General features: G+C 75.1%; 43 protein-coding genes and 1 pseudogene (2 of these 44 only partly in view). 22 read left to right on the top strand and 22 right to left on the bottom strand.

Annotation, left to right across the window (positions count from 1 at the left end):
• From OIM89_RS00470 to OIM89_RS00450, 5 genes are all read left to right on the top strand, one after another.
• Nucleotides 1–613, top strand: partial view of a proton-conducting transporter membrane subunit gene (locus OIM89_RS00470; RefSeq protein WP_264490861.1) — the end only. The gene continues 1,220 nt to the left of window position 1, outside the view; only the last 613 of its 1,833 coding nucleotides appear in the window; its start codon lies off the left edge, out of view; the stop codon is at nucleotides 611–613.
• A 57-nt stretch (nucleotides 614–670) separates the two neighbouring features.
• Nucleotides 671–2,179 carry a complex I subunit 4 family protein gene (locus OIM89_RS00465; RefSeq protein WP_226964831.1) on the top strand — a complete coding sequence of 503 codons (1,509 nt, stop codon included), beginning with the start codon at nucleotides 671–673 and terminating at the stop codon, nucleotides 2,177–2,179.
• On the top strand, nucleotides 2,176–3,591 hold the full coding sequence (locus tag OIM89_RS00460) for an NADH-quinone oxidoreductase subunit N (protein ID WP_226964832.1): 1,416 nt from the start codon (nucleotides 2,176–2,178) through the stop codon (nucleotides 3,589–3,591). Before OIM89_RS00465 ends, OIM89_RS00460 begins: the two co-directional genes overlap by 4 nt.
• Before the next feature lie 273 nt (nucleotides 3,592–3,864).
• Nucleotides 3,865–4,203: an RNHCP domain-containing protein gene (locus OIM89_RS00455; protein WP_175456944.1), complete on the top strand. Its 339-nt coding sequence runs from the start codon at nucleotides 3,865–3,867 to the stop codon at nucleotides 4,201–4,203.
• Nucleotides 4,204–4,214: 11 nt separating this feature from the next.
• Entirely contained in the window at nucleotides 4,215–4,649 is a 435-nt protein-coding gene (locus tag OIM89_RS00450) for an RNHCP domain-containing protein (RefSeq protein ID WP_047466868.1), read from the top strand.
• Between the two features lie 26 nt (nucleotides 4,650–4,675).
• Here the strand turns inward: OIM89_RS00450 and OIM89_RS00445 are convergent, their stop codons facing one another.
• The 3 genes from OIM89_RS00445 to OIM89_RS00435 form a co-directional block, all read right to left on the bottom strand.
• Nucleotides 4,676–5,698 carry a P1 family peptidase gene (locus tag OIM89_RS00445; RefSeq protein ID WP_175456943.1) on the bottom strand — a complete coding sequence of 341 codons (1,023 nt, stop codon included), beginning with the start codon at nucleotides 5,696–5,698 and terminating at the stop codon, nucleotides 4,676–4,678.
• A gap of 74 nt (nucleotides 5,699–5,772) precedes the next feature.
• Complete coding sequence (gene pip / locus OIM89_RS00440) at nucleotides 5,773–6,732, bottom strand: prolyl aminopeptidase (RefSeq protein WP_047466873.1); 960 nt, start codon at nucleotides 6,730–6,732, stop codon at nucleotides 5,773–5,775.
• Nucleotides 6,733–6,815: 83 nt separating this feature from the next.
• Complete coding sequence (locus OIM89_RS00435; protein ID WP_257204102.1) at nucleotides 6,816–7,865, bottom strand: hypothetical protein; 1,050 nt, start codon at nucleotides 7,863–7,865, stop codon at nucleotides 6,816–6,818.
• 157 nt (nucleotides 7,866–8,022) lie between these two features.
• On the opposite strand from OIM89_RS00435, the gene OIM89_RS00430 reads away from it, so the two are divergent.
• On the top strand, nucleotides 8,023–8,949 hold the full coding sequence (locus OIM89_RS00430; RefSeq protein ID WP_226964834.1) for an ion transporter: 927 nt from the start codon (nucleotides 8,023–8,025) through the stop codon (nucleotides 8,947–8,949).
• A gap of 7 nt (nucleotides 8,950–8,956) precedes the next feature.
• On the opposite strand, the gene OIM89_RS00425 is transcribed toward OIM89_RS00430, so the two are convergent.
• The 4 genes from OIM89_RS00425 to OIM89_RS00410 form a co-directional block, all read right to left on the bottom strand.
• Nucleotides 8,957–9,754: an NAD(P)-dependent oxidoreductase gene (locus OIM89_RS00425; protein WP_047466877.1), complete on the bottom strand. Its 798-nt coding sequence runs from the start codon at nucleotides 9,752–9,754 to the stop codon at nucleotides 8,957–8,959.
• 158 nt (nucleotides 9,755–9,912) lie between these two features.
• Nucleotides 9,913–12,549, bottom strand: coding sequence for an excinuclease ABC subunit UvrA (locus OIM89_RS00420; RefSeq protein WP_264490860.1), 2,637 nt, complete (start codon nucleotides 12,547–12,549; stop codon nucleotides 9,913–9,915).
• 145 nt (nucleotides 12,550–12,694) lie between these two features.
• Nucleotides 12,695–13,273, bottom strand: coding sequence for a TetR family transcriptional regulator (locus OIM89_RS00415; protein WP_175456939.1), 579 nt, complete (start codon nucleotides 13,271–13,273; stop codon nucleotides 12,695–12,697).
• A 194-nt stretch (nucleotides 13,274–13,467) separates the two neighbouring features.
• On the bottom strand, nucleotides 13,468–14,478 hold the full coding sequence (locus OIM89_RS00410; RefSeq protein ID WP_030699777.1) for a zinc-binding dehydrogenase: 1,011 nt from the start codon (nucleotides 14,476–14,478) through the stop codon (nucleotides 13,468–13,470).
• Between the two features lie 161 nt (nucleotides 14,479–14,639).
• Between OIM89_RS00410 and OIM89_RS00405 the strand changes: the two genes are divergently transcribed.
• Together OIM89_RS00405 and OIM89_RS00400 are read left to right on the top strand one after the other, a co-directional pair.
• A complete protein-coding gene (locus OIM89_RS00405) occupies nucleotides 14,640–15,344 on the top strand; it encodes a VanZ family protein (RefSeq protein WP_217684998.1) in 705 nt (234 codons plus the stop codon).
• Nucleotides 15,345–15,441: 97 nt separating this feature from the next.
• A complete protein-coding gene (locus OIM89_RS00400) occupies nucleotides 15,442–16,398 on the top strand; it encodes a PrsW family intramembrane metalloprotease (protein WP_030699775.1) in 957 nt (318 codons plus the stop codon).
• 47 nt (nucleotides 16,399–16,445) lie between these two features.
• Here the strand turns inward: OIM89_RS00400 and OIM89_RS00395 are convergent, their stop codons facing one another.
• Nucleotides 16,446–17,273, bottom strand: coding sequence for an endonuclease I family protein (locus OIM89_RS00395; protein WP_030699774.1), 828 nt, complete (start codon nucleotides 17,271–17,273; stop codon nucleotides 16,446–16,448).
• Nucleotides 17,274–17,484: 211 nt separating this feature from the next.
• Nucleotides 17,485–18,153 carry a nitroreductase family protein gene (locus tag OIM89_RS00390; protein WP_264491762.1) on the bottom strand — a complete coding sequence of 223 codons (669 nt, stop codon included), beginning with the start codon at nucleotides 18,151–18,153 and terminating at the stop codon, nucleotides 17,485–17,487.
• A 131-nt stretch (nucleotides 18,154–18,284) separates the two neighbouring features.
• On the opposite strand from OIM89_RS00390, the gene OIM89_RS00385 reads away from it, so the two are divergent.
• On the top strand, nucleotides 18,285–19,457 hold the full coding sequence (locus OIM89_RS00385) for a methyltransferase (RefSeq protein ID WP_257381045.1): 1,173 nt from the start codon (nucleotides 18,285–18,287) through the stop codon (nucleotides 19,455–19,457).
• 27 nt (nucleotides 19,458–19,484) lie between these two features.
• On the opposite strand, the gene OIM89_RS00380 is transcribed toward OIM89_RS00385, so the two are convergent.
• Nucleotides 19,485–21,293 carry a serine hydrolase gene (locus tag OIM89_RS00380; protein ID WP_264490859.1) on the bottom strand — a complete coding sequence of 603 codons (1,809 nt, stop codon included), beginning with the start codon at nucleotides 21,291–21,293 and terminating at the stop codon, nucleotides 19,485–19,487.
• Between the two features lie 291 nt (nucleotides 21,294–21,584).
• Between OIM89_RS00380 and OIM89_RS00375 the strand changes: the two genes are divergently transcribed.
• The 4 genes from OIM89_RS00375 (at nucleotide 21,585) to OIM89_RS00360 (ending at nucleotide 25,754) form a co-directional block, all read left to right on the top strand.
• A complete protein-coding gene (locus tag OIM89_RS00375) occupies nucleotides 21,585–22,472 on the top strand; it encodes a universal stress protein (protein WP_030697505.1) in 888 nt (295 codons plus the stop codon).
• A gap of 97 nt (nucleotides 22,473–22,569) precedes the next feature.
• On the top strand, nucleotides 22,570–24,063 hold the full coding sequence (locus OIM89_RS00370; RefSeq protein WP_175456934.1) for a fatty acyl-CoA synthetase: 1,494 nt from the start codon (nucleotides 22,570–22,572) through the stop codon (nucleotides 24,061–24,063).
• Between the two features lie 122 nt (nucleotides 24,064–24,185).
• A complete protein-coding gene (locus tag OIM89_RS00365) occupies nucleotides 24,186–25,136 on the top strand; it encodes a universal stress protein (protein WP_030697503.1) in 951 nt (316 codons plus the stop codon).
• Nucleotides 25,137–25,253: 117 nt separating this feature from the next.
• Nucleotides 25,254–25,754 (top strand): hypothetical protein, encoded by a 501-nt coding sequence (locus tag OIM89_RS00360; RefSeq protein ID WP_030697502.1) that lies wholly within the window; start codon nucleotides 25,254–25,256, stop codon nucleotides 25,752–25,754.
• 72 nt (nucleotides 25,755–25,826) lie between these two features.
• Here the strand turns inward: OIM89_RS00360 and OIM89_RS00355 are convergent, their stop codons facing one another.
• Entirely contained in the window at nucleotides 25,827–27,752 is a 1,926-nt protein-coding gene (locus OIM89_RS00355) for an N-acetylmuramoyl-L-alanine amidase (RefSeq protein ID WP_175456959.1), read from the bottom strand.
• Nucleotides 27,753–28,131: 379 nt separating this feature from the next.
• A complete protein-coding gene (locus OIM89_RS00350; RefSeq protein ID WP_264490858.1) occupies nucleotides 28,132–29,289 on the bottom strand; it encodes an aminoglycoside phosphotransferase family protein in 1,158 nt (385 codons plus the stop codon).
• A 233-nt stretch (nucleotides 29,290–29,522) separates the two neighbouring features.
• On the opposite strand from OIM89_RS00350, the gene OIM89_RS00345 reads away from it, so the two are divergent.
• Nucleotides 29,523–31,019 carry a hypothetical protein gene (locus OIM89_RS00345; protein WP_030697499.1) on the top strand — a complete coding sequence of 499 codons (1,497 nt, stop codon included), beginning with the start codon at nucleotides 29,523–29,525 and terminating at the stop codon, nucleotides 31,017–31,019.
• Nucleotides 31,020–31,150: 131 nt separating this feature from the next.
• Here OIM89_RS00345 and OIM89_RS00340 read toward each other — a convergent pair whose 3' ends face one another.
• A complete protein-coding gene (locus OIM89_RS00340; protein WP_257381042.1) occupies nucleotides 31,151–32,413 on the bottom strand; it encodes a PAS domain-containing protein in 1,263 nt (420 codons plus the stop codon).
• Nucleotides 32,414–32,591: 178 nt separating this feature from the next.
• Between OIM89_RS00340 and OIM89_RS00335 the strand changes: the two are divergent.
• Together OIM89_RS00335 and OIM89_RS00330 are read left to right on the top strand one after the other, a co-directional pair.
• Nucleotides 32,592–33,542: pseudogene (locus OIM89_RS00335) on the top strand (LysR family transcriptional regulator); the annotation flags it as partial.
• Nucleotides 33,543–33,672: 130 nt separating this feature from the next.
• Nucleotides 33,673–35,610, top strand: coding sequence for a helix-turn-helix domain-containing protein (locus OIM89_RS00330; protein ID WP_264490857.1), 1,938 nt, complete (start codon nucleotides 33,673–33,675; stop codon nucleotides 35,608–35,610).
• Between the two features lie 36 nt (nucleotides 35,611–35,646).
• On the opposite strand, the gene OIM89_RS00325 is transcribed toward OIM89_RS00330, so the two are convergent.
• Together OIM89_RS00325 and OIM89_RS00320 are read right to left on the bottom strand one after the other, a co-directional pair.
• Nucleotides 35,647–37,023: an FAD-binding oxidoreductase gene (locus OIM89_RS00325; RefSeq protein WP_030697495.1), complete on the bottom strand. Its 1,377-nt coding sequence runs from the start codon at nucleotides 37,021–37,023 to the stop codon at nucleotides 35,647–35,649.
• A gap of 141 nt (nucleotides 37,024–37,164) precedes the next feature.
• Nucleotides 37,165–38,727, bottom strand: a complete 1,563-nt coding sequence (locus OIM89_RS00320) for an N-acetylmuramoyl-L-alanine amidase (RefSeq protein ID WP_030697494.1) — start codon at nucleotides 38,725–38,727, stop codon at nucleotides 37,165–37,167.
• 392 nt (nucleotides 38,728–39,119) lie between these two features.
• Between OIM89_RS00320 and OIM89_RS00315 the strand changes: the two genes are divergently transcribed.
• Nucleotides 39,120–40,292 carry a DUF1996 domain-containing protein gene (locus tag OIM89_RS00315; RefSeq protein WP_264490856.1) on the top strand — a complete coding sequence of 391 codons (1,173 nt, stop codon included), beginning with the start codon at nucleotides 39,120–39,122 and terminating at the stop codon, nucleotides 40,290–40,292.
• A gap of 164 nt (nucleotides 40,293–40,456) precedes the next feature.
• Nucleotides 40,457–42,232, top strand: coding sequence for a discoidin domain-containing protein (locus OIM89_RS00310; RefSeq protein WP_264490855.1), 1,776 nt, complete (start codon nucleotides 40,457–40,459; stop codon nucleotides 42,230–42,232).
• Between the two features lie 120 nt (nucleotides 42,233–42,352).
• On the opposite strand, the gene OIM89_RS00305 is transcribed toward OIM89_RS00310, so the two are convergent.
• Entirely contained in the window at nucleotides 42,353–43,414 is a 1,062-nt protein-coding gene (locus tag OIM89_RS00305; protein ID WP_030697491.1) for a LacI family DNA-binding transcriptional regulator, read from the bottom strand.
• Nucleotides 43,415–43,492: 78 nt separating this feature from the next.
• Nucleotides 43,493–45,913: a glycoside hydrolase family 3 C-terminal domain-containing protein gene (locus OIM89_RS00300; protein WP_264490854.1), complete on the bottom strand. Its 2,421-nt coding sequence runs from the start codon at nucleotides 45,911–45,913 to the stop codon at nucleotides 43,493–43,495.
• Nucleotides 45,914–46,230: 317 nt separating this feature from the next.
• Here OIM89_RS00300 and OIM89_RS00295 point away from each other — a divergent pair, with 317 nt between their 5' ends.
• Nucleotides 46,231–46,962 (top strand): GNAT family N-acetyltransferase, encoded by a 732-nt coding sequence (locus OIM89_RS00295; protein WP_151167284.1) that lies wholly within the window; start codon nucleotides 46,231–46,233, stop codon nucleotides 46,960–46,962.
• A gap of 84 nt (nucleotides 46,963–47,046) precedes the next feature.
• Here OIM89_RS00295 and OIM89_RS00290 read toward each other — a convergent pair whose 3' ends face one another.
• Nucleotides 47,047–48,591, bottom strand: coding sequence for an ATP-dependent DNA ligase (locus OIM89_RS00290; RefSeq protein WP_175456957.1), 1,545 nt, complete (start codon nucleotides 48,589–48,591; stop codon nucleotides 47,047–47,049).
• A 162-nt stretch (nucleotides 48,592–48,753) separates the two neighbouring features.
• Between OIM89_RS00290 and OIM89_RS00285 the strand changes: the two genes are divergently transcribed.
• From OIM89_RS00285 to OIM89_RS00275, 3 genes are all read left to right on the top strand, one after another.
• Nucleotides 48,754–49,548, top strand: a complete 795-nt coding sequence (locus OIM89_RS00285; RefSeq protein ID WP_047466897.1) for an HAD family hydrolase — start codon at nucleotides 48,754–48,756, stop codon at nucleotides 49,546–49,548.
• Nucleotides 49,545–51,932: a glycoside hydrolase family 65 protein gene (locus OIM89_RS00280; RefSeq protein ID WP_175456927.1), complete on the top strand. Its 2,388-nt coding sequence runs from the start codon at nucleotides 49,545–49,547 to the stop codon at nucleotides 51,930–51,932. Before OIM89_RS00285 ends, OIM89_RS00280 begins: the two co-directional genes overlap by 4 nt.
• A gap of 69 nt (nucleotides 51,933–52,001) precedes the next feature.
• Nucleotides 52,002–52,187, top strand: a complete 186-nt coding sequence (locus OIM89_RS00275; RefSeq protein ID WP_030697485.1) for a hypothetical protein — start codon at nucleotides 52,002–52,004, stop codon at nucleotides 52,185–52,187.
• A 21-nt stretch (nucleotides 52,188–52,208) separates the two neighbouring features.
• On the opposite strand, the gene OIM89_RS00270 is transcribed toward OIM89_RS00275, so the two are convergent.
• From OIM89_RS00270 to OIM89_RS00255, 4 genes are all read right to left on the bottom strand, one after another.
• Nucleotides 52,209–53,276, bottom strand: a complete 1,068-nt coding sequence (locus OIM89_RS00270; protein ID WP_239655718.1) for a hypothetical protein — start codon at nucleotides 53,274–53,276, stop codon at nucleotides 52,209–52,211.
• Between the two features lie 108 nt (nucleotides 53,277–53,384).
• Nucleotides 53,385–55,973, bottom strand: a complete 2,589-nt coding sequence (locus OIM89_RS00265) for a DEAD/DEAH box helicase (protein ID WP_264490853.1) — start codon at nucleotides 55,971–55,973, stop codon at nucleotides 53,385–53,387.
• Between the two features lie 153 nt (nucleotides 55,974–56,126).
• A complete protein-coding gene (locus OIM89_RS00260) occupies nucleotides 56,127–57,182 on the bottom strand; it encodes a serine hydrolase domain-containing protein (protein WP_264490852.1) in 1,056 nt (351 codons plus the stop codon).
• A protein-coding gene (locus OIM89_RS00255; RefSeq protein ID WP_264490851.1) for an IclR family transcriptional regulator crosses the window boundary here: on the bottom strand, nucleotides 57,179–57,671 show its 3' portion. Its footprint extends 344 nt past the window's final position; 493 of the gene's 837 nt are visible here — the last part of the coding sequence; the start codon falls outside the window, past its right edge — the gene reads right to left on this strand; it ends in the stop codon at nucleotides 57,179–57,181. Before OIM89_RS00255 ends, OIM89_RS00260 begins: the two co-directional genes overlap by 4 nt.

Genomic DNA, 57,671 nt, shown 5'->3' with positions numbered 1-57,671 from the left:
CAGCACCAAAGCCCTCTGGTACGTCTGGCGGCCTCCTTCCGCCCCCGCGACCGCACCCCCTGCCCGCCCCGCACTCCTCACCCCGCTCACCCTCCTCGCCCTGGCCTGCCTCGCCCTCACCCCGCTCGCCCTGCCGCCCCTGCGCACCGTCCTGGAACACACCGTCGCCACCGGAGTCCACCCCGCGCCCCACCTCTGGGAGGCGTCCCTCTCCGGCGGGCTCGCCCTCGGAGCCGCCGCATGGGCCTGGTCGGCGGGCGGCCCCCGGCTGCGCCTGCCCGCCCCCTTCCCGGACTGGCTCGGGCTGGAACGCGCCGCCCACGCCCTGGTCGTCCGGCCCGTCCTGGCCGCCGCCCGCCTCGCCGCCGCCTTCGACACCCGGGTCCTGGAACGCGCCGTGGACGCCGCCGCGTACGGCACCCTCGCCCTGGCCCGCCGTACCGACCGGGTCGCCGAACGGGGCCTCACCGGCGCGGTGGCCGCGCTGGCGGCGGCCGTCCGCACGGCCGGTTCGGGGGCGCGGCGGCCGCAGACCGGGCAGCTCCACCAGTACCTGGCGCAGGCCGTCGCCGCGTTCACCGCTCTCGCCGTCGTCTTCGTCCTTGTCCGGTGAGCCCGGTGAGCCCGGTGACCCGGCGGACCAGGCCCGCCCCGACAGAAAGGCCCCGCCGTGCTCACGGTCCTGGTCTTCGCCCCCGCCGCCGTCGCCCTGGTGCTGCTCGCCCTGCCGCGCACCGTGCCCGACGCCGTCCACCGCACCGCCTGGACCGTGACCAGCGCGCTGCTCCTCGCCTTCACGGCCGCCCTGTGGGCCGCGCACGGCACGGGCGGCGGCTACGCCTACGAGACGCGGGTGCGGTGGATGCCCTCGGCGGGCGTCGGCTACCACGTCGGCGTCGACGGGCTCTCGCTGCCGCTGACCGTGCTGACCTGCGTCCTCTTCCTCGCCTGCGCCCTCTACTCGTGGCGTGAGCGGCGCCGGGTGCGGGCCCACGCCGCGCTCTTCCTGCTCCTTCAGACCACCTGCCTCGGCGTCTTCGTCTCCCTCGACCTGATCCTCTTCTTCGTCTTCTTCGACCTGTCCATCGTCGCCATGTACTTCGTCATCGCCGGCTGGGGCCGCGACCAGGCCGCCCGCGCCGCGCTGACCTTCTTCCTCTACACCTTCCTCGGCTCCCTCGCCCTGCTCCTCGGCTTCATCGGCCTCTACCTCGCCGCCTCCCCGCACACCTTCGACATGACCGACCTGACCCGCGCCGACCCGCTCGCCGGCCGGCCCGTCGCCGCCGGCCTCGTCCTCCTCGCCCTCGGCACCGGACTGGCCGTCAAGACCCCGACCGTCCCCTTCCACACCTGGCTCCCCCTCGCCCACACCCAGGCCCCCGCCGCCGGGTCCGCGATCCTCGCCGGCGTCCTGCTGAAGATGGGCACCTACGGTTTCCTGCGCATCGCCATGCCGATGCTCCCGGGAGCCTGGCGCCGGTACGCCCTGGTGGCGGTCGTTCTCGGCGTCGTCTCGGTGCTGTACGGGGCGCTGGTCGCGCTCGCCCAGACCGACCTGAAGCGGATGATCGCCTACACCTCCGTCACCCACATGGGATACGTCGTGCTGGCCCTCGGCGCCGCCGCCTCCACGACCGCGCCCGGCGACGAGGACGCCCGTACCCTCGCGGTGAGCGGCGCCGTCACCCAGATGGTCAGTCACGGCCTGCTCACCGGCGCCCTCTTCCTCCTCGCCGGGGCCCTCCACGAACGCGGCCGCACCTACGACCTGGCCGCCTACTCCGGCGTGGCGGCCCGCGCGCCCGTCCTCGCCGCCGCCACCGCCGTCGCCTTCTTCGCCTCCCTCGGCCTGCCCGGCTTCTCCGGCTTCGTCGCCGAGTTCCAGATCTTCACCGGCAGCCTCGGCCCCCGCCCCGTCGCCACCTGTCTCTCCGTCCTCGGCATCCTCCTCACCGCCGCCCTCCTCCTCCGCGCCTACCAGCAGGTCTTCCTCGGCCCGCTCCGGCTCCCCCCGGCCCCCGGCAGCCCCCGCGCCTTCCCCGACCTGCGCCGCCGCGAGGCCGCCGCCGTCCTGCCGCTGCTCGCCCTCGCCACCCTCCTCGGCCTCGCCCCCCGCCCCCTCCTCGACACCGTCGAACCCGCCTCCGGCCTCGTCCTGGAGTGGCTGACCCGATGACCGCGACCGACGAGAACCCGCTCGACCTGCTGCCCGAACTCCTCCTCGCCGGGGCGGCCGTGGCCGGACTGCTGCTCGGCTCCTGGCTGCCGCGCCGCCGCCAGTGGGCCGTCGCCCTGCTCTCCGCCCTCGCCTGCCTGGCCGCCGCCGTGGCCGCCCTCGTCGCCGCCCCCGGCCCCGCCACCACCGCCTTCAACGGCGCCTACGCCCTCGACCCCCTCACCACCACCGCCCGCCTCGTCCTCGCCGGCGCCACCCTCCTGGTCACCGCCCTGAGCCTTCGCCCCCTCGGCGGCCATCCCCGCGAGAGCGAGTACCACGTCCTCGTCCTGCTCACCGCCGCCGGCTCCCTCGTCCTCGCCGGCGCCCAGGACATCCTGCTGCTCGCCGCCGCCTACCTGCTCGCCAGCATCCCCGCCTACGCCCTCGCCGGCTTCGCCAAGGACGGCCCCGGCACCGAAGCGGCCCTCAAGTACTACGTCCTCGGCGCCCTCAGCGGCGTCGTCCTGCTCACCGGCACCACCCTCCTGTACGCCGCCACCGGCACCACCGCCTACCCCCGGCTCGCCGCTGCCGACGCCGCCCCCGCCGCGCTGCTCACCGCCGGAACCCTCGGCGTCCTCGGCGGCCTCCTCTTCAAGTCCGGTGCCGTCCCCGCCCACTTCTGGGTGCCCGACGCCGTCCAGGGCAGCGCCCCGCCCGTCGCCGCCCTGCTCACCACCCTCCCGAAGGCCGGGGCGCTCACCGCCCTCTTCCGCCTCGGCGCCGTCCCCCTCGCCGGAAGTGCCGTCCCCTGGCCCGCTCTGCTCGCCACCCTCGCCGCCGCCTCCATGACCCTCGGCAACCTCGCCGCCCTCCTCCAGCGCGACGTCCGCCGCCTGCTCGCCTACTCGGCCGTCAGCCAGGTCGGCTACCTCCTCATGCCCGTCGCCGTCGCCGGCCGCACCGCCCTCGCCCAGCCCGCCTTCCTCTACTACGTCGCCGCGTACGCCCTCACCAACCTCGGCGCCTTCGCCGTCGTCTGCGCCCTGCCGCGCGCCACCACCACCGACAGCTGGCGCGGCCTGGTCCGCCACCGCCCGCTGCTCGCCGTCAGCCTCGCCGTCTGCCTGCTGGGACTGGTCGGCACCCCGCCCACCGCCGTCTTCCTCGGCAAACTGGCGGCGTTCACCGCCGTCTTCGACGCCGGGTACGGCTGGCTGGCCGTCCTCGCCGCCGCCAACACCGTCGTCTCGCTCTTCTACTACCTGCGCTGGCTCGCCCCCGCCTTCACCCCCGGCGCCGCCCCGCCCACCGGCGGCGAGGACCGCCTCGCCCGCGCCACCGCACACACCGCGGCCGCCGCCTCCCTCGTCCTGGGCCTCGCGGCCGGCCCCGTCCTCGCCCTGCTCGACGGCCCGCCGGCCCACTGACCTCGTCGGCCCCCCGGAAATACGGTGGCGGCCGTCCGTGCCCCGTTGCTACGTTCGCCGCTGTGCCCGACGCGTGGCCACCTTTCTTCAGCCGCGCCTCCGAACCGATACGAGCAGGTGTTGATGAACCGGCCCGCGCCGCGCGCGCCTCACCGCGATGCGGACACCCCGTCCGCCGACCGGATTACCGCCCCCTGAACCAGGCTTCCGAGGCCCGCTCGGCCTGCTCCCGCCGTTCCCGCGACCATCACCGCACCGGCCAGGAGTATCCAGGTGTCCGACCACCTCACCACCGACCGCACCGACCCCACCACCGCCTTCGACTGCCCGTCCTGCGGCACCTCGTCGACCGGCGTCCCACGCGACCACTGCCCCCAGTGCCTGCACACCCGGCACCGGGACTCCGCCGACCCCTGCGGCGCCCCCATGGCCCCGCTGGCCGTCGCCGTCCACGGGCCCGGCGACTGGCGGCTCATCCACCGCTGCACCGCCTGCGCCACCCTCACCTCGGCGCCCGTCCGCGCCGACGACCACCAGGTGGCGCTGATGGCGCTGGCGGTGCGGCCGCTCGCCCAGCCGCCGTTCCCGCTCGGCCTCCTCGGCCGGATCTGAGGGCGCGCCCGATGCCCCGCAGACACCGCGCCCGCCAGGAGCCGCGTACCGGCCGCCGAGCCCAGCGCCCCAAGGACGTCCTGCACGGCCCTCGCGGCCACCGGGGCGACGCCTTCCGCTGCCTCGGCTGCCGCCGGGACGTGCCCGTACGCGCCCCGGGCACCGCCCACCGCAACCACTGCCCGTACTGCCTGACCAGCCGTCACGTCGACGGACGCGCCCCCGGTGACCGGGGCGAGGAGTGCCGGGCCCCGATGGACGCCCTCACCCTCGCCGTCCGCGACGACGGGGAGTGGCTGCTGATCCACCGGTGCCGGGCCTGCGGCACCCTCAAGGCCAACCGCCCCGCCGGCGACGACCACCCGCTGGCCCTGATCCGCCTCGCCCTGCGGCCCCTGGCCGATCCGGGACTGGCGCACCTGGCGGGGGTGGTGCCCGGGACGTAGCCCGGCCCCGGTGGCCGCCCGCCCGCTCAGCCCAGCAGCACCGCGTGCGGCAGGGCATGGGCGGTGCGGCCGCCGGGGGTCCGGACCGTCCGCGCGGCCAGCAGGGCGTCGACCACCGCCTCCTCCACGCTGTCCAGCACCGCCGTGAAGACGAGGTTCAGATCGGCGGGGGAGAGCACCACCGGCGCCTCGGCGACCCGGGTGGAGAAGGCCAGGCCGTAGTCGCCGCTGCCGTGGCTGTACGCCGCCCCGACCCGGCCCAGCGCCAGCACCCCGCGCGCCGCGATCCGCTCCAGCTGCCGCCCGGTGCACGGCACGTCCAGCGCCACGACCACCACGCACGACCCGCGCGGCGAGGTGTACCCCGCCCGCTCAAGCCCCAGCTCCTCGGGCAGCACCGTCCGCCCGGCCACCCGGAGGTCGCCGTCCATGTTGGCCTGCACCAGCACCCCCACCGTGGCCGGACCGCCCTCCAGCGGCACCACCCGCGAGGCCGAGCCGATGCCCGCCTTGAAGCCCAGCGCGCACGCCCCCGTGCCGCCCCCGGTGTTGCCCATCGCCACCGGGCCCGCGTCGGCGCCGTCCAGCGCCGCCCGTACGTGCGCCTCCGTCACCGGGCGCCGCTCCGACGACAGCCAGGAGTCGTTGATCTCGCCGACCACCGGGTTGAGCGAGGTCACCGGCGTCGCCGACCGGTCCAGCACCCACCCCACCAGGGCGTCCGCCGCGCGGAACGCCGACAGGGTGGAGGTGAGCAGCACCGGCGTCTCCAGCTCCGCCAGCTCCATCAGCTGGGTCGCGCCGACGAACTTCCCGTACCCGTTGACCATGTGGAAGCCGGCCGGGACCGCGCGCGCCTCCTCCAGCGCCACCGGCACCAGCGCCGTCACCCCCGAGTACACGCCCCGCTCCTCGTCGTCCAGCGTGGTCTGCCCCACCAGCAGCCCCGGCACGTCGGTGACCGCGTTGAGCGGCCCCGGCGCCATCCGCCCCACCGCCCGCCCGGTCTCCCGCAGCCGCAGCACCCGTCCCCGCCCGTCGCCCGCCATCCGTCCGCCTCCCGCCCGTCCCCGCGGACCGTCCGCGCGGCGGCCCGCACTCTACGTCCCGGGCTCAGCCGGCGTCAGGCCGCGAAGCGGTCCGTGGCGGCCCGCACCAGCCGCAGGGTCTCGGTGCCGCCCAGGTGCCCAGCCGACTCCACCACGGACAGCCGCGCCCCCGGCCAGTTCCGGGCCAGCTGCCACGCGGTGTGCACCGGTCCGCCCAGATCCAGCCGCCCGTGCACCAGTTCACCGGGGAGCGAGCCGAGCCGGTGCGCGTCCCGGATCAGCGCGCCCTCCTCCAGCCAGGCGCCGTGGGAGAAGTACCAGGCGCAGATGCGCACCAGCGCCGTCTGCCCGGCGGACGGCCGCGCCGCGTACGGCGTCCCCATCCCCTCCGCCGAGACCACGGCGTCCTCCCAGGCCAGCCAGTCCGCCACCGCCCGCGCCCGCACCGCCGGATCGGCGTCCTCCACCAGCCGCGCGTACGCCCCCACCAGATCCCCGTCGGGCCCGGTGCCGGAGCCGGTCACGAACCGGTCCCACGCCTCCGGGAAGAACCGCCCCACGCCCCGGTAGAGCCAGTCGATCTCACTGCGACGGGTCGTCGTCACCGACGGGACGACGATCTCGCTCACCCGCTCCGGATGCCGCTCGGCGTAGGCGAGGAGCAGCGTGGAGCCCCAGGAGCCGCCGTACAGCAGCCACCGGCCGATGCCCAGGTGGTGCCGGAGCCGCTCCATGTCGGCGACCAGGTGGTCGGTGGTGTTGTGCCGCAGCGAGACCGAGGGGTCGGCGGCGTGCGGGGTGCTGCGCCCGCAGTTGCGCTGGTCGAAGAGGACGACGCGGTACCGGTCGAGGTCGAAGGCGCGCGGCGCCCGGGGCGCACACCCCGTACCGGGCCCGCCGTGCACCACCACCGCCGGCTTGCCGCGCGGATTGCCGCGCACCTCCCAGTAGATCCGGTGCCCGTCGCCCACGTCGAGCATCCCGGAGTCGTACGGTTCCGCCTCGGCGGGCGGGGACGGCGGGGAAACGGACACGGCGGCACTCCCGGAGGTCGACGGCGGCACAAACCCCCGAGCCTACAAGCGGCGGCCCGCCCGCGCGGGACGATCCGCCCGGCTCACTGCAAGGCGCCCAGTATCCACGGCAGATCCTCCTTGGCGGCCACCACGAGCACCTCCCGGTCCCCGTCCCGGCACTCCACCACCCAGTCACCCGCCTCTCCCGCCCTCGGCCGCACCCGCACCACCGCCACCGAGCGGGGAACGGGCAGGCGGGCCGCCCCCGCCTCCGCGCCCGCCGCCACCGCCAGCCCCTCCGGCCCCGCCACCAGCGTCCCGAAACCCGCCGTCCCGTACGGCACCGCGCCCACCACCACCCCGGGAAACGACCGCTCCCGCCCGGGCAGCCTCGGCAGGATCCCGGGCGGTGCCGACGGCCGGGCCTGCCGCCACCGCAGCAGCCACACCCCGGCCGCGAGCACCGGTACCGCCGCGCCCACGCTCAGCAGCAGCGCGTCGAGCAGACCGTCCGTCACCAACGGCCCGAAGAACCCCACGGCCCCCAGCACCAGCCCGCAGCCCATCGGCACCGACACCAGCCACGAGGCCCGCGCCGCCCCCTCCGGCCGCCGCGCCCACCCGTACGCCACCCACCCGAACACCCCGCCCAGCGGCACCAGTCCGAGCCCGACCGCGTACGGCAGCCGGTGCCCGTCGACCGGTGTCGCCGCGGTCTCCTGCCGCAAGGGGCCCGCCATCACGGCGCGTTCCTCGCCCCGCCAGCGCACCACCCGCACCCGGTCGCCCGGCGCCAGCGCGTCGAAGAGAGCGCCCTCCTCCTCCAGCCGTACCCACGCCTCCTGTGAGCCCCCGTCAGCCGTCCACCGCAGCCCCGGCAGTCGCGGGCCCCGCCCGCCCCCCGGCTCCTTGGCGACCACCGTGCCCGGCACCGCGTCCAGGCACTCCCGCGTCCCCTCCGGTTCCGGGCGGCCCGCGCAGTACGGTGCCGAGCGGTACGCCGCCTCGGCGGCCAGCGCCCCCGGCACGTACCAGCCCAGCAGGCAGCCCGCGACAACCAGCAGCCCCAGCGAGAGCGCCACCGGCGTCGCCACCGCCGCCGACGGCCCGCGCCCGCGGCCCTGGGCCCGCCTCCCCGCCCCTGTTGTCATGGCCGCATTCTGCCCTCGTCATGCCCCGGCCGATCCCGCCCGGCCGGAACCCGCCGGGCCGGCCGCGCGGACTCGTAAGATCCACTTCGGCGGGAGCCTCCGCCGGCGCACCCGTGCCGGGACGACGGGGTCCCGGGCACGACAGGAGAGACAGCCGATGGCTGACGCGCGGACCACCCGTTTAACGACCCGACTGGCGGCCCGCGCCTCGCGCGCCGTCGACTCGCCGCACTTCACCCGCGCCGTCTTCGTCCTCATCGCCGCCAACGCGGTCCTGCTCGGCGCCGAGACCTACAGCGGGGTCGTCGCCGCCTGGCTGCCGCTCCTCAAGACCGCCGAACACCTCTTCCTCGCCGCCTTCACCGCCGAGATCCTGCTGCGCCTGGCCGCCCACGCCGACCGCCCCGCCGCGTTCTTCCGCGACCCCTGGAACCTCTTCGACCTCGCCGTGGTCACCGGCGCGTTCCTGCCCTTCCTCCGCGAGAACACCACCGTGCTGCGGCTGCTGAGGCTCGCCCGCGTCCTGCGCGCTGCCCGCTTCCTGCCCCAGCTACGTGTCGTCATCGTCGCCGTCGGCAAGAGCCTCCCCGGCACCCTGAGCTTCCTCCTCGTCGGCGGCCTGCTCCTCTACGTCTACGCGATGGTCGGCTGGACCTTCTTCGCCGACGACGACCCCGAGCACTTCGGCTCGCTCGGCCGGGCCGCGCTCACCCTCTTCCTCCTCATCACCCTGGACGGCCTCGGGGACGCCGTCCGCACCGGCCTGGAGATCTCCCGCTGGACGATTCTGTACTTCGCCTCGTTCGTCCTCTTCGGCTCGTTCCTCCTGGTCAACCTTCTGATCGGTGTCGTCATCGGCTCCCTCGACGAGGCCCGCCGCGAGGCCGAGGCGGACCGCGAGCCGCCCCGGCCGCCCGCCGCCCCCGCCGTCGTCCCCGTCGTCCCCGTCGAACCCCTGCCGCTCCCGCTGCTCCGTGCCCGCATCGCCGCCGCCCGCACCGCCTTGGACGAGGCCGAACGCGCCCTCAGCCAGGCGGCGCCGGCCAGTGCCACGGGGCCGCCGGGGGAGCGGGTGGCGGGGTGAGGGCCACCTACGGGCGCGGCTCGCGCAAGGCCGACAGATCTCGCCCGGCGAGGTCGTCCCGGGAGCGCAGCTCCTCGCCGACGGCTCGCAGGACGGGCAGGTCGGCGGCGCCGACGGCGAGGCCCACGTCCTTGGCGGCCAGGTCCAGCGTGTAGTGCGCGGAGTCCGAAAGGGTCCGCCGGACCGCGCCGCCCATCGGCCCGGCGGCCAGCGCCTCCCGCGCCCCGGCCGGGTCGACGCCGAGGGCGTCCGCGAGGCGCAGGGACTCCGCGACGACCGCGACGCCGCCGATCATCGCGTTGACGAGGACCACCTTGAGCGCGGCCCCCGACCCCGAGGGCCCGCAGCGGCGCACCGAGCCGAAACGCTCCAGCACCTCCACGACCGGCCCCTCCACCTCGCCGCCCGCCAGCACCTGGAGCGAGCCGGAGGCGGCCGCGTCGACGCTCCCCATCACCGGCGCGTCGATGAGCGTCACGCCCCCGGGGAGCCGCTCGCGCAGGGCGGCCACGGCGTCCGGGCCCACCGTCGACATCTCGGCCCACACCGTCCCCCGGCCCAGCGCCGGCAGCACCTCCTCGGCGACGGCGTCCAGCGCCTCGGGCCCGGCGAGCATCGTGACGACGATCCCGGTGCCGAGGACCGCCTCGGCGGGGGAGAGGGCGACCTGCGCGCCCTCGGCCCGCAGGGGTTCGGACCGGGAGGCGGTCCGGTTCCAGACCGCCAGGGGGTGCCCGGCCGCCAGCAGGCGGCGGGCCATGGGTGTGCCCATCGAACCGAGACCGAGAAAGGCGATGCGTTCCATGCGGGCGATGCTAGTGACGGAGGCAGGAAAGAGGCGGGACGCCGTACGGCCGTGCCGGGGCGTCCCGCCTCTTCGGCGGAGGGCCGCTGTCGGTCAGCTGTCGTCCGGACGGCCGCGGCGGCGGGAGAAGCTGACGAAAGGGTCGGCCGAAGTCCGGCTCAGGACTCCGCCGTCCGCCGTCCGCCCGACCGGCTCGCCAGGTACCGCGCCAGATGGTCGGCGGTCGCGGTGCCGCCCTCGCGGGCGACGTCCTCCACACGCCCCTGCGCGACGATCCGGCCGCCCTCGTCACCGGCGCCCGGGCCGAGGTCCATGAGCCAGTCGGCGGCGGCGACCGTGCGCAGGTCGTGCTCGGCCACGACGACCGTGTTGCCGTCGTCCACTAGGCGCTGGAGGTGGCCGACGAGGAGGTCGACGTCGGCGGGGTGCAGGCCCGAGGTCGGCTCGTCGAGCAGGTACAGGCTGTGTCCGCGCGGCGCCCGGTGCAGCTCGCTCACCAGCTTGATGCGCTGGGCCTCGCCGCCGGAGAGGGTCGTGGCGCTCTGGCCCAGCGTCAGGTAGCCCAGGCCGATGTCGGAGAGCAGGGTGAGGATGCGGGCCGCGGGCTGGACGTCGTGGAGGAACTCCCCGGCCTCCTCCACGCTCATCGCCAGCACGTCGGCGATGGTCCGGTCGCGGTGGCGGACCAGGAGCGTGCCGGGGTTGTAGCGGGCGCAGTGGCAGACCGGGCAGGGGGAGGTCTCCGTGGGCAGGAAGAGGAGTTCGACGCTGACCACGCCGTCGCCCAGGCAGTGCGGGCAGCGCCCCTGCGGCACGTTGAAGGAGAACCGGCTCGCGGTGTACCCGAGTTCCCGTGCCGTCGGCTGGGCGGCGTACAGCTTGCGGACGCTGTCGAACAGGCCCGTGTACGTGGCCAGGTTGGAGCGCGGGGTGCGGCCGATGGGCTTCTGGTCGACCACGACCAGGCGGTCCACGTGCTCCAGCCCCGACGAGGAGCGCACCGTCACACGGTCCTCCGCCAGTGCCCAGGCCGGGACGCCGTCCTCCTCTTCGGCCGCCTCCGCCGCCTCTGCCGCCGGCCGGTCCGCCTCCGCCCCGTCGCCGTGCAGGTGCTCGCGCACCGTCTGGGCCAGGGCGCGCCGCACGAGGGTCGACTTGCCGGAGCCGGAGACGCCGGTGACCGCGGTCAGGGTGGCGAGCGGGAACCCGGCGTCCACGTCGTGGAGGTTGTTGCCGGTGACGCCGCCCAGCCGCAGCCATCCCTGCGGCTTCCGGGGCTCCTCGGGACCGGGAGCGGCCGGCGCCTCGGCGGAGAGGTACCGGGCGGTCACCGAACCGGGCGCCCCGGACAGCTCCCGGGCGGGCCCGTTGTGCAGGACCCGCCCGCCGTGCCGCCCGGCGCCCGGGCCCATGTCGACGATCCAGTCGGCCGAGGCGAGCACCTGCGCGTTGTGCTCCACCACGAAGACGCTGTTGCCGCTGCCCCGCAGCCGCCGCAACGCCGTGAGCAGCAGTTCCGTGTCCGAGGCGTGCAGCCCGGCCGAGGGCTCGTCCAGGACGTACAGCACGCCGAAGAGGCCGCTGCGGAGCTGGGTGGCCATGTGCAGCCGCTGGAGTTCGCCGCCGGAGAGGGTGGAGGTGGTGCGCGCCGTCGCCAGGTAGCCGAGGCCCAGGTCGGTCAGGGTGGACAGCTGCTCCTGGAGGCCGGCGATCAGGGCGTGCCCGGCCTGCCGGCGCTCGGCCGGGAGGGCCTGGGTGTCGGGGTGGTCGAGCGCCGCGTCCAGGAAGGCCGAGAGCTGGGCGAGCGGCAGCGAGGTGGCGTACGCGATGTCCTGGCCGGCGACGGTCACCTCCAGCGCCTCCGGCTTGAGGCGTTTGCCGTGGCAGTTCGGGCAGAGTTCCTCGGTCATGAACGAGGCGGCCTTCGCCCGCAGGTGCGCGGCCTTGGAGGTGGCGAAGGTGTGGTTCACCCACCGGCGGGGGCTCATGTAGGTGCCCTGGTAGCTGCGGGCGACGCGGTGGGCGTCGCGCACCGGGTGCACGGTGACCGTGGGCTGCTCGTCCGTGGTCAGCAGCCACTCGCGGCGCTCGGCGGGCAGGGTCCGGAAGGGCGCGTCGATGTCGATGCCGAGTTCGGCGAGGATGTCGCGGTAGTTCTTCCCCTGCCACGCCCCCGGCCAGGCGGCGATGGCGCCCTCCCGGATGCTCAGCGAGTCGTCGCCCACCAGCTTGGAGTCGTCGACGCTGTGCAGGCGCCCCAGGCCCGAGCAGACCGGGCAGGCGCCCACCGCCGTGTTCGGCGAGAAGCTGTCGGAGTCCAGCGGCGCCGCGTCGCGCGGGAAGGTCCCGGCCAGGTCCTCGGGGGTCCGCCCGGCCGGGTAGGTGCCCGCGCGGGAGTACAGCATGCGCAGCACGTTGGAAACGCGGCTCACCGTGCCCACGGTCGAGCGGGTGCTCCCGCCGCTGTGCTGCTGGCGCAGGGCCACCGCCGGCGGCAGACCGGTGATCGAGCCGACCTTCGGGGCGGAGCCCTGGTCGATCAGGCGCCGGGCGTACGGGGCGACCGATTCGAGGTAGCGCTGCTGGGCCTCGGCGTAGAGGGTCGCGAAGGCGAGCGAGGACTTGCCGGAGCCGGAGACCCCGGTGAAGGCCACGACGCGGTCGCGGGGCACGTCCACGTCGACGTGGCGCAGGTTGTGCTCCGCCGCGTCCCGGACCTTGATCAGCCCGTCGTCACCGGCGTCCCGCGGTCCCGTCTGCGACGGAGCGGATGCGGACGGGGAGGAAGGGGGCATGGCGAAAAACGTACCTTGGGGGTCTTTGCCCCGCCATCGGCGCCCGGTGGCCGGGTGAGCGGCGGGGTGAAGGGCGTGGCGGGAGGAGGGACGCCCGCGGCCCGCACGGAATCCGTGCGGGCCGCGGGGCGGAGGACGGGGGGCCTCAGGCGTCGGCGAGGCCGAGGGTGCGGCGGGTCAGCAGGCCGAGCATGGCGGTGGCCCCGGCGACTTCCGGCGGCACGGGCCCGGCGTTGTACGCCATGTAGTAGGTGCGCTCCACCGTCCACCACAGGGCGACCACCAGCGCGTGCGCGTCGCCCGCCGCCGGCAGCGCACCCCGCTCCCGGTCGCGCAGGACGACGGGGGCGAGCGCGGCGCCGAGCGCGACGGACGCGGCGCGCCAGTCGTCCCGGGTCTCGTCGTCCTCGCCGACGAACTCGCAGGCCGCCACGAGCAGCTGACCCTGGTCCTGCCAGACGTCACGGGACGCGTCGAGGAAGACCGCCAGGACCTCCTCGGTCCGCGCGCCCTCGGTGCCGGCGGCCCGCCGGACCGGGGTCAGCACCCGCTCGTCCAGCACGCGCAGCGCGGCGTCGACCACCGCGTGCTCGTTGCCGCAGTAGAAGTACATGGACGGCCGGTAGGGGTCGAGCGGTCCCTCGCCGCGACCGGTCGCGCGGGGCTCGGCACGTCCGGCGCCGCGCTGTTGAGCCTGGCTCGGCTGCCGTTCCCTGGCCAGCATCTGAAGTCTCCGTATCGGGTCCGTGGGCTGGGCGAAGACGGCCGACGAGGGCCGACTGCGCTGAGAACAGTACACGGGGTCAGGCGGCCCCCGACCGGCCCGTCCCCCTCCCTTACGGCTCCCTTACGGACCGGCCCGGGCAGCCCCCCGCGGGAGCTTGCCGGCGCCGCGTCGAAAAGCCCGGACGGCACCCGTCAGGGGCGCAGGACCAGCCGGACCGGGTCGCCCTCCTTGGTCTCGGTGCGCCGGACCGCCTCGGCCGCCTGTTCCAGGGGCAGCACCCCGGAGACCGAGCGGGAGAAGTCGAGCCGGCCGCCGCCGGTCAGCGCCACCAGCTGCGGCACGTGGTGCTCGTCCGACCCGTAGTGGCCGCGGATCTGCTGCTGGAGGTAGCTGAAGAGCGTGCCGTTGGCCACGGTGAGCGGATGGGCGGTGAGCCCGACCAGTACCAGCCGGCCCTTCGGGCCGAGCACCGTCAGCGCCTGTTCGCGCACGGCCGGCACGCCCGCGAAGTCGAAGGCGGCCGCCAGCCCGGTGCCGCCGGTCAGCGCCAGCACCTTGGCCCGCAGCTCCGGGTCGGCCGCGTCGAAGGAGGCGTCGGCGCCGAAGGCGAGCGCCCGCTCGCGGGCGGCGGGCGCCGGGTCGACGGCCACCACCGGGTACGCGCCGATCGCCCGGAGCAGCTGCACCCCGTGCGCCCCGAGTCCGCCCACGCCCCACACGCCGACCGCCTCGCCGGGCCGCACGTCACCGGTGCCGGTGATCGCCGCCCAGGGCGTCGACACCGCGTCCGGGATGATCGACGCCTGGTCGAAGGGGATGGCGTCGGGGAGGGGGACCAGCGTGGTCGCCGTCGCCAGCGCGTACTCGGCCCAGCCGCCGTCGTAGTCGACGCCGCGGGTGTAGGTCGTGCCGTTCCGGGACTCCCCGGCCTGGAGCACCACGCGCGCCCCGGGCTGCCAGCCACGCACGCCTTCGCCGACCGCGTCGACCGTGCCCGCCACCTCGTGGCCCAGCGTCACCGTCTCGCCGTCGAGGTAGAGCGGGCTCAGCGTGCCGTCGATCAGGTGCACGTCCGACAGGCAGACCCCCGCCGCCTCGACCTTCACCCGGACCTGCCCCGGGCCGGGATCGGGCTTCGGCACGTCCTCGACGGTGAGGGTGCGGGAGGGAACGTGCAGGCGCGCGGCGCGCATGGTGTCCATGGTCAGGGGCCTTTCTCGCGGTACGGCGGACGCCCGCCGCCGGACGGCGCGACGCCCACCGTCCAACGTACTCCCGCCCCACCGGCACCACCCGGCGGGGAGCGCTCCCGCACGCCCGGAGCGACGCGTATGACCGTGGCGCGGCGGGGCATCCGGTGTCCATGACAACCAGAGCGCACGATCCCCGTCCCCGCCGCCCCGGATGGGTCCGCGCCGTGGTGCGCGCCCTGATCCTCATGGTCGCCTTCGTCGCCATGGTGGCCTTCTCGATCGTCCTCGCCCAGGTGACGCTGACCCCGTCACCCGCCTCCACGGACCTCATCCACGCCAACCTCACCCCCGGCAGCTCCCTGCGCAGCTACGCCGAGGACTACACCTTCCTCGCCGCGCTCAAGCAGGCCGGCGGCAACCTCCTCCTCGGCTTCCCCTTCGGCCTGCTGCTGCCGGTCCTGGTCGCCCGCCGGATGCGGCTGCTGCGGGTGGTCGGACTGACCGCCGTCGTCATGGTCCTGGTGGAGCTGGCGCAGGGCTCCGTGGTGGAGGGCCGCGCCTTCGACATCGACGACGTCATCCTCAACACGAGCGGCGCCCTCCTCGCGTACCTGCTCCTCGGCCGCCGCATCGGCCGCCGCTACCACCGGCTCGCCGACACGGCCGACGACCGGGCGGCAGCCCGGCCCGCACCCGCCGAGCCCGAGAAGGCGAAGCACGCGCCCGCGAAGCCGGCCCCGGCCCCGGACAAGAAGCCGCCCGCCGCCGGTGCGGGGCGCCTGGCCGGGCTGCGGGAGCGGTTCCGGCGCGGAGGCGGAGGCGCAGACGGCTCCGGCACCCGTGCCGAACGGGCCGGCAGCGCGCCCCCGCCCTGACCGGCTCGCCGGCTCACCCCGCCGGACGCGGCCCGCTGGCGGACTCCCCCCACCGCCCGGAGGCTCGACGGAGCAACCGAGCGGCGAAGGGGAGCCCATGGCGCCGGACCGTCACCCCGCCCCGGCGCCCCGCGTCCGCTACGGCCCCCGGCCCTGGCTGGCCATCTTCGTCATCGGCCTGCTGCTGTGGCTGCTGACCGTCGCCGTCACCTTCTCCACCCGCAACGCCAACCTCGTCCCCACCCTGGTGCTCCTCGGCAGCTTCCTGGTGCCGGTCACCTTCGTCGCCTGGGCCTTCGACCGGGTCGGCCCCGACGGTGTCCTGACCCCGCAGCGCCTCATGGCGGCCTTCCTGGTCGGCGGCACGCTCGGCGTGCTGGGCGCCTCCGTGCTGGAGTCGTCGCTGCTGCGCCCCTCGCCGTGGATGTGGCTGGGCGTCGGCCTCATCGAAGAGGGCGTGAAGATCGCCGCGCTCTGGCTCATGGCGGCCCGGTTGCGCCCGCACCGCCCGCGCGACGGCATGGTCCTCGGCGCCGCCGTCGGCTTCGGCTTCGCCGCCCTGGAGTCCTCCGGCTACGCGCTGACCGCCCTGCTCACCGTGAAGGGCCTGTCGCTGACCGACCTGGTGCAGACGGAGATCCTGCGCGGGCTGCTCGCCCCCTTCGGCCACGGCCTGTGGACGGCCATCGCCGGCGGGGTGCTCTTCGCCGCCTCGGCCCGCTCCGGGCGGCTGCGGCTGACCGGCTCGCTGGTCGCGGCCTGGCTCGGCCTCTCCGTGCTGCACGCCCTGTGGGACGCCATGCACTCCCTCGCCGCCGCCCTCGCCCTGCTCTTCACCGGCACCGACTGGCAGTGGCACCTGCTGGAGACGGGGTACGTGCCCCGGCCCACCTCGGCCCAGGTCGGCTTCATCACCGGGCTGCAGTGGGGCGGCTGGGTGGTCGTCACCCTCGTCGCCCTCGGCTGGCTGCGCGCCCTCGCCCGGCGCACCCGCCCGCTGGACGCCGCGCACCCTGAGCCGGCCGCGCCGTGGCAGGGCTGGGGAGAGCGCTGAGCCCCGCCCGGGGGCCGGGCGGGGCTCAGCGGCGGTGGCGCAGGGGCCTACCAGATCTCGGCGACCCACTCCGGGTGGTCGATGAACGGGTTCCGGTTGTGCTGGTACTGCTCGAAGATCACGTCGTTGCGCCGCTGCTCGAAGCTGTCCGGCGGGTCCTCCTGGCTCCACTGCTTGAGCACCGACAGCTTGCCCATGTACGGCTGGGAGCCGTTGTCGACCTGGTCGTTGGGCTCCAGGTCGGCGAAGGAGTCGTTGCCCTCGTACCGCACCGCCATGTAGAGGATCATGCGGGCCACGTCGCCCTTGACCTCGTCGCGGGGCTCGAAGGAGTCGTCGTCGGTGAAGTTGCCGGGCGCGTCGGAGAGCTCCGAGCCGCCCTCGTCGAAGTCCTTGTTGCCCCGGGTGGAGTTGACCTGGACGTCCGTGGGACGCAGGTGGTGGATGTCGGTGCCGGGACCGGTGGAGGTGCCGAAGTCGCCGTGGGACTTGGCCCAGACGTGTTCCCGGTTCCACTGGCCGCTGCCGCCGCCGTTGCTCTCCTTGGACTGCGAGCGGCCGGTGTAGAGGAGGACCACGTTCGAGGAGTTCGCGGGGTCCTCGTCGGTGTCCTTCAGCGCCTCCCAGACCTGGCTGTACGACAGCTTGGTCTGGTCGCTGATGATGGTGTGCAGCGCCGATTTCAGTTCCTCGCCCGACTTGCCGAGCGCGTCCTGGTAGTACGTGTCGTCCAGGACGGCGGCGGAGGCGGCCGCGACATGGGCTGCGGCGGGATCTGTGGTCACCGGCCCGGCGGCGCCGAGCGTGCCGATCAGCGCGCCGGCCGCCAGTGCCGCCAGCAGGGGGCGGCGGCCACGAAAGTGACGACGGGACATGTGGGGTGTCCTCTCGGTACGGACACCGCTCGGCCGCCGGAGTGGGGGAGGGGCCGGGCGGTGGGCGTGTGAAGCTCTCCGGTCTGCCGGAGCCTTCCACAGCGCCCGCCGCACCGTATGAACACCCTGTATCCATCATGTGCAGGTCAAGTGTCGAGTGGGGTGCGCCGGAGCTTTCCTGACCGCCCGTCACCACCCGCCCCTGCCGCCCTCACCATCCGTCGCGGCGGATCACCCTCTTCACCGGACGACGCCGCACCGGCCCGAACCGCCCGAGCGGCCATCCCACCGGGATCACCGCGAAGGTCTTCACGTCCTTCGGGATCGCCAGCGCCTGCTGCCACTCCTGCTCCAGCATCAGGTGCCAGATCGTGATGTTGGCCGCCAGGCCCAGCCCGCGCGCCGCCAGCAGCAGGTTCTGCACGCCCGGGTACACGCTCGACGCCTCGGTCAGCGACATGATCCGCTTCTGCCCGCGCGTCAGCCGCAGCGAGGCGGCCGCCCCCAGCGCCGCCACCGACCGCTTCAGCCCCGCCACGTCCGGCTTCGGCGCCGGATACCGGTAGCAGGGGATGATCAGCGCCGGCGTCCGGGCGAAATGGTCCCGCTGGTGACGGATGGCGGCCACCATCCGCTCGTACGCCGCCGGGTCCATGCCCTCGGGCACCGCACCGCCCGCCGTCGCCATGTACGCGTCCACGCACCGCGCCCACAGCGGCGCCAGCCGCGCCATCACCGCCGGGTCGGTCACCACCACGTACTGGTAGCCCTGCGCGTTGGAACCGCTCGGACCCCACACCGCCGCCTGCACCAGCCGCTCCAGCAGCTCGTCGGGGACCGGGTCGGGCTTGAGGCGGCGCATCGCCCGCAGCGTCGACATGGTCGAGAACAGGCCCGGCTCCGCCGGTCTTCCTTGATCGTCCATGGACCCGGAGCATAGGGCGGCCCCCGCCGCGGGCCCACCCCCGCACGTGCGGAGCCCCTCCGTCGAGGTACTAGCCTGGACGGACGATGAACCGTCTGACCACAGCGTGGGGCACGCACGACCTCACCCGCTTCCCCGAGGACCCCCGCGACCAGCTCCGCGCCTGGGACGCCGCCGACGCCTACCTCCTGCGCCACCTCGCGGAGACCGGCGCCCTGACCGGCAGCGGCGACGCCGCGCTCGTCGTCGCCCTCGACCGCTGGGGCGCCCTCACCACCGCCCTCGCCGCCCACGGGCCGGTCCAGATCAGCGACTCCCACCTCGCCCGCTCCGCCACCCGCGCCAACCTCGCCCGGGCCGGGCTGGGCGACCCGGAGGCCGCCGGGTTGCGCCTGCTCACCACCCGGGACACCCCGCCGGAGCGGATCGACGTCCTCCTCGTCCGCGTCCCCAAGAGCCTGGCCCTCCTGGAGGACCAGCTCCACCGCCTCGCCCCGGCCCTGCACCCCGGCACCCTCGTCGTCGGCACCGGCATGGTCAAGGAGATCCACACCTCCACCCTGCGCCTCTTCGAGCGGATCGTCGGCCCCACGCGCACCTCCCTGGCCGAGCAGAAGGCGCGCCTCATCCACGCCACCGTGGCCCGCCGCGACCGCCCCGCCCCGAGCCCCTGGCCGCTGCGGTACGCGCTGCCCGACGGGATCGGCCCGATGTCCGGCCGCACCGTCACCAACCACGCCGGGATCTTCTGCGCCGACCGCCTCGACGTCGGCACCCGTTTCTTCCTCGGGCAGCTCCCGGTGCCCGCCGGGGCCGCCCGGGTGGTCGACCTCGGCTGCGGCAACGGCGTCGTCGGCACCGCCGTCGCCCGCACCAGCCCCGAGGCCGAGATCGTCTTCGTGGACGAGTCCCACCAGGCCGTCGCCTCGGCCGAGCAGACCTTCCGCGACAACGCGCCCGACCCCGGGCGGGGCACCTTCCTGGTCACCGACGGCCTCGACGACCCGGATGCCGTCGCCGGCTCCTCCGTCGACCTGGTGCTGACCAACCCGCCCTTCCACTCCCACCAGGCCGTCACCGACGCCACCGCCCGCCGGATGTTCGCCGGGGCCCGGCGCGTCCTGCGGCCCGGCGGCGAACTCTGGGTCGTCGCCAACCGCCACCTCGGCCACCACCGGCAGCTGCGGCGCCTCTTCGGCAACTGCGCCACCGCCGCCTCCGACCCGAAGTTCGTCGTCCTGCGGGCCGTCAAGGGCTGACGGTACGAACCCCGGGCCGGGGCGCGGTCAGTCCGCCGAGCGGACCCAGCCGACCGCCTCGATCCGCGCCGCGTCCCGGACCCGCCGCTCGTCGAAGAGCGCGCGGCGGCCCCCGGTCACCCGCACCGCGTCCACGTAGACCCCGCGCCCCACGTAGAGCCGGTCGGTCGTGTACCGCCAGCGCAGCCGCACCTGCCGCCCGCGCCATGTCTCCAGTCCGGCGCGCAGCTCGTGCCAGACGCGGCCCGAGTAACCGCCCGCCGTCCCCTCGGGGTGCTCGGCCGGCTCCCCGCCCGGGCGGCAAGTGGTGAACGGCACCGGCTGCCACGCCTCCCCGTCCGCAGAGACCTCCAGCGCCAGCGGGTCGGCGCCCGGCTCGGTGTCCCACCACAGGGCGCAGCTCAGCCGGGCTCCGCCGCCGGGCACCTTCAGCGGGGGCAGGGTGAGCGTCGCCGTGGTGGCCGAGGCCATCTGCGAGAACCAGGCGGTCCGGCCCTCGCGCGGCCGCACCGGCACAGCCCGTGCCATCCGGTCGGCCGCCGCGACCCGGGGCGCGCTGCCGGAGCGCCAGGAGCGCACCGGATGGACCGAGTTGCCGAGCACCACCAGGAACGAGTCGGTACTCGGGTCCAGCACCAGGCTCGTCCCGGTGAACCCGGTGTGCCCCGCCGACCTCGGCGTCGCCATCGCCCCCATGTACCAGTGCTGGTACAGCTCGAAACCCAGGCCGTGCGCGTCACCGGGAAACTCCGGGGTGAAGTCCCGGAACATCAGCTCCACCGACTCCTCGCGCAGAACCCGCCGCCCGCCGTACACACCCCCGTTCAGCAGCGTCCGCCCCAGCACCGCCAGGTCCCAGGCGCAGGAGAAGACCCCGGCGTGCCCCGCCACCCCGCCCATGGCGAAGGCGTTCTCGTCGTGCACCTCGCCCCAGACCAGCCCCCGGTCCAGCCCCGACCAGGGCAGCCGGGAGTCCTCCGTCGCCGCGATCCTCGGCCGCCACGACGCGGGCGGGTTGTACCGGGTCCGGGTCATCCCGAGCGGCCCGGTGATCTCCTCGCGCAGCAGCACGTCCAGCGGCGTCCCCGTCACCTCCTCCAGCAGCAGCTGAAGCGTGATCAGGTTCAGATCCGAGTAGAGGTACGCCGTGCCCGGCTCCGCCACCAGCTCCTGCGCCCAGATCCGCGCCAGCCGCGCCTCGTGCGTCGGCTCCTGGTACAGCGGAATCCAGGACGGGAACCCCGAGGTGTGCGTCAGCAGCTGCACCACCGTCACCGCGCCCTTGCCGCCGCCCGCGAACGCGGGGAGGTACGAGGCGACCGGTGCCTCCAGGTCCAGCTCCCCGCGCTCGATCCGGCCCACCGCCAGCAGCGAGGTGAAGAGCTTCGAGACCGACGCCAGGTCGAACACGGTGTCCTCGGCCATCAAGATCCGCCGCTCGGGCGGGAACTCCACGCCGGTGTCGCTCGCCTCGTCGTACCGCTCGTAACGCACCGCGTGCCCGATGGGCTCGTGCAGCGCCACCGTCCCGCCACGCCCGGCCAGCAGCACCGCCCCGGCGTACCAGGGGTGCGCCGGGGACGGCTCCAGGAACCGCTCCGCGTCGGTGACCAACTGGCGCAACTGGCCCGGGAGCAGCCCGGCCTGCCCGGCACTGCCGCGCCGCAGCGTCGTCCCGCCCGGCCTGCGCCCGGCCGCCTCGGGTGCGGCCGCCGCCGGCCCCGCGGGGAACGGCACCAGTGCGAGCGCCCCGCCGAGCGCCAGCGCCGCCGTCCCCAGGCGGCGCCGGGAGACCCCGTCCGCCCGCCGCCCGTCGTCCACCGGCTGCCCGTCCATGAACCGCACCCCCTGAAAGAATCTTTCGAGATGACGTTCGACCCGTGAAACTTTTATGTCATGACGGGTCCGTGTCAACCCTCCCCGCCCCCGTCGCCCCGGCCCCTCCGCCGCGCCCCACCCGGCAACCGGCCCCCCCACAACCCCCCGAAAGGACGAAGGTCCTGCCCCTACGGGACCAGCGGCCCAGGCCACGCGCCCGCGCGCGGGCAAAGCTGGAACCAAGGAGGACCCCATGGCCCAGCCCGCCGCACCCCGCCCCACAGGACCCCTCGCGCACAGGAGCACCGCATGACCAGGCCCGTACTCGTCGGCATCGACGGCTCCGACGAGAGCCTCGACGCGGTCGCCGCCGCCGCCCGCGAGGCGGCCGACCGGGGCTGCCCGCTGCGCATCGTCCACGCCTTCATCTGGCCGATGCTCCACGTCCAGCTCACCGCCTCCGCGCTCGGCCCCACCGAAGGCGGCCTCCTCAACCAGGCCAGGACCTTCCTCGACGAGGCCGTCGCCCGCGCCGAGGCCACCGTGCCCGGCCTGGAGACCGACCCCGAACTCATCACCGGCGAAGCCCTCTCCGTCCTCGCCGCCGAATCCCGCGACGCCGTCCTCACCGTCGTCGCCAGCCGCGGCCTCGGCGGCTTCAGCAGCCTCCTCCTCGGCTCCACCGCCATCCACCTCGCCGCCCACGGCGAGAGCCCCGTCCTCGTCCTGCGCGGCCGCCCCGACCCCCAGGGCCCCGTCGTTCTCGGCCTCGACGGCTCCCCGCAGGCCGACGGAGCCGTCGGCTTCGCCTTCGCCACCGCCGCCCGCCGCGCCGCGCCGCTGGTCGCCCTGCACGCCTGGAGCAACTGGACCCAGCCCGCCCACCGCAACCCCGGCGAACCCATGCCCCTCGTCACCGACCTCGACCGCCTCCAGGACGACGAGCAGCGCCTCCTCGCCGAGGCCCTCGCCGGCTGGCAGGCCCGCTACCCGCAGGTGCAGGTCGAACGCCGCCTGCTCCGCTCCCGCACCCGGCCCGCCCTCATCGAGGCCAGCCGCACCGCCCAGCTCGTCGTCGTCGGCGCCCGGGGCCGGGGCGGCTTCGCCGGACTCCTGCTCGGCTCCACCAGCCAGGCACTCCTCCACCACGCCGACTGCCCGGTCGCCGTCATCCGCGACGTACCCGCCGACAGCTGACCCCCGCGGCGCGTCCCGGACCCGCCGACGGGACGCGCCGCACCCGGCCGCCGCACCACTCTTGACCCACCCGCCCGGCGGGGCCGAGGATCACGGCATGACGGCACCCCGAGGCAACACCGTCGACGGAGTGCTGCGCCGCAGCGCCCGCCGCACCCCGCGCGCCACCGCCCTGCGCTACGCCGACCGCGTCTGGAGCTACGCCGAGCTGGACGAGGCCGTGTCGGCCGCCGCCCACGTCCTGGCCGCCCGGGGCCTCGCCCCCGGCGACCGCGTCGCCGCCTACGGCCACAACTCCGACGCCTACCTCATCGGCTTCCTCGCCTGCTCGCGCGCCGGCCTGATCCACGTGCCCGTCAACCAGAACCTCACCGGCGCCGGCCTCGGCCACATCCTCACCAGCTCCGGCAGCAGCCTCGTCCTCGCCGACCCCGCCCTCGCCGGGCACCTCCCGGACGGCACCGACCTCCTGCCGCTGCGCGACACCGACGACTCCCTGCTCGCCCTCCTCGCCGACGCGCCCCCCTACGACGGCCCCGAGCCCGCGCCCGAGGCCACCGCCCAGCTCCTCTACACCTCCGGCACCACCGCCCTGCCCAAGGGCGCCATGATGAGCCACCGCGCCCTGGTCCACGCCTACACCAGCGCCCTGCACACCCTCGGCCTGAGCGCCCAGGACCGCCCGCTGCACACCCTTCCGCTCTACCACTCGGCGCAGATGCACGTCTTCCTGCTGCCCTACCTCGCCGTCGGCGCCGACAACACCGTCCTCGACGGACCCGACCCCGAGACCGTGCTCTCCCTCGTGGAGGCGGGACGCGCCGACTCCCTCTTCGCCCCGCCCACGGTCTGGATCGCCCTCTCCCAGCACCCCTCGTTCGCCACCCGGGACCTGACCGCCCTGCGCAAAGCGTTCTACGGCGCCTCGATCATGCCGGTCCCCGTGCTGGAGCGGCTCCGCGCCCGCCTGCCGGAACTCGCCTTCTTCAACTGCTTCGGGCAGAGCGAGATCGGCCCGCTCGCCCTCGTCCTCGGCCCCGACGAGCACGAGGGCCGCCTCGACTCCTGCGGCCGGCCCGTCCTCTTCGTCGAGGCCCGCGTCGTCGACGAGGAGGGCCAGGAGGTCCCCGACGGCACCCCCGGGGAGATCGTCTACCGCTCCCCGCAGCTCTGCGACGGCTACTGGGGCCTGCCCGAGGAGAGCGCCGAGGCGTTCCGCGGCGGCTGGTTCCACTCCGGCGACCTCGCCGTCCGCGACGAGGAGGGCTACTTCACCGTCGTCGACCGGCTCAAGGACGTCATCAACTCCGGCGGCGTCCTCGTCGCCTCCCGCCAGGTCGAGGACGCCCTCTACAGCCACCCCGCCGTCGCCGAGACCGCCGTCGTCGGCCTCCCCGACGACAAGTGGATCGAGGCCGTCACCGCCGTCGTCGTCATCCGCGCCGACACCACCGAGGCCGAACTCCTCGCCCACGCCCGCGAACGGCTCGCCTCCTTCCAGACGCCCAAACGGATCGTCTTCACCGACGCCCTCCCGCGCAACGCCAGCGGCAAGATCCTCAAACGCGAACTCCGCGACCGCCTCGGCTGACCGCCGACGGGGGCCGACCGGCCGCGACACGGGACCAAGGACCCTGCCTTCCGGCCCCCGGCTGAGCGAAGCTGGCAGCGGAACCAGCCGCACCACCGCTGCGCCCCGGAGGCGAGAGAACCATGAGCACCCTGCCTGTCATCGCGGCCGTCGACGGATCGGACGACAGCACCCGCGCCCTGGAATGGGCCCTGGAGGAGGCCCGCCTGCGCGAGGCCCCCCTGCGCATCGTCCACGCCGTCCGCGTCGCCACCCCGCGCGGCGCCGAACCCCCCGCCGGAGCCGCCGCCCCCGAAAGCTCCGTCATCCGCGAGACCCGCCAGGCCCTCGCCGGCCGCCCCGGGCTCCCGGAGCTCTCCTTCACCACCCTCGACTCCAGCGCCGCCTCGATCCTCCCCGACCTCGGCGCCGAGGCCCAGCTCCTCGTCCTCGGCTCACGCGGGCGCGGCGGCTTCGCCAGCCTCCTCCTCGGCTCCAACGGCATGGCCTGCGCCCGCGACGCCGACAGCCCCGTCGTCGTCGTGCCCCGCCCGGGCCGTGACGTCCACACCGACGCCCCGGAACCGGCCCCCGGGCCCCGCGTCGTCCTCGGCATGTCCGCCGAGTTCCCCCTCACCGCCGACGCGGCCCCCGACCCGGCCCTCGCCTTCGCCTACCGCGAGGCCGCCCTCCGTTCCGCCCGGCTCCACGTCGTCTGCGCCTACCCCTGGCCCGTCGTCGCCTGGGCCGCCGCGGGGGAGTACCTGCCCTCCGCCGCCGACCAGGAGGCCGCCGAGGCCGAGTGCCGCCAGCTCGTCGCCGAGCGCGTCGCCACGCTGAAGGACACCTATCCGCAGGTCACCGTGGAGGCCGAGGTCGCCCCGGGCGACGCCGCCGGCCACCTGGTGGCCGCCGCCCGCGGCGCCGACCTGGTCGTCGTCGGCCGCCACCGCCCCCGCGCCTTCTCGCCCGTGCGGATGCTCGGCTCGGTCACCCACGCCGTCCTCCTGCACGCCCCCGCCCCCGTCGCCGTCGTCCCCACCGCCGAGGAACTGGCCGAGGCCGCCGCGGCCACCGGCGAGGACGCCGCCTGATCCCCGGGCCCGCGCCCCGGCGGGCGCGGGCCCGGCCCTCTCACCCGACGCTGAACGGCCCCCGCCCGCACCGGTACCGCCCGCCGCCCGGCACCGCCGTGCACGTACCATGGCGGCATGTCCTTCCTCCGCCGCCGCAGCGCCGCCACACCAGCGGGCCCGGACTTCGACGTCCTGGCCATGGACCCCGAGGACTGGCCGGGCAATCTCGGCGCGGGGCTGCTGCCCGCGCCCGACGGCTCCTGCCAGGGCGTCTTCCTGCGCTACGACCTGTTCGGCGGCCGCGGACCCGCGATGGTCATCGGCAACCTCCCGGAGGGCTCGCCCGCCCGCGAGCTCGCCGACAAGCAGCCTCCCTTCGAGGTGTCCCAGCTTCTCCTCGCCCTCGGCAACGACGAGGAGGTCGAGGTCGTCGACACCGAGGACGTCCCGGTGATGCAGGGCGACAACCTCCTCATCGTGCGCCGCGTCAAGCTCTCGGAGAGCCGCGTCTCCTGCGTCCAGTTCGACCGCAGCGACAACGTCCTGGTCACCGTCGCCGCCTGGGACCGCCCCATCACCGACGACCTGTACGCCCTCCTCAAGCCGCTGCCCGCCGAACTCTTCCAGCAGGGCTGAGCCCCGCACCGCGCACACCACACCGGCCGGGAACCGCCTCAGCGGTCCCCGGCCGGAGTCGTTCGGCGCCCCTCAGCGCCTGGCCGTACGCACCACCACGTCGTCGGCCCGCACATAGCCGACCCGGTGCCCGTACTGGATCTCGTAGTACCGCAGCTTCCCCCGCACCACCGTGTGCCCGGAGGTGTCGAAGGTGGGCGCGGAGTAGTACTCGCCCGGCACCTGGCCGCCGGTGGCGTACCGCTGGCCCGCCGCGATCCGGTACGGCAGCGGCACGAGCTCCTGCGGGGTGACGCCCGCCGGATACGCCTCCTTCTCCGGGTACGCCCTGCCGTAGACCGGGACCTCCGTGAGGCCCGGCCTCGGGGTCAGCACGCGGCCCGAGGCGGGGACCGCCACCGGCGCCTTGCGCGGGTTCTTGAACCACGCCTTCTGCCCGAGGTACCAGATCGCGGTCCACTCGCCGCGTCGCTCGGCCACCGCGTAGCTCTGCCCGGCCGAGACCCGCGACCCCAGGTCGTTCACGTCGATGGTGGAGGGCGAGCCGTCCGGGCGCAGCCCGATGTCCTGGACCAGCGGCGCGTCCTCACGCGGCTCGGTGTACACCCGCACCGCGCTGGAGCCGTGCGGCGCGCACGGCTCGCCCGCCTTCTCGCAGCCGGTGAACTCCGGACGGTTCTTCTCGTACTCGGGCGCGATCGTGACCAGCTCGGCGTGCTTCCCCGCCGACGCCTTCAGCGGCGCCCCGAGCAGCGCGAAGTAGTGCTGCCAGTCCCAGTACGGGCCCGGGTCGGTGTGCATGCCCGGGATCGTCGCCGGAGTCGTCCCCGGCACCGTGTCGTGGCCGAGGATGTGCTGCCGGTCCAGCGGGATGCCGTACTTCTTCGCCAGGTGGGAGACGAGCCGCGCCGAGGTCCGGTACATCGCCTCCGTGTACCAGGCGTCCGGGTCGGCGAGGAACCCCTCGTGCTCCAGACCGATCGACTTGGCGTTGGTGTACCAGTTGCCCGCGTGCCAGCCCACGTCCTTGGTCCGCAGGTGCTGGGCGATGTGGCCGTCGGTGGAGCGCAGCGAGTAGTGCCACGACACGTACTCCGGGTCCTGGACCAGCTCCAGCGTGGTGTCCCAGGTCGCCTCCGTGTCGTGGATGACGATCGAGTCGATCCGCGCGCTGCGCGGGCGGTCCGCCTTGTCGTGGTTGCCGTAGTCGCCCTCCCCGAACTCCTCGTACGGAGCGGGCAGCCACTCGCAGGAGACGGTGCGCGGACACTCCACCGAGCCCTTCGCGCCGCTCTCGCGCAGCCCGAGGCCCGCCGTCTGGGAGGCGTCCGGCACCGCTCCGGGCTCGGGCGCGAGGACGACCCGCACGCCGCTGTCGGTGGTCCGCGCCTCACCGGAGCGCAGCACCGAGAAGACCTCGTCGGCGTAGGCCGTGGCGGTCGCCCGGTCCTCCGCGCCGGAGAACGCCGCCACCGCGCCGTACCAGTCGGCCGCGTCACCGCCGGGGGCCGCCCCGCGCTCCCGCTGCGCCTCGGCCAGCAGCGCGGCACCGCCGCGGATGTTGGCGGCCGGATCGCTGCGCAGCCGCTCGGCCGGCAACCCGCTCAGCCGCGCCGCCTGACGCAGCGTCGTCAGCCGCTCCGGCAGTTCCTCGTCGGCCGACGGCAGGACCGGCTCCGGAGTGCGGGCGGGCCGGGACTCGTCGCCCCGCGCGTCCTCGCCGTGCTCCCCGTGGTGGCCCGTCGACCGGGCCAGCGCCGTGCGGGCGTCGGTCAGGTGCATCGGCCCGTACCCGCCGGTGACGCTCGGCGCCCCGCCGTGCGTGTCCCACCGCGACTGGAGGTAGGCCACACCCAGCAGCACGCTCTCGGGCACCCGGTACTCCCGGGCGGCCGCCGCGAAGGCCCCCCGGAGCCCGGTGTCCGCCTCCGCCGGGGCGGGGCCGGGGGCCGCGCCCAGCAGCGGCAGCACCAGCGCGGCACTGGCCAGCGCCGTCACCCCCGTCCTGCGGGCTCTGCGCCCGCCCGCGCCGGAGAGAGCAGGGACGTTTCTTCGCACAGGGCCTCCTGGGACGGGGCCGCGCGCCGCCCGGACGCGCGGAACAGCGGGAGCCCGCACCGGGGCGCGTACGTGATCACCGAGGCGGGCGTGGACCAGTGGTACCGGCTTGACGATGATCCGTCAACAGCGCCTGAGATGCGGAAATCTGACGACCGGCGCGCACGCGCCACCACCCTCCCGGCCCCTTTCGCGGCCCTCGCGGCCCGGGCCTGGGACGCGTCACAGGAGTACACCTCTGCCGCCACGCTGTGCGCGGACAGCAGTGCGGCCCGCCCCGTCGAAGGGGCGGGCCGCACTGCTGCCTTCGGGCGGGGTGTCAGCGCGTGCCGACCGCCGCGCGGACCGCGCGGCGGACCATCGCCCAGTCGTCGTGCAGCCGGCGCAGCAGCAGCCGCTGCTCCTCACCAGCCGGAGCGGCACCCGCCCGGGCCGGGCCCGCCTGGGTGTCCCGCATGCTCCGTTGCACCGCCGCCTCGCACGCCCGGATCTCCCGGGTCAGCACCAGCACGAGGTTGACCAGGAAGGCGTCGCGCGCCGCCGGGCCGCTGCTCTGGGCGACGTGGCTGATCTGCTGACGCGCCATCGGGGCCTCCCCGACCACCGCCCACAGGGTCGCCAGGTCGTACCCGGGCAGGTACCAGCCGGCCTGCTCCCAGTCGACCAGGACCGGACCGGCGGGGGAGAGGAGGATGTTGGACAGCAGGGCGTCGCCGTGGCAGAACTCCCGGGTGGCGACCCGGCCCCCGGAGCGGGCGATGCCGTGCAGCAGCTTCTGGAGGTCGCCGAGGTCGCGGTCGGTGAGCAGCCCCAGCGCGTGGAAGCGAAAGATCCGCTCCGCGTAGTCCAGCGGGGCGCCGAACATGCCCGTCGGGGGACGCCACTGGTTGAGCCGGCGCACCGCGCCGAGCACGGCCCGCAGGTCGGCCGCGGGCGGCGCCTCGACCGGGTGGCGCTGGAGCGCCGCCGCCCGGCCCGCCATCCGCTCGATCACCAGCGTCCCGTTGTCCGGGTCGGCCGCGACCAGCCGCGGGACCCGCACCGGCGGACGGTGCCGGACGAACGAACGGTACGTCGCTATCTCGTGCCTGATCCGCTCCGCCCGTTCGGCCGACTGATCCACTAAACACTTGGCGACCGCGGTGGTGCGCCCGCTCGTCCCGACCAGCAGGACGGAACGCGGGCTGCGCCGCAGCACCTGGACCGGGTGGAACTCCGGACAGACGCGGTGCACGGCGGCGACGGCCGCCCGCAACTGCGCCCCCTGCGGACCGGACAGGTCCAGCCTTCCGCTGAGCTGTGGTGTGCCGAGCCCCGCTACGCGTCGGGTCCGACCGGAGGCGAGCGCTGTGGCCGCAGGGCGCGCGGGGTCGAGGTACGGGCCGCTGCCCGGGGGAGTGGCTTCCCTCGCCCGAGGGGGGCGGGTGCCGAGCGGCGGCCGGGACGGGGCGGACACGGAGGACGATGCTGCGTACATGAGCCTGACAGATCCCTTCGTGTGCCTGTGAGTGACGCACCCACCCGGCCCGGCCACCGGGCCGCACCCTGGGGAGTGCGGGGACGGCCACCGGGTCGGGGAGGCGCATATCTACCTGACACCCGCCAGCCCGTGGCACACCATCTGGCGCACCCTGGCGAACCCTGGCGAATAGTCGCTCAGCAACTGACAGGGGGTTACTGTCAACTCAGCCGAGAACCTGGGGGCTTGACGTGAGCGGACAACCCAACACCCGCCTTGCGGACCACTTCGGCCTGACCGGCTGGTCCAAGGGGGAACTCGCCCGGCTCGTGAACCGGCAGGCGGCGGCCATGGGCCACCCCCAGCTGGCGACCGACACCTCGCGGGTCCGGCGCTGGATCGACATGGGAGAGATCCCCCGCGATCCGGTGCCCACGGTGCTGGCGGCGCTGTTCACCGAGCAACTCGGCCGTGTCGTGACCATCGAGGATCTCGGTCTGGTTCGACGCGGGCGCACGGGGAAACGGCGGCCGGGCGGGAGCGGCGAGCGCTCCGACGGCGTGCCGTGGGCGCCCGAGCGAACGGCTGCGGTCCTCACCGAATTCACGGGAATGGACCTCATGCTCAACCGACGAGGCTTGATGGGCGCGAGCGCCGCGCTCACCGCGGGCTCCGTGCTCACCACCGCCATGTACGACTGGCTCAAGGCCGACCCCGCACCCCCCGCCACCCTCCCAGGGCCCCGGGGCGGCTACGCGGACCAGGCAGGCTTCGACCGCTACGAGGCGGCGCCGGTCGGCTCGCAGGAGGTCGAGGAGCTGGAACACTCCGTCGACATCTTCCGCGCCTGGGACGCCTCCCGGGGCGGCGGCCTCCAGCGCAAGGCCGTGGTCGGCCAGCTCAACGAGGTGGGGGGCATGCTCTCCTACCGCCACCCCGACCACCTCCAGCGCCGCCTGTGGGGCGTGGCCGCCAACCTCGCCGTCCTGGCCGGCTGGATGTCCCACGACGTGGGCCTGGAGCCCACCGCGCAGAAGTACTTCGTCATCGCGACCCACGCCGCCCGCGAGGGCGGTGACCGCCCGCGTGCCGGCGAGGCGCTCTCCCGCGCCGCCCGCCAGATGGTCCACCTCGGCCGCCCGGACGAGGCGCTCGACCTGATGAAACTGGCCAAGACCGGCTCCGGCGAGGAGGCGCTGCCCCGCACCCGCGCCATGTTCCGCACCATCGAGGCGTGGGCGCAGGCGGCGATGGGCCGGGGGCAGGCCATGCGCCGCACCCTCGGCGAGGCCGAGACACTCTTCGTCTCCGACCGCGGCGACGCCGAACCGCCCAACTGGATGCAGATGTTCGACAAGGCCGACCTGCACGGCATGCAGGCCCTCGCCTACCGCACCCTCGCCGAGCACGAGCCGGCGGCGGCCAAGCAGGCTGAGCACCACGCCAAGATCGCCCTGGAGCTCCGCCAGGACCAGCGGGAGCGTTCGAAGATCTTCGACCACCTCTCGCTCGCCTCCGCCTGCTTCATCGCCGACGACCCCGAGCAGGCCGACCGGTACGCGCGTCTCGCCCTGGCCTCGATGTCCGACAACTCCTCGCACCGCACCTGGGACCGGCTGCGGGAGATGTACCGGCTCACCGCGCACTACGCGGGCTACCCGAAGATCGAGAATCTCCGCGAGGAGATCAAGATGGTGATGCCGGGCGAGGGCAAGTCCTCCGGCGGCTGGCGCGCCGCCCCGGCCTGACCGCCCCGCTCCCCGCGCCACCCTGACGACACCCCGTCACTCCGCACGCCCGCGAGGCGTCGTGGACGGACGGCCTTCACCGGTGCCCCGGCTCCCACGGGCGCCCGGACACGCCTGCGGCGTACCGCTGTTCAGCCGTGCCCGGCCTGCCCCGCACCGGAGCCGACCCGGACGGCGATCACCCGTGCCGCCGCGCGCTGCCCGTCCCCGGACGGTCCGCCAGCGGTGGTGGCGAGCGCGTCGGCCGCGAGGTCGGCACAGGCGTCGGCGTCCAGGTGCCCGCCGAGACGGAGGGAGAGGGCGAGCAGCAGCTCCGTGGAGCTGTCGTGGCCGGTGCCGGTGGTGTGCAGGAGGAGCAGGTCGCCGGGGAGCAGGCGTTCCTCGGGGCCGCCGTGGTCCAGTGGAAGGGCGACGCTGCCGTGCCGGAGCAGCGGCGCGGGGTGGCCTTCGGTGCGGCCCCAGTCCAGGGCGCCGGTCACCGGGTCGTGCACGCAGCACAGGGCGGGGCCCACCGGGTCCGCTCCCGGCAGCAACGCCGCCGCCAGCTCCAGCGCGTCCTGCGGTGCCTCGCCGCCCGCGACCAGCCCGCGCACCGTGCCCACCAGCAGGTCACGGCTGAGCCCGGGCGGGCGGTCGCCCACCGCCAGCAGCGTGCGGCCGTCCGGGAGGGTCAGCGTGTCGCACCACGTCCCGTCCGCCGCGTCCGGGCCCGGCGGCAGATGGCGTACGGCCGCCGTGGTGCGGGCCGCCGGAGCGGCCGCCGCAGGGGGCGGGGGAGTGGCGGCGCCGGTGCGGCCGACCGGGGTCCCGGCGGCGGTGACGTCGCGGAGCACCGCGCGCAGGGAGGCGGTGGAGCCGTGCTCGTCGAGGACCGGCGCCCCGTTCATGTGCAGGGTGCGGACCGTGCCGTCGCCCCGGACCACGCGGAAGGCGCCGTCCAGCGGCCGGCCGTCGATCAGGCAGTCGGTGACCATCGCGGTCAGCAGCGGCTGGTCCTCGGGGAGCAGGAGGGAGGGGAGTTCGTCCAGCGAGAGGGCGCGGGAGCCCGCCTCGCGGCCGAGGACGCGGTACAGCTCCGGCGACCAGCAGACCTCGTCGGTGAGCAGGTCCCACTCGGCGCTGCCCTCGGTGGCCTCGCCGACCGGGGCCGCCGGCTGCTCCGCCCCGGGCCAGCCCTCGCTGAGCCGCCCGAGATGCCCGCCCACGTCGTCCAGCTGGCGCAGCGCCAGTTCGTAGAGCGCCCGGCGGCGCGGCGGATCGGGCTCGCCGCCCTCCGCGCCCTGCCGCACCGCGTCCAGGGCGCCCCGCACCCGCCGCGTCCCGTCGATCAGCGCCCGCACGGAGCCTCGTACCGACGGCTCGACTGCGGGGGAGACCGGGGAGCGCGAGGACATACGTACTCCGATACGAGGGCGGTACGGCGGTGGCTGACGCGGGGCCGGGTACGACTGTCGCACAGCGCCCGGCGGCCTGTGAGCGATTCGGCAATACCCGACGCGATGGTGCTCCTGGCATATGCCGGAAGCCCCTCGCTCTCTTGCCGTCACCGTCCCCCGCCCCTAACTTCCTGGTATGGACCTGGAGTTGCGTCACCTGCGGACCGTACGGGCCATCGCCGACGAAGGCAGCCTCACCCGCGCGGCCGCCGCCCTCGGCCTCGCCCAGCCCGCCCTCTCCAGTCAGCTGCGGCGCATCGAGAAGGCCCTCGGCGGTCCCCTCTTCGACCGCGACCACACCGGCGCCCGCCCCACCCTGCTCGGCGAACTCGTCCTGGAACGCGCCCGCGTCGTCCTCCCGGCGATGCGCCAGCTCCAGGAGGACGCCGTCCGCTTCGCCAACTCCTGGAACCGCGTCCGCCGCTTCCGCCTCGGCGCCACCCACGGACCGCTCCTCGGCGCCCTCGTCGACCGCCTCGCCGCCGCCGAACCCGCCGCCCCCGTCTCCACCCACACTTCCTGGTCCGTCGACGAGATCAGCTCCCTGCTCGCCGCCGGACGCCTCGACCACGCCCTCATCGGCGTCTGCGGCGAGAGCACCCCGCCCCGCGACACGGAACTCGTCTGGCAGAGCGTCGGCGTCGACCCGGTCTTCGTCATGCTCCCCGAGGGCCACCCCCTCGCCGAGGAGGACGAGATCCCCCTCGCCCGCCTCTCCCACGAGGCGTGGACCGACGTCCCCGGCGACGGCTGCTTCGCCGACTGCTTCACCGCCGCCTGCGCCCGCGCCGGATTCACCCCGCTCTCCGTCTTCGAGACCGACACCGCCTCCTGCGTCCACCTCGTCCAGGTAGGCCGCGCCGTCGGGCTGTGCCGCGCCACCTTCCCGCCCACCCCCGGCCTCGTCACCCGCCCCCTCGCCGGAGCCCCGCTCAGCTGGCGCCACCTCCTGGGCCACCACCCCGGCTCACCCGCCGCCGGCGCCGCGGCCGCCGTCCTCGGCCACGCCCGCGCCGCCTACCGCGAGGCGGCCCACCGCAGCGACAGCTACCGCGCCTGGCTCGACGGCCACCCCCGCTTCGGCGCACCCCCTGACCCCCGCCGCCCCTCCCACCGCCGCGTAAGGTCCCCCACAGCACCAGCCGTGCCCGGCCCGCCACCCCGGACACACCGCACGACCGGCCGGGGCGGCCGCCCCGGCCACGGAAGGGACCCCCATGCCGGACCCCGCCGGCACCGCCTCGCAGCACGCCACCGCCAGCCCCTGGCTGAAACTGCTCGCCGAAGGCGCCCCGCTCACCGCCCTGGAGGAGTGCCGCCACCGCCTCGTCGCCGACCAGGCCCCCGAGACCCACCCGGCCGTCGAGGCCGAGGCGCGGCGCGCGCTGCACGTCCACGCGCTCCTGGAGGCCCGCACCCGGCAGGCCGCCGAGACCGCCGTCCTCAACGACCTGGCCCGCCGCCTCGCCGCCCTGCACGCACCCCAGGACGTCCTCGACGAGGTCGCGGCCCAGGCCCGCCGCCTGCTCGGCACCGACCTCTCGTACATCATGCTCGCCCAGGACGACGCCGCCCTGCGCATCGAAGTCGTCGACGGCTCCATCGGCTCCGCCCTGCGCGGCGTCGAACTCGCCCGCGGCGTCGGCCTCGGCGGCCTCGTCGTCCGTACCGGACAACCCCACTGGTGCGCCGACTACCGCCACGACGACCACCTCACCCACGCCGCCACCGTCGACGCCGCGGCCGCGGTCGAACAACTCCGCGGCATCCTCGGCGTCCCGCTGCGCCTCGGCGAGGAGACCATCGGCGTCCTCCTCGTCGCCCAACGCGTCCCCCGCACCTGGACCGACCACCAGACGACGCTGCTCACCGCGCTCGCCGCCCACGCCGCCCTCGCCCTGCACAACGCCGAACTCTTCGACCGCCACCAGCGCACCACCGCCGAACTGCGCCGCCGCGCCGAGGCCGACCGCCGCGCCGTCGCCCTCCACCAGCGGCTCACCCACATCGTCCTCGGCGGCGCCGGCCTCCACGCCGTCACCGACGCGCTCCGCGAGGCCCTCGGCGCCGGCATCACCGTCCTCGACGCCCACGACACCGCCCTCGCCACCGGCGCCACCGACCCCGCCCCGGACACCCTCGCCACCGCCCTGGCCGCCGACACCGGGCCGCCCGCCTCCTGCTTCACCGGCCCCGCCGACCGCGCCACCCGGCTGCGCGACACCCCCGACGGCCACTGGGCGCTGGCCCCCGTCGTCGTCGCCGACGAGTACGCCGGCTGCGTCGTCGCCCGCCGCCACCAGCCCTTCGACGCCAACACCGTGCGCTCCCTGGAGACCGGCGCCACCGTCATCGGCCTCGTCCTCGCCTCCGAACGCGCCGCCACCGAAGCCGAACGCCGCGTCCGGGGCGAGTACCTCACCGCCCTGCTCGACGGCACCACCGACGACGCCGTCCTGCTGCGCCGCGCCCGCTCCGGCGGCATCGACCCGGCCGCCGTCCGCACCGTGCTGGTCCTCGACGGCCCGCAGGCCGGGCCGGCCGCCGCCCGCGCCGCCCGCCACCACCAGGGCTGGTCGGTCGAGTACGGCGGCCTCGGCGTCGCCCTGCTCCCCGCCACCCCCGCCGAGGCCCGCGACCGCGTCGCCCCCGAACCCGTCACCGCCGTCGCCGCCCCCGCCGGCGGCACCATCGCCACCATCCGCGCCGCCCACCGCCGCGCCCGCTCGGGCCTGCGCCTCCTGCACGCCCTCGGCCGCACCGGCGCCGCCGCCGACAGTGACGAACTCGGCATCTACGAAGCCCTCTTCAGCAACGCCGGCGACGGCACCCTGGACCGCTTCGTCACCGCCACCATCGGCCCCCTCGCCGACCACGACCGCGCCCACGGCACCCGGTTCACCGAGACCCTCGACGCCTACCTCACCCACGCCTCCCGGCACACCGCCACCGCCGAGGCCCTCCACATCCACCCCAACACCCTCTACCAGCGTCTCGCGAAGATCAGCGCCGTCCTCGGCGAGGGGTGGAAGGAGCCCGGCCGCGCCGTCGAGGTCCAGTGGGCCCTGCGCCTGCACCGCCTCAGCCACCGCCTGGCCACCCCCGGCACCGAACCGGACCCCGGCACGGCGCAGGGGGCCCGCGGAGAGGACTGACCGGTCCCCGCGGATCCCCGTACGCACCGCCGCCGCTCACTTCTGCGGGACGGCCACCACCTTGCCCGGGTTGAAGATGCCCGCCGGGTCGAGCGCCGACTTCACCGCGTGGTGCATGCCCAGCACCGCCTCGCCCAGCTCCTTGTCCATCCCGGCCATCTTCAGCAGCCCCACGCCGTGCTCACCGGTCACGGTGCCGCCCAGCGCGATGGCCTCGTCCAGGATCTCGTCGAAGACCAGCTGCGCGCGGGCCTTCGCCGCCTCGTCCCCGGCCTTGGTGATGATCAGCGGGTGGAGGTTGCCGTCACCGGCGTGCGCCACGTTGGCCACGTGGATGTCGTGCCGCTGGGAGATCTCCTCGATCCGGCGGAGCATCTCCGGCAGCGCCATCCGGGGCACGCAGACGTCCTCGGTCAGCAGCGGGCCGAGCCGCTCCAGCGCCGGGTAGGCCAGCCGCCGCGCCTGGAACAGCGCGTCCGCCTCCTGCTGGTCGGTGGAGACCACCGCCCAGCCGGCACCCGCCTTCTCGAAGCACTCCCGCATCCGCTCCGCCTCGGCGTCGCCCTCCGCGCCGGGGGTGTCGATCCGGCCCAGCAGCACCACGTCGGCGTCGGCGGAGAGCCCCATGTTCTTCCACGCGTCGACCGCCGCCAGGCAGTGCCGGTCGACCAGTTCCAGCGCCGAGGGGATGATCCCGGCCGCCGTCACCGCGCTGACCGCCGCACCGGCGTCGACCACCGAGTCGAAGTACCCGGCGACCGTCCGCTCCAGGGGACGCGAGGGGCGCAGCCGCACCGTGATCTCCGTGATGACGCCGAGCGTCCCCTCGGAGCCGACCATCAGCCCGGCCAGGTCGTACCCGGCGACGCCCTTGGCGGTCCTGCGGCCCACCCGGACCAGCTCGCCCCGGCCGTTGACCATCTCCAGCTCCAGGACGTAGTCCCGGGTCACGCCGTACTTCACGCAGCACATGCCGCCGGCGTTGGTGGCGACGTTCCCGCCGATCGTCGACCACGGGGAGCTGGCCGGGTCCGGCGGGTACCACAGGCCCTGCCCGGCGCAGGCCGCCCGCAGGTCGTCGTTGACGACGCCGGGCTGCACCACGGCGTACCGCTCGTCGGTGTCGATGCGCAGCACCTGGTTCATGTCCTCGAAGGAGAGGATCACCGCGCCGTCCACGGCGTTGGCGCCGCCCGACAGGCCGGTGCCCGCGCCGCGGGCGATCACCGGCACCCCGTGTTCGAGGCAGAACCGCACCACGTCGCGGACCTCCTCGGCGGACCGGGGGCGCACCACCGCCAGCGGCATGCCGTACGGCGCCCACTCGGCCTCGTCGTGCTGGTAGCGGCCGAGGGCGGCCGGGTCGGTGATGACCTTCGCGGCCGGTATGCGGTCGACTGGTGCGTTCGCCACGCTGTGGCACCTCCCTGAAGAACGGAACCTCCCCATTCTCCGCCCGCCGTCGCCGCACCCGCACGGACGAACCTCACATGATCGCGGCCCGGGGGTGGAGAGATTCCCCACCCCCGGGCCGCACACGCACCGGGCCCCGGGTCAGCGTCCGGACTGGAGCGCCTGCCAGGTCGCGGCCCCGACGACGCCGTCCGCCTCCAGCGACCGCGCGCTCTGGTAGGCGCGGACCGCCTCGGCCGTACCGGAACCGAAGCTGCCGTCGACGGCGACGGTCCTGCCCGAGGCCGCCGTCAGCGCCCGCTGGAGCCGGCTCACGGCCTCACCGGAGGAGCCGGAGCGCAGCGTCGGCGTGCTCCCCGCCGACAGCAGCGCCGTCCAGGTGGCCTTGCCCACGATCCCGTCGGCCTCCAGGCCCTTGTCCTTCTGGAAGGCGCGGACCGCCGCCTGCGTCGCCGAGCCGAAGGCCCCGTCGACCGCACCCGGCGCGTACTCCAGGTCGGTCAGCAGCCGCTGCACCGCCTTGACCTGCGGGCCGCTGGACCCGCTGAGCTGCGTCGCGTAGGAGGCGAAGGTCAGCTCGTCGACCGCCCCGCTCTCCCCGCCGACCAGCTCCATGTAGTGCGCCCAGTCCCAGTTCGGGCCGGGGTCGGTGTGGTCGTTGCCCGGCACCTCGACGTGGCCGACGATGTGCGCGCGGTCCTTCGGGATGCCGTACTGCTCGCAGAGGTACGCGGTGAGCGCCGCCGAGGAGCGGTACATCGCCTCGGTGAACCACGCCGGGTCGTCCACGAACCCCTCGTGCTCGATCCCCAGCGACGAGGCGTTGGCGCTGCGCGCGTGGTAGGCGGTGTCGGCGTCCTTGACCGTCTGGGTGACCTCGCCGTCCGAGGACCGGATCACGTAGTGCGCGCTGACCTTGGCCGTCGGGTTCTGGAACCAGCTGATCGACCCCGCGTACGAGCCCTGCGTGACGTGCACGACGACCTGGCTGATGGCGGCGGAGCGCCCGGAGGCGAAGTTGCCCGCGGCGGCCGGGACCCAGCGGGCCGAGGGGTAGTCCTGGCTGACGGCGGCGGGGCCGACCTCCGGCGCCTCGGGGATCTCCGGGGCCACGTCGCGGGCGGCCACCTCGACCTGCTCGCCGTCGACCGAGGTGTGCAGGCCGTCGGCGAGGAAGCGGTAGACGGTGTCGGCGTAGAGCCGGGCGGTGGCGGCCTCGGCTCCGCTGTACTTCGCGACCGCCCCGTACCAGGCGTCGATGTCGTCCCGCTCGGCCGCGCTCAGCCCGAGGGCGTCGGCGCGGGCCCGCAGCACGGCGGCGCCGCCGAGGAGGTTGGAGCCGGTGTCGCGGCGCAGCTCGGCGGGGGAGCGGCCGGTGAGCCGGGCGGCCTCCTCCAGGGTGCGCTGGTCCGGGTTGCTGACCAGGTGCATGACGCCGAAGCCGTTCGCCTGGCTGGGCTGCCCGTCGTGCCCGTCGAGGCGGCTCTCGCCGTACCCGACGGCGGCCAGCAGGTCGCGCGGCACGTCGTAGCTCTCGGCGGCGTGGTCGAGAGCGTCGTTGAAGGGGCGGCCGTCCCCGGCGGCGAAGGCGGCCGGGGCGACGCCGGTCAGCGCTCCCGAGGCCAGCACGGTGAAGGCGGCGAGCGCCGCCAGGCGGCCGCGCCGGCCGGGAACGCTGCGACGGTGGTGCTGACCTGCGCTCATGTGGGGGGTTCCCTCTCGTCTTCCGGACGGCTCTGGTCCGGACGTTGTACCGGCCGCGGTGGGGGCGGCACCGGTGGACACACCGGGCCGCGCGGCGGACGGGGGATGGGGGTACGGCAACTGGGCTCCTCGGTCCAGGGGCGGCGGCGGCCGGACGGGTGGGGCCGCCCGGCGGCTCGCGGAGGCGCCAGCGTAGTGGCGTGATCGCGCCATGACAATCACCGTCCTGATGCCCAACTCGCACGTCGTATACGCGCGTTGACTCCTATCGGGTGCGCCAGGCCCGCCACCGCAGCCGGAGCGCGGTGCCGTGTGCGAAGTGTTGACAGCACGTTACGCGCGCTGGAAACTCCGTCGGGAGAGCGCTCTCCCGACAACTCGCGGAGGTTGAGATGGAGAAGAGGGCAGCCCCCCACCCCCGCCCCAGGAGCCTGTTACGCCCCGGGACCGCCAGTCCCGGACCGACCCCCCGCCGTCGCCGGCCCCGCCGCGGAGGCTCCCTGCTCCTGTCGGCCCTGCTGGTGGCCGCCTCCCTGGGCGCCGCCGGAGCTGCGGCAGCCGTCACCCAGGGCGACGACACCCCGGCGGCCGCCACCGCCCAGGCGGGACACGCGGGCCACTCCGCCCACGCGCAGGGCCAGCCCCGCGCCGGAGGCGACGACCCCGACGGCGACGGCTACATCCCGGCCGTCCCGCCGGTCACCGGAGTGGAACCCTCCGACGAGGAGCCGCCGCACCGGTACTTCCACGAGTTCCAGGCCAACTGCTCGGTCACCCACACCGCCCCCGACGACCCGATCGTCTTCCCGGGCCGGCCCGGCAAGTCCCACGACCACACCTTCATGGGCAACGACACCACCGACGCCCACTCCACCACCGCCTCGCTCCAGGCGGGCGACACCGCCTGCAAGGCGCCGGGCGACCGGTCCGCGTACTGGATGCCGACCCTGCTCCAGGCGGGCGAGCCCAAGCTGCCCGTCGGCCCGCAGACCATCTACTACAAGGCCGGCGTCACCGACTACACCAGCGTCCGGCCCTTCCCGGCCGGGCTGCGCTACGTCGTCGGCAGCCCGACGCAGAGCCAGGAGGAGTTCCGCGACCACCCCGGCTACGTCGAGGGCTGGGAGTGCGGCGAGAGCTACTTCAACGGCGACATCCCCGACCACTGCCCGAGCTACAGCCAGCGCGACATCCGCTTCCAGGCCCCGAGCTGCTGGGACGGGAAGCACCTGGACACCCCCGACCACCAGGCCCACATGGCCTACCCGGTGGTGAAGGCGGGCATCAACAACAACGTCTGCCGCACCAGCCACCCGGTCGCGCTGCCGATGATCGAGTTCAAGATGGCCTTCCCGGTCAACGGCGACCTCACCGACGTCCAACTCGCCAGCGGGGAGGGCTACTCCTTCCACTACGACTTCTTCAACGCCTGGGACGAGCCGACCCTGAAGGCCCTGGTCGGCCACTGCATCGTCGGCGGCCTCCAGTGCGACGCGCGCGGCTACGACGAGACCAAGCCCGACCAGGGCGCCGTCCTCGACGAGAACTACGAACTCCCCGCCTGACCCGACCGCGCCGGACGCTCCCCGCCGGGAACGCCCGCGCCCACCCGGTGGAGCGCTCTCCCGCAGGACCGCCGCTCCACCGTCCCCCACCCACGGCGGCGGGCACCGAGGCCGCCGCCCCCAACCGGGCCACCCGCACCACGCCCCGTTCCAGGAGGACCCCCATGCCCCCCACCCCCGAGCCGGCCGTGCCACGGCGCCCCCGGCGCGCCGCCTCCCCCCTGCGCCGCCTGGCAGCCCCCGCCGGAGCCGGCCTGCTCGCCGTCGGCCTGCTCACCGTCCCCGCCCAGCAGGCGGCCGCCGCCGACGACATCGTCGCCGTCACCGGGAGCCAGGGCGACTGGCAGCTGACCGTCAACGGCGCCCCCTACCAGGTCAAGGGCCTCACCTGGGGTCCGCCCGCCGCCGAGGCCGCCGAGAAGCTGCCCGACGTCGCCTCCATGGGCGTCAACACCATCCGCACCTGGGGCACCGACGCCAGCAGCAAGCCCCTCCTCGACGCCGCCGCCGACAACGGCCTGCGCGTCATCGCCGGCTTCTGGCTCCAGCCCGGCGGCGGCCCCGGCTCCGGCGGCTGCGTCGACTACCTCACCGACACCGCGTACAAGAACGAGATGCTCACCGAGTTCCCCAAGTGGGTCGAGACCTACAAGAGCCACCCCGGTGTGCTGATGTGGAACGTGGGCAACGAGTCCGTGCTCGGCCTCCAGAACTGCTACAGCGGCGACACCCTGGAGGAACAGCGCGACGCCTACACCAGCTTCGTCAACGACGTCGCCAGGAAGATCCACGAGGTCGACCCCAACCACCCCGTCACCTCCACCGACGCCTGGCCCTACTACCAGCACAACGCTCCCGACCTCGACCTGTACGCCGTCAACGCCTACAAGGACGTCTGCGGCGTCCGCTCCGCCTGGGAACAGGGCGGCTACGACAAGCCGTACATCGTCACCGAGGCAGGCCCGGCGGGGGAGTGGGAGGTCCCCGACGACGCCAACGGCCGCCCCGAGGAGCCCACCGACCAGGAGAAGGCCGAGGGGTACACCGACGCCTGGAACTGCGTCACCGGCCACGAGGGCGTCGCCCTCGGCGCGACCCTCTTCCACTACGGCGAGGAGGACGACTTCGGCGGTGTCTGGTTCAACCTGCTGCCCGGCGGCGAGAAGCGCCTCTCCTACTACGCCGTCAAGCGCGCCTACGGCGGCGACACCTCCGGCGACAACACCCCGCCGGTCGTCTCCGCCCTCGACGTCGACGGCGACGCCACCGCCGTCCCCGGGGGCCGCGAGCTGACCGTCGAGGCCCCGGCCACCGACCCCGACGGCGACGCGCTGGAGTACCAGGCGTACGCCAGCAGCATGTACATCGACGAGAACAAGGCCCTGATCCCGCTGGAGACCACCGACCACGGCGACGGGCGGCTCACCGTCACCACCCCCGACCGGCCCGGCGTCTGGAAGCTCTACGTCAAGGTCCGCGACGGCCACGGCAACGTCGGCATCGAGACCCGCTCGCTCGGCATCGTCGCCCCGCCCGTCGACGGCACCAACGTCGCCCTCGGCAAGGAGGCCACCGCCTCCTCCTTCCAGGAGTCGTACGGCGACTGCCCGTGCCCCGCCTCCAACGCGGTGGACGGCAACGCCACCAGCCGCTGGGCCAGTGACTGGGCCGACCCCCAGTGGCTCAGCGTCGACCTCGGCGAGCGCACCGCCTTCCACCACGTCCAGCTCCTGTGGGAAGCCTCGTACGCCAAGGCGTACACGATCCAGGTCTCCGACGACGGCGAGAACTGGACCACCGTCCACGAGGTCACCGACGGCAACGGCGGCATCGACGACATCGAGGTCGACGCCACCGGACGGTACGTGCGCGTGCACGGCACCGAACGCGGCACCGGCTGGGGCTACTCGCTCCACGAGTTCGGCGTCTACACCTCCTGACGGCGCCCCGCCGACCGCGGCCCGGGCCCCGGAGTCCTGACCCGGGACCCGGGCCGCGCCCCACTCGCTCTCCGGCCGCCCGCACCGGTCCTCCCCCTCGCCGGTGGGGGCGGCGGGGCGTCAGGCCGACTCCCGCACCACCAGCTCCGGATCGAAGACCGCCGAGGTCACCGGGGTCCCCGGAGCCTCGATACGCTGCCGCAGCAGCCGCGCCATCTCCGCCGCCATGTCCTCCACCGGCTGGCGCACCGTCGTCAGCGGCGGCCGGCAGGCCGTCGCCGCCGGACTGTCGTCGAACCCCACCACCGCCACGTCCTCCGGCACCCGCCGCCCCTGCTCCAGCAGGACCCGGCACGCCCCCTCCGCCATCAGGTCGTTGGCGGCGAACACCGCGTCGAGATCCGGATGGTCCGCCAGCAGCCGCGCCATCGCCTCCGCCCCGCTCCGCGCCGTGAACCCCCCCTCGGCCACCGGCACGTACGGCCGGCCTCCCCGCGCCATCGCGTCCCGGAACCCGGCCAGCCGCTCCTGCCCGGCCGGTACGTCCAGCGGCCCCGCGATCGTCGCCGGGCGCCGCCGGCCGAGCCCGAGCAGCCGCTCCGCCGCCAGCCGGCCCCCCTCCCGGTGGTCCAGGTCCACGTAGCTCAGCGGTACCGGGCGCGCGGGACGGGCGAAGAGCACCGCGGCGAGCCCCGCCTCCGCCAGCATCGGCGGCAGGGGGTCCTCCGCGTGCGTCGACACCACCAGCGCCCCGTCCGCACTGCCCTGCCGCAGATACGCCACCACCTCGGCCCGCGCCGCCGCCGTCTCGGCGAACATCAGCACCGGATGCATGCCGTGCGGACGCAGATAGCCGATCACCCCGCTCACCACCCGCCCGAAGAACGGGTCCCCGAACGCCCGCGCCGCGAAGGCGTCCTGCTCCTCGGCCGAGTCCCCGCCCGCCCCGGAGACCACCAGGGCGATCGTCTCGGCCCTCCGCGTCACCAGCGACCGCGCCGCCCGGTTGGGCCGGTACCCGGTCGCGGTCACCGCCGCCCGGACCGCCTCCTGGATGGCCGGGTCGACGTTCCGCACCCCGTTGACCACGCGCGAGACCGTCGCACGCGACACCCCGGCGACCCGCGCCACGTCCTCCAGCGTCGGCGCCGACGAGGAGGACACTTGCGCATCTTGGCTCATGAACGCACTGTACAACAGGGGGAGAGCGCTCTCGGGGCCCCGCGCCGACGCCCTCCCGGACCCGCCCCGGACGTACCGTCAGCCGGCCGTCACGGCCCCGGTCAGCCGCAGGTCCCCCGCCGAGCACCCCGCCCGCACGGTGAACACCCCGGGCTCCCGCCGCCACCCGCCCTCCTCCACCGACCAGTGCTCCAGAGCCCGCGCCCCCACCCGCACTACCGCCTCCACCGCCGCACCGGGCTCCGCCTCCACCGCCGCGTACCCGGCCAGCCACCGCACCGGCCGCTCCAGCGCCGAGTCCGGCCGCTCCAGATACACCTGCACCACCTCGCGGCCCGCCCGCCCCCCGGTGTTGCGCACCCGCACCCGCACCGCGAACCGGCCGCCGTCCCCGGCCGGGCCGACCTCCATCGACTCGTACGCCCACCGCGTGTACCCGAGCCCGTGGCCGAACCAGAACGCGGGCTCCGTGCCCGCGCGCAGCCAGGCGCGGTAGCCGAGGTGCAGCCCCTCCTCGTACACCAGCCGGCCGTCCGTCGGCCGGGTCTCGCGCACCGGGGCATCCTCCAGCGACCCGGGCCACGTCGTGGGCAGCCTGCCTCCCGGCTCCGCGGCGCCGGTCAGGACGTCGGCGAGCCCCGCGCCCGCCTCCTGGCCCCCGAACCAGGTCAGGAGCAGGGCCGGGGTCTGTCCGCGCCAGGGCAGCTCCACCGGGCCGCCCGCGTTGACGCAGACCACCGTGTGCGGCTGGGCGCCGAGCACCGCCCGCACCAGGGCGTCCTGACTCCCCGGCAGCGCCAGCGTGCTGCGGTCACGGCCCTCCGACTCGCTCTCCTCCGTCGTTCCGACGACCACCACCGCCACGTCGGCCGCCGCCGCGGCCCGCGCCGCGTCCGCCACCGCCTCGGCGGGGTCCCCCGCCGGCGGGGCCGCGCACAGCAGGACCGCCCGCCCGTCGTCCCCGCCCAGCTCCCGGCGGGCCACCACCTCCACGGGGCGCCCCGCCGCCAGCCGCACGCAGCCCGTGCGCAGCGGCGGCTTCACGTGCACCGCCGTCGGATCATCCGTGTTCCGGGGGAACACCCCGTCCACCACGACCCGCCCCTCGACGCTCAGCGACATCCGGCCCCACCCCGCGACCCCGAAGGTCCACACCCCCGCCTCCCCGGGCACCAGGCGCGCCGCCACCTCCACCGTGTGAGCCCCCGTCACCAGCCGGGGCTCCAGAATCCGGCCCGACAGCCGGTCCTCCTCGTAGAGCTCCCCGCCCGCCGCGTCCAGCATCCGCAGCCGCACCCCCGGCTCGTCCGTCCCCGGAAGGCAGGCCAGCGGCGGATCGAGCGGAACCGGCTCCGCCGACACCCCCGGCCCCGGCACCGCCACGACGCGCACCCCGGGCAGCGCCGCGCGCAACCCGCCCAGCGGCGACACCACCCGCTCCGGGAAGACCTCCGCGCTGCCCCCGCCCTGCACCCGGGGGCGTACCGCGTGCGGCCCGATCACCGCCACCGTCCGCAGCTCTCGGGGGCGCAGCGGCAGCGTCCCGTCGTTGCGCAGCAGGACCGCCGAGGAGGCCGCCACCCGCCGCGCCACCGCCCGCGCGCCGGCCGGGGGAGGGAGCGGCGCCGACGGGCCGGAGTCCTCCAGCGCCCCGACCCGCGAGGCCAGCCGCAGCAGCCGCGTCACCTTCTCGTCCACCGCCGACTCCGGCACCCGGCCCTCCCGCACCGCCGCCGCCAGCGCCTCACCCCAGGGCCCGTCCGGCCCCGGCATCACCAGGTCCAGCCCGGCCGCCGCCCCCTCCAGCGGGTCCCGCGCCGCCCCCCAGTCGGACACCACCACCCCGTCGAAACCCCACTCCGCCTTCAGCGGCTCCCGCAGCAGCCCGCTCGCCGCCATCGCCACCCCGCCGACCCGGTTGTACGCCGACATCACCACCCACACCCCGGCCTCGACGGCCGCCTCGAAGGGCGCCAGGTACACCTCCCGCAGCGCCCGCTCGCCGACCCGCACATCCACCGTCAGCCGGTCGGTCTCCGCGTCGTTGGCCACGAAGTGCTTGGCGGTGGCGGCCACCCCGGCTCCCTGTACCCCCCTCACCAGGGCCGCACCCACCCGCCCGGCCAACCACGGGTCCTCCGAGAAGCACTCGAAATGCCTGCCGCCCAGCGGCGAGCGGTGCAGGTTCAGCGTGGGCGCCAGCACCACGTCGACCCCCTTGCGCCGCGCCTGGGCCGCCAGCACCGCCCCCACCTCGCCGACCAGCGCCTCGTCCCAGAGCGCCGCCAGCGCCGTCGGCGACGGCAGCAGCAGCGAGGTCAGCCGCTCGTCCCAGGTCGTACCGCGGACGCCGGCCGGACCGTCCGAGAGCGTCATCGCCCGGAGCCCGAGCGCCGTCTCCGCTCCGGTCCGCCAGGTGTTGGCGCCGGTCAGCAGCCGGACCTTCCGCTCCAGGCCGAGCTTCTCCACCAGCCGCGCCGCCTCGTGGTCCGTCAGCATCGCCACCGCCCTGGCGTCAGTGGGAGAGCGCTCTCCCGTGAGGCTCAAGCGTCCAGCGCCCGCCGCCCCCCTGTCAACCGGGCCCCGCACGTCACCGCGGCATGTCCGCCCCGTGAACGCACTCGCCGCCCACCCGGCAGGTGCGCGATCATCGGAGAAGACCGGAGCCTCGCTCCGCCTGCGCCCCGCCCCCGTCCGCGCCGCGCCCCGGCGGGGCGGCGGCCCAGCACGTCAGCGGAAGGACAGGACGACACCCCCATGCCCACGGAACACCCCGCCGGCCCGGAGCGCCCCCGCGCCACCCGGGAGCACGCCGCATGACCACCGACCCGGCTCCCCACCCCCTGGACAACCCCGGCCACTCCTCCCTCAACGGCCCCCACGCCCACTTCGCCGAACGGCGCGGCCGCGTCGCCCGCTACCCCGCCGACGTCTCCCCGTGGCTGGCCCTGCCCGACGACGCCGGGCCCGAGGAGTGGGCCGACCTCGCCGCCCTCGCCGGACCCGGCGGCGAACTCGCCCTCGCCGCCATCGACCCCGCCCTGCCCCCGGGCTGGGAGGCGACCTTCAGCGTCCCCGGCGTCCAGATGACCGGCGAGGCCGTCCAGGGCGCCCACGACGAGGAGGCCGTACGCCTCGGCCCCGCCGACGTCCCCGAGATGCTCGACCTCGTCGCCCGCACCCGCCCCGGTCCCTTCCTGGACCGGACCCACGAACTCGGCACCTACCTCGGCATCCGCCGCGACGGCGTCCTCGTCGCCATGGCCGGCGAACGCCTCCACCCGCCGGGCTGGACCGAGATCAGCGCCGTCTGCACCGACCCCGCCCACCGCGGCCAGGGCCTCGCCCGCCGCCTCGTCGACGCCGTCGCCGCGGGCATCCGCGACCGGGGCGAGATCCCCTGCCTGCACGGCTCCGCCTCCAACACCGGCGCCATCCGCCTCTACGAGCAGATGGGCTTCGTCCTGCGCCGCACGACCGTCTTCCGGGGCGTCCGCGTCCCCGCGACCGTGCCGAGCGCGCCCCGCACGCCGACGACCACCGGCTGACCGGCACCGCGCCGCCGCGCGCCGCCCCTTCCGCCACCCGCCGTCCGCCGTGGGGGAGGGGCGGCGCCCGTCACGGACACCGGCTCACCCGTCCCACCCGGCCGCCGCCCGCACCGAGGCCACCGAGTCCGCCTGGTCCACCGGCTTGTCCTCCCGGTACCGCACCAGCCGCGCGAACCGCAGCGTCACCCCGGCCGCGTACCGCGACGACCGCTGGAGCCCGTCGAACGCCACCTCGACCACCAGCTCCGGCCGGACCTTCACCACGTGCCCGTCGTCGCTCTCCGCCAGCTCGCCCAGCCGCTCCGTCTGCCAGGCCAGCACCTCGTCCGTCATCCCCTTGAACGTCTTGCCCAGCATCACCAGCGAACCGTCCGGCTCCCGCGCCCCCAGATGCAGGTTCGACAGCTTCCCCGCGCGCCGCCCGTGGCCCCACTCCGCCCCCAGCACCACCAGATCCGCCGTCCGCACCGGCTTCACCTTCCGCCAGGCCGCACCGCGCCGCCCCGCCGCGTACACCGAGTCCAGCCCCTTCACCACCACCCCCTCGTGCCCCCGCGCCAGGGCCTCCGCCAGAAACCCCTCCGCCCCCTCCACCGCGCCCCCGGCCCCCGGGTCGGCCACCACCGACCGCCGCACCCGCGCCACCTCCGGCACCAGCGCCGCCAGCGCCCCCGCCCGCTCGGCGTACCCGAGGTCGAGCAACTCCCGCCCCTCCACCGCCAGTACGTCGAAGAAGGCCACCGACACCGGCAGTGCCTCGGCCGCCGTCCCCACGTCGAGCCGCGACCCCACCCGGCCCGCCGTCTCCTGGAACGACCGCGGCCGCCCCTCCGCGTCCAGCGCCAGCACCTCCCCGTCCAGGACGAACCTCTCCGCCGGCAGCGTCCGCGCCAGCTCCACCACCTCCGGCAGCCGCACCGTGATGTCGTCCAGCGTCCGCGTGTACACCGACACCCGCTCCCCGACCCGGTGCACCTGCACCCGGATGCCGTCGAGCTTCTCCTCCACCGCGCACGGCCCCAGCGCCGCCACCGCCTCCGCGACCGACCCGGCCGACGACGCCAGCATCGGCTGCACCGGACGGCCCACCACCAGCCCGAACCCCGACAGGGCCGCCTCGCCGCCCGCCAGCACCGCCGCCGCGACCTCCTCCAGCGAGCCGCTCAGCATCACCGCCCGCCGCACCCCGGCCACCGGCACCCCCGACGCCCGCGCCACCGCCTCCACCGCCACCGCGTCCAGCGCCCCCTGCCGCACCTCACCCGTCACCAGCCCGTACAGGAACCGCTGCTCCGCCTCGGTCGCCGCGCCCCAGAGCCCCTCCACCAGCCGCCGCCGCTCCGCCTGCGAGCCCGCCCCCTTCACCGCCGCCACCTCGGTGAACGCCGCGTCCACCTGCCCCACCGTCAGCGAGGCCCGCTCCGCCGGAGCCACCGGCTCCCGCAAGACGCGCGACCCCACGCCCAGCCGGCCCTGCGGCAGCCGCCCCGACAGATAGGCGATCACCACCGGCAGCTCCGAGGGCTCCGTCCGCGCGAACAGCTCCGCCAGCAACTCCGTCTTCCGCGACCGCGACGACGTGGCCGCGACCTGCGCCGACACCTCGGCCAACTCCTCCAGCACCATGCCCTCCATCGTCGGACCACCTCGCCCCGCCCGCACCCGCGTACCCGTCCGGCGCTCACCCGAACGGACCCGCCACCGCACCTCCGGGCCGCTTCCCGAGTGGCCCGCCCTCCGTGCGCGGGCGAGGCTGATCCTCCGGAACCGCGACGCGGAGGACACCTGATGGCCGAGACCGACGTGCTGCCACCCCTGCGAGACGCGGACGCCGTGGTCTTCGACGTCGACGGAGTGGTGACCGACTCGGCCCGCGTCCACGCCACCGCCTGGAAAGCCGCCTTCGACGCCTACCTCCGCGCCCACCCGCCCGCCGACCCGGACCAGCGCCGCCCCTTCGACGCCGAGACGGACTACCTGCGCCACGTCGACGGCAAACCCCGCCTCGACGGCGCCGCCTCCTTCCTCGCCTCCCGCGGCCTGGACACCGGCCCCGACGCCGTCGAGGAGGTCGCCGCCGCCAAGGAGAAGGTCTTCGTCGGCCACCTGCGCTCCGGAGACATCGAGCCCTACCCCGGCACCGTCCGGCTGCTGCACGCCCTGCACCGCGACGGCGTCCCCCTCGCGGCCGCCTCCTCCTCCCGGCACGCCACCGAACTCCTCCAGCGGGCCGGCGTCGCCGGTCTCTTCGCCGCCATCGTCGACGGCGGCGAATCCCGCCGGCTCGGCCTGCCCGGCAAACCCGACCCGGCCCTCTTCCTGCACGCCGCCGAACGCCTGGAGCGGCCCCCCGCACGGACCGCCGTCGTCGAGGACGCCCTCGCCGGGGTCGAGGCGGGCCACCGCGGCGGCTTCGCCACCGTCATCGGCGTCGACCGCCTCGACGACGGCACCCACGGCCCAGCCCTGCGCGAACACGGCGCCGACACCGTCGTCCGCGACCTCGCCGAACTCCTGGCCCCCGCCGCCCCGCCGCCCCACCCCGCCCACACCGCCGACAGCCCGCGCGAGGAGGCATCATGACGTCCTGGACCTGGGAGTACGACGAGTGGGTCCCCGCCGACGAACAGCTCAGGGAATCCCTCTGCACCCTCGGCAACGGCTACTTCGCCACCCGCGGCGCCTTCCCCGAGTGCGACGCCGACGACATCCACTACCCGGGCACCTACGCCGCCGGCGTCTACAACCGCCTCACCTCGCACGTCTCCGGCCGCGACGTCGAGAACGAGGACATGGTCAACCTCCCCAACTGGCTCCCGCTCCGCGTGCGGCGCGTCGACGGGGAGAACAGCACCTGGTTCACCCCCGGCACCGCACGCGTCGTCGAACACAGCCAGACCCTCCGCCTCGACGCCGGCGTCCTGGAACGCCGCACCCGCTACGAGGACCCCGACGGCCGCCTCCTGCTCGTCCGCCAGACCCGCCTGGTCAGCATGGAGAACCCGCACCTCGCCGCCCTGCGCACCGAGCTGACCGCCGAGAACTGGGAAGGTGAGGTCGAGGTCGAAGCAGCCCTCGACGGCACCGTCACCAACTCCGGCGTCGCCCGCTACCGCGACCTCGACGGCCGGCACCTCACCGCCCTGCGCACCGGCGCCGGGAACTCCGGCGACGTGGCCTGGCTGACCTGCTCCACCACCAACTCCGACATCGAGATCGCCCTCGCCGCCCGCCACGCCCTGCCGCCCGGCACAGCGGTCGAGCACGCCGACACCGAGGGCCGCAGCGTCCGCCGCTTCCGCCTGGACCTGCGCTCCGGCCACAGCCAGGTCGTCGACAAGATCGTCGCCCTGTACACCGGCCACGACCGCGCCATCGCCGACCCCCGCGACGCCGCCGTGGAGCACGCCCGCACCGCCCCCGCCTTCGACCAGCTCGTCGCCGACCAGCGCGCCGCCTGGCGCGACCTGTGGCGCCGCGCCGAACTGGACGTGCCCAACAAGGCCGGCCTCATCCTCCGCCTGCACCTCTTCCAGGTCCTTCAGACCCTCTCCCCGCACACCGCCGAACTCGACGCCGGCGTCCCCGCCCGGGGACTGCACGGCGAGGCCTACCGCGGCCACATCTTCTGGGACGAACTCTTCGTCCTGCGCTACCTCAACCTCCACTTCCCCGAGGTCTCCCGCGCCCTGCTGACCTACCGCCACCGCCGCCTGGAACACGCCGTCGCGGCCGCCGAGGCGATCGGTCTCGGCGGCGCCATGTACCCCTGGCAGAGCGGCAGCGACGGCCGCGAGGAGACCCAGCAGCTCCACCTCAACCCCCGCTCCGGACGCTGGCTGGAGGACCACTCCCACCTCCAGCGCCACGTCGGCTCCGCCATCGCCTACAACGTCATCAAGTACTACGAGGCCTCCGGCGACGCCCACTTCCACCACACCAAGGGCGCCGAGATGCTGCTCCAGATCGCCCGGTTCTGGGTCCGCTCCGCCACCTGGGACCCCGAACTGAGCCGCTACCGCATCCTGGGCGTCATGGGCCCCGACGAGTACCACGAGGCCTACCCCGACGCCGAACGCCCCGGCCTCGACGACAACGCGTACACCAACATCACCGCCACCTGGGTCATCACCCGCGCCCTGGAACTCCTCCGCAGCCTCCCCGCCCCCCGCCGCGCCGAACTGGCCCTGCACACCGGCTTCGACGACGAGGAGGAAGAACACTGGGAGGAGGTCTCCCGCAACCTCCACATCCCCTTCCACTCCGGGGTCATCAGCCAGTTCGACGGGTACGGCAAGCTCCGGGAACTCGACTGGGACGGCTACCGCGCCAAGTACGGGGACATCCGCCGCCTCGACCGCATCCTGGAGGCCGAGGGTGACACCGTCGACCGCTACCAGGCCTCCAAACAGGCCGACGTCCTCATGCTCGGCTACCTCTTCTCCCCGTCGGAACTGGCCGAACTCTTCGCCCGCCTCGGCTACACCTTCGACGACGCCCTCTGGGGCCGCACCGTCGAGTACTATCTGCGCCGCACCAGCCACGGTTCGACCCTCAGCGGTCTGGTCCACGGCTGGGTCCTGGCCCGGGTGCGCCGCACCGACGCCTGGACCTTCGTCCTGGAAGCCCTGCGCGGCGACATCGCCGACCTCCAGGGCGGCACCACCGGCGAAGGCATCCACCTCGGCGCCATGGCCGGCACCCTCGACCTGGTGCAGAGCGGCCTCACCGGCCTGGAGACCCGCCCCGGCGGCCTGGCCCTGGACCCCGTCCCCCTCCCCGAGCTGTCCCACTACCGCTTCTCCCTGCGCTACCAGGGCCACTGGGGCGTCCACATCCAGGCCAGCCCAGGAATCCTGGACATCGCGGTCCCCGCCTCGGACCGCTTCCCGATCACCATCACCCTGCCCCAGGACAGCTTCGAACTGGCACCGGGGGAGTCCCGCCGCGTGCTCCTGGACGACTGAGGCACGGGAACACCCGTGCCCGTCTGAGAAGATCAGCCCACCGTACGCAGGAACGCAGAGGTGGGGAACATGATCGGTCTGCTGCTCGTCGTCCTGGCACTCGCCGTCGGGGGCTGCGTCTGCGTGGTGTGGGCCGCCCGCGGCGGGCCCCGCTGGGTCCGCGCCGTCTCCAGGCTGACCCTGGGCGCGGCCGGACTCCTCCGCGACATGGACAAGAACCGCAGCCGGAACCGGTCCGGCGGCAGCGACGACTAGGGGGTGTCTGGCGGCCTCCGCTCAGTCGTCGTCCGGATACACCTCCGGACCGGGAAGTTCCACCCCGGTGCAGTCGCGGCGTTCGGCCTGGTCCGCCGTGAACGCGCCGAGGAGGCGCCGCACCTGGTTCATCGGCAGTGCCGGCCCGACGTGGTTCCGGGTGTAGCTGGTGGCGAGGAAGTTGGCGGGCTCCCCGGCGCACCGGGCCTTGGCCCGCCCGAAGTCCGGGCCGAGCAGCGCGTCGCGGGGAGTGATCCCCTCGGTGATCTCGACGTTGGCCGACAGCAGCCGCTCGAAGGGCTTCTCCGCCCAGTCGCCGTACCAGCCCGAGAGGTGGAGAGCCGCCTCGCCCGTCCCCGAGTCGACCAGTGAACACCGGGTGATCGAGGCGTCCGGGGCCGTCGGCGCGAGCACCTTCCACGCCTTGCCGGACGGGCTCTTCGGCAGGTCCCGACCGGCGAGCCAGCCGCACATCGTCTCCTCCGCCCGGCCCAGGGACAGCTCCCGGGGCGGTTCGACCCGCTCCGGCAGCGGCAGCGGACCGGCGCCGCACCCGGTCTCGGCGTCGGCGGTGTTGGCGATCCGCACCGCGGTACGCAACGACTCCGGCGAGGCGTCACTCTCGACGCCGTGCGTGTACACCTTGGTGACGAGACGCTGCTTGCGGCCCGCGGAGTCCCGGCCCCGCTCCGGGCACTCCTGGACGATCACCGGACCGAACTTCCCGTAGAACCCCGGAACCGAGGCGGGGTACGCGTCCTGGACGTCCCTCGGGACCGTGAACTCCATCCCCAGCGGCCCCAGCGGCCCACCGGCGTCGATCTCCGCCTCGACGTCGAGGACGAAATGCCGGCCGTCGCTCTCGTCGACCCCGCACTTCAGCCGGGACCGCCCCGAGCCGAAGGTGTCCTCGCTCGCCCGGAGCTGCTCCGTCGGCAGGAGTTCGGCGAGCTCCCCGCCGGAGAGGCCGCCCCCGCACAAGGTCGCCGCGTACCACCACGGCTGCCACACCGGCTTGGCCAGCCACCCGGCGCCCGCGAGCAGCGCGAGCACCACCACCCCGACCGCGAACGCCCGCTTCCCCGGCACTCGCCGCCGCCCCCGTATCTCCGCCTCGGCCTGCAGTTTCCCGCTCCCCCCGTGCTGCTTCCCGGCCGGACGCAGCCTACGGCACGGGCCGTGCGGGCCGGACGCCCGTCAGGCCCAGCCGATGCCGAGCGCGGCGAGGGCGGCGCGCTGGGGCCCGGTGAGCTTCTCGCGCCGCGACCGGGTGTTGGAGATCCACACGCCCAGCTTGTGCCGGTACTCCTCGCCGTCGACGACGACCGTCTCGACGTGCCCCCGCGGCACGGCCTTCCCGGCACCCTCGCGCTCGATGTACTGAGTGAGCGCCGCGAGGCCACGCTGGAAGGCCGGCGCCTTCCCACCGCCCTCGCCGACCCGCACCGCCTCCGCCGGAGCAGGGGCCGGACGCTCCACGGGCGTGACCCCCAGCCGCGCCAGCCGGTCCCGCTGCTCCGCAGAGAGCTCCGCCCAGGAACGCCGTTGCCGCAGAAGCCACTTGCCGAGGTCGTCGCCCTCGTAGAAGACGCCGGGCGCGATGTCGGGGAGCAGGCCGCCGGGTTCGTCGGCGGCGAGACGGGTGAGGACGCGGCAGTGGCGCTGCCAGTCCAGCGGCCAGGGGCAGTCCCAGTCCGGGTCGATCCGCGCCAGCTGCGCGGCACGGGCCGCCGCCCGCTCCGGGTTCTTCCCGAGGCCGTTCCTGCGGCGAAGGTTGGCCATGTGCTCCCCGACCGGAGCCAGTTCCCTGTCGGTGTCGCCCCAGACGGCGTCCCGCCGCGGCGCGAGGTGGCCATGGGCACGATGAAAGGACCGCAGCACGGCGAGCTTCGTCTCCCAGGCCTCGTCCCCGGGTTCCCACACCATCCCCGCCTCGTCGAGCAGGCTCCTGCGGTGCTCGTCGAGTTCGCCCGCCCGGTGGGCCCGTCGCTGCTGATGCACCCACCGCCCCAGCGGGAACGCCTTGGTGACCCCGGCCACGGTCTCGGTGTCGTAGGGCACCGCGTACACCCCGGTGATGTGCTGCTCCTCCCGCCAGCGCAGCAAGGCCTGATAGCCCTCCAGCCAGACCAGGGACTCCGGCCGGTACACCCTGGTACGCAGGAACGCGGCGATCGTCGCCGCGTCCTTCGCGGTGGAGAAGCGCAGCAACGCCGATTCCCCCGCCCCCTCGGCCTCCTCCCGCTCTCCGCCGGCAGTGGTGCCGATGATCCGCCCCTCCGCGTCCCGCTTCACGTGCACCTGCCGCCGACCGCTGCTCAGCGCCCGGTCGGCGAGCTGCTCGACGAGGCGTTCGGAGTGCGAGCGCAAGCCCTGGAGCACCGCCACCAGAGGGGCGTACGAGGCGGAGGCGATCAGGCCGGACGGGTCCTCGCCGGGCTGGAGGAAGACGGGCACGATGATCCTGGCCGTCTTCGTCGTGCCGTCGGGGTTCGGGCGCAGTGCCCGGCCGATGTTCTGCACGATCTCCACCTGGGAACCCCGGGTGTCGGCGAAACACACCGCCTCCACGCCCCGCTCGCCCACGATGTCGACACCCTCGCCCAGCACCCGCACAGAGGCGAGAAAGGCCCGCCGCACCGGCCGCCCTCCGGCGTCGACACCGCCCGAGAACTGCCGGAGGACCTCCCGCCGTTCGGCCACGAGGTGATCGCCGCACAACCACGCCGCCCACACCTGCTCCGCGGAGACGTGCCCGTCGGCCTCCGACCGGGCGAACGCGCCGGCGGTCTCCGGCAGCTTCTCCGCGAAGGCCGCCGCCTCCTCGACCCGCTGATGGAAGGTCATGACCGTACGAAGGTCCCGCGCGGCGGCGTGCTCCAGCAGCGCGGTCTGCAACAGCGCCAGCCGCCGGCCCCGCCGCTCCTCCTCCGACGGGTCCCCGACGGCGGGGGACGGGTCGTGGATCTCCAGCACGTCGATCTCGAACCCGGCGAGGATGCCCCGCTCGACCGCCTCGGCGAGCTCCAGCTCGTAGATCCACTCGCCGTACGGGCCGTCCGGGTCGGAGGCCATGGTGGCGATCTCCGCCTCCCGGCTGCCCCGGCCGCGCTGCGGGCGGGGCGGAGCGAGGATGCGCGGGGTGGCGGTCAGGTAGAGGCGGTGACCGGCGGGGATGCGGTCGTTGTCATGGATCGCCGCCCACGGCCGCCCCAGATCACCGGCGGTCGCGTGGGCCTCGTCGACGACGGCCAGATCGAACGGGGCCATGGTCTGCCCGTACAGCCGTTCCCCGCCGGCCAGAGCCATCTCCAGCGGGCCACGGACCTTCCCCTGCCCCAGCGGGTCCTCCGGATCGGCACGGTCCACCAGGGAGGCGTACGTGGCGAAGACGACCACCGGCCCCTGCCCCGCCCACAGCCCCAGCTGGATCGCGTTGGTGGTGGTCCGCACGCCCAGCTGCTCCAGCACCTCGTCCTTCTCCAGCGAGCACACCCCGACCATCGGCCCGTGGTGGCCGACCCGCCGCCACGCCTGAACGGTCTGCACGAGCAGATCGAGCGTCGGCACCATGACGAGGATCCGCCCGCCGCGAAACCCTTCCAGCGCGGCCCACGCGGCGGTGATCGTCTTACCGGACCCCGTGGCGGAGACCACCGTGGCCCGCTTCCCCTCCTCGGGCACGGCGGACCTCGTGGGAAACCCCACCCACTCACGGATACGCGCGGTCGCCTCGACCTGGTGCTCCCGGAGCGCGATCCGCCGCGTCCCACCTTGCGCCGTCATCAGTCCCTCTTGCCGAGATCGCATCGCTGGCCCTGCCGTGCCCCACGCCCCCATGCTGCCATCGACCCCGCCGGAACAACGGCTCGGACTCCGCCCTGCCGCCGTGGAGCCGCGCGCCGTGACGGCAGGCGGTACGGGGGCACGCCGCGAACGCTAGGCGCGCGGCGGAGGCGGGGCGCCGGCCCGGAGCGTCGCGGCGGCGTCGTGGAACGCCCGGCGCACTCCGGTGATCGACTCGCCGGTCCGCGTCGGGTGGACCCGGTTGGTGAGCAGGACGGCGTAGCGCCCGGCTTCCGGGTCGACCCAGAGGCTGGTGCCGGTGAAGCCCGTGTGGCCGTACGACTTCGGGCCGAACTTCTCCCCGGCGGGGGAGCCGGCCGGGTCGCGGCCCTGCCAGGCCAGTGCGCGCCGCTCGTTCAGGTGGTCCGTGTGGGCGGCCGTCATCAGCGCGAAGGTGTCGGAGCGCAGCAGGCCCCGGCCGCCGGCGGCGAGCGCGGTGCCCAGCCGTTCCATGTCCGCGAGGGTGGAGAACAGCCCCGCGTGTCCGCCCACCCCGCCGAGGACGACCGCGTTCTCGTCGTGGACCTCGCCCACCACGAGCCGCCCGCGCCAGGGACAGTCCTCGGTGGCCACCGCGCGGGCCCGGCGCCCGGCGTCCGGCCGGAAGACGGTGTCCCGCAGGCCGAGCGGGGCGCACACCAGCTCCGCGACCAGGGCGTCGAGCGGCTGTCCGGCCGCCGCCTCGGCGATCAGGCCCAGGATGATGAGCCCCTGCGAGGAGTACTGGACACGGGTGCCGGGCTTCGCGGTCAGCGGCAGCAGGCGCACGGCCTCCAGCAGGGAGGCCCGGGTCGGGTGGTCGCGGTAGAGCGGCACCTGCCCCGGTATCCCCGAGGTGTGCGCGAGGAGCTGACCCACCGTCAGTTCTGCCTTGTCGCCGCCCCGGTACTCCGGGAGGTGGGCGCCGACGGTGGAGTCGAGTCCCAGCGCGCCCCGTTCTGCGAGGGCCATGACCACGAGTCCCGCGACCGGCTTCGTCACCGAGGCGAGGTCCCACACGTCCGTGCCGTCCAGCGGCGGCCCCTCCCAGCTGCGGGTTCCGGTCCAGCCTCGGTCCAGCGGACCCCGGGCGTCCCCGACGGACCAGGCGGCGCCCGAGAAGACCCGCCGCGCCCGTGCCCCGGCGAGGAGTTCGGCCGGCGCGCTCATGACCGCTGCCCCCGCCCCTCGGTCCGCACCGCGCCGAGCGCGGGCGTGCGGGCGCCGAGTTCGGTGGAGACGGTACGCGCGGCGGCCCGCACCATCGGTCCGTACACCTGCGTGCTCTCGGGGTCCAGGGTGAAGGTCAGGCCGGAGATGCCGATCGCGCCCACGACCTGTCCCCGGGCGTCCACGACGGGGGCCGCGACCGACCGTACGTCCGGCTCGTCGTACTCGTCGTCCACGGCGTACCCGCACAGGGCCGCCCGCGCCAGCACGGCGCGCAGCGCCGCCGGGTCGGTGGGCGCCTGCGGGGTACGTGCCTCCAGCTCCGGTACGCCGAGGACGGCTTCGGTCTCCTCCGGCGGCAGGGCCGACAGCATGGCGAGTCCCACGCCGCAGGCGTGGAGCGGGGTGCTGTGGCCGGGCCGGGTGCTCACCCGGTACTCCCGGGCCGGTTCCGACTGCTCCAGGTACACGGCGTCGCCGGCGTGCCGC

The sequence above is a fragment of the Streptomyces sp. BI87 genome, from assembly GCF_025957665.1.
In the GTDB taxonomy this organism is placed as follows: Bacteria; Actinomycetota; Actinomycetes; order Streptomycetales; family Streptomycetaceae; genus Streptomyces; species Streptomyces albidoflavus.
The sequence above is the reverse complement of the archived record's forward strand: the minus strand, read 5'-3'. Positions and strand labels throughout refer to the sequence as shown.

Excerpts from the sequence above, each read along its gene's own strand:
- OIM89_RS00370 (WP_175456934.1), top strand. The coding sequence starts at position 22,570 with ATGACGGCACCCCGAGGCAACACCGTCGACGGAGTGCTGCGCCGCAGC.
- OIM89_RS00380 (WP_264490859.1), bottom strand. The coding sequence starts at position 21,293 with ATGGACGGGCAGCCGGTGGACGACGGGCGGCGGGCGGACGGGGTCTCC.
- OIM89_RS00260 (WP_264490852.1), bottom strand. The coding sequence starts at position 57,182 with ATGAGCGCGCCGGCCGAACTCCTCGCCGGGGCACGGGCGCGGCGGGTC.
- OIM89_RS00300 (WP_264490854.1), bottom strand. The coding sequence starts at position 45,913 with ATGCTGACGGACCACGAGGCGGCGCGGCTGGTGGAGAAGCTCGGCCTG.
- OIM89_RS00395 (WP_030699774.1), bottom strand. The coding sequence starts at position 17,273 with ATGTCCCGTCGTCACTTTCGTGGCCGCCGCCCCCTGCTGGCGGCACTG.
- OIM89_RS00305 (WP_030697491.1), bottom strand. The coding sequence starts at position 43,414 with ATGAGCCAAGATGCGCAAGTGTCCTCCTCGTCGGCGCCGACGCTGGAG.
- OIM89_RS00320 (WP_030697494.1), bottom strand. The coding sequence starts at position 38,727 with ATGAGCGCAGGTCAGCACCACCGTCGCAGCGTTCCCGGCCGGCGCGGC.
- OIM89_RS00450 (WP_047466868.1), top strand. The coding sequence starts at position 4,215 with ATGCCCCGCAGACACCGCGCCCGCCAGGAGCCGCGTACCGGCCGCCGA.
- OIM89_RS00360 (WP_030697502.1), top strand. The coding sequence starts at position 25,254 with ATGTCCTTCCTCCGCCGCCGCAGCGCCGCCACACCAGCGGGCCCGGAC.
- OIM89_RS00400 (WP_030699775.1), top strand. The coding sequence starts at position 15,442 with ATGGCGCCGGACCGTCACCCCGCCCCGGCGCCCCGCGTCCGCTACGGC.
- OIM89_RS00415 (WP_175456939.1), bottom strand. The coding sequence starts at position 13,273 with ATGCTGGCCAGGGAACGGCAGCCGAGCCAGGCTCAACAGCGCGGCGCC.
- OIM89_RS00350 (WP_264490858.1), bottom strand. The coding sequence starts at position 29,289 with ATGTACGCAGCATCGTCCTCCGTGTCCGCCCCGTCCCGGCCGCCGCTC.
- OIM89_RS00265 (WP_264490853.1), bottom strand. The coding sequence starts at position 55,973 with ATGACGGCGCAAGGTGGGACGCGGCGGATCGCGCTCCGGGAGCACCAG.
- OIM89_RS00435 (WP_257204102.1), bottom strand. The coding sequence starts at position 7,865 with ATGACAACAGGGGCGGGGAGGCGGGCCCAGGGCCGCGGGCGCGGGCCG.
- OIM89_RS00310 (WP_264490855.1), top strand. The coding sequence starts at position 40,457 with ATGCCCCCCACCCCCGAGCCGGCCGTGCCACGGCGCCCCCGGCGCGCC.
- OIM89_RS00385 (WP_257381045.1), top strand. The coding sequence starts at position 18,285 with ATGAACCGTCTGACCACAGCGTGGGGCACGCACGACCTCACCCGCTTC.
- OIM89_RS00390 (WP_264491762.1), bottom strand. The coding sequence starts at position 18,153 with ATGTCGACGCTGCGGGCGATGCGCCGCCTCAAGCCCGACCCGGTCCCC.
- OIM89_RS00445 (WP_175456943.1), bottom strand. The coding sequence starts at position 5,698 with ATGGCGGGCGACGGGCGGGGACGGGTGCTGCGGCTGCGGGAGACCGGG.
- OIM89_RS00340 (WP_257381042.1), bottom strand. The coding sequence starts at position 32,413 with ATGTCCTCGCGCTCCCCGGTCTCCCCCGCAGTCGAGCCGTCGGTACGA.
- OIM89_RS00365 (WP_030697503.1), top strand. The coding sequence starts at position 24,186 with ATGAGCACCCTGCCTGTCATCGCGGCCGTCGACGGATCGGACGACAGC.
- OIM89_RS00375 (WP_030697505.1), top strand. The coding sequence starts at position 21,585 with ATGACCAGGCCCGTACTCGTCGGCATCGACGGCTCCGACGAGAGCCTC.
- OIM89_RS00285 (WP_047466897.1), top strand. The coding sequence starts at position 48,754 with ATGGCCGAGACCGACGTGCTGCCACCCCTGCGAGACGCGGACGCCGTG.
- OIM89_RS00280 (WP_175456927.1), top strand. The coding sequence starts at position 49,545 with ATGACGTCCTGGACCTGGGAGTACGACGAGTGGGTCCCCGCCGACGAA.
- OIM89_RS00425 (WP_047466877.1), bottom strand. The coding sequence starts at position 9,754 with ATGGAACGCATCGCCTTTCTCGGTCTCGGTTCGATGGGCACACCCATG.
- OIM89_RS00290 (WP_175456957.1), bottom strand. The coding sequence starts at position 48,591 with ATGGTGCTGGAGGAGTTGGCCGAGGTGTCGGCGCAGGTCGCGGCCACG.
- OIM89_RS00275 (WP_030697485.1), top strand. The coding sequence starts at position 52,002 with ATGATCGGTCTGCTGCTCGTCGTCCTGGCACTCGCCGTCGGGGGCTGC.
- OIM89_RS00410 (WP_030699777.1), bottom strand. The coding sequence starts at position 14,478 with ATGGACACCATGCGCGCCGCGCGCCTGCACGTTCCCTCCCGCACCCTC.
- OIM89_RS00460 (WP_226964832.1), top strand. The coding sequence starts at position 2,176 with ATGACCGCGACCGACGAGAACCCGCTCGACCTGCTGCCCGAACTCCTC.
- OIM89_RS00430 (WP_226964834.1), top strand. The coding sequence starts at position 8,023 with ATGGCTGACGCGCGGACCACCCGTTTAACGACCCGACTGGCGGCCCGC.
- OIM89_RS00295 (WP_151167284.1), top strand. The coding sequence starts at position 46,231 with ATGACCACCGACCCGGCTCCCCACCCCCTGGACAACCCCGGCCACTCC.
- OIM89_RS00315 (WP_264490856.1), top strand. The coding sequence starts at position 39,120 with ATGGAGAAGAGGGCAGCCCCCCACCCCCGCCCCAGGAGCCTGTTACGC.
- OIM89_RS00420 (WP_264490860.1), bottom strand. The coding sequence starts at position 12,549 with ATGCCCCCTTCCTCCCCGTCCGCATCCGCTCCGTCGCAGACGGGACCG.
- OIM89_RS00330 (WP_264490857.1), top strand. The coding sequence starts at position 33,673 with ATGCCGGACCCCGCCGGCACCGCCTCGCAGCACGCCACCGCCAGCCCC.
- OIM89_RS00405 (WP_217684998.1), top strand. The coding sequence starts at position 14,640 with ATGACAACCAGAGCGCACGATCCCCGTCCCCGCCGCCCCGGATGGGTC.